The sequence below is a fragment of the Deltaproteobacteria bacterium genome (assembly GCA_016874775.1).
In the GTDB taxonomy this organism is placed as follows: domain Bacteria; phylum Desulfobacterota; class Binatia; order Bin18; family Bin18; genus VGTJ01.
The window spans coordinates 1-42,021 of the sequence record VGTJ01000026.1; the positions used below are offsets into that span (position 1 = coordinate 1).

At 52.9% G+C, this 42,021-nt stretch carries 38 protein-coding genes and 1 pseudogene; 11 read left to right on the forward strand and 28 right to left on the reverse strand.

Annotation, left to right across the window (positions count from 1 at the left end; all coding sequences use genetic code 11):
* On the reverse strand, window positions 1-200 hold a 200-nt coding region (locus tag FJ147_06395), incomplete at its 3' end, for a transposase (GenBank protein ID MBM4255513.1).
* Window positions 197-985: an NAD(P)/FAD-dependent oxidoreductase gene (locus tag FJ147_06400; protein ID MBM4255514.1), complete on the reverse strand. Its 789-nt coding sequence runs from the start codon at window positions 983-985 to the stop codon at window positions 197-199. The genes FJ147_06400 and FJ147_06395, both read right to left, overlap by 4 nt.
* A gap of 347 nt (window positions 986-1,332) precedes the next feature.
* Between FJ147_06400 and FJ147_06405 the strand changes: the two genes are divergently transcribed.
* A complete protein-coding gene (locus FJ147_06405) occupies window positions 1,333-2,802 on the forward strand; it encodes an NAD(P)/FAD-dependent oxidoreductase (protein ID MBM4255515.1) in 1,470 nt (489 codons plus the stop codon).
* A gap of 174 nt (window positions 2,803-2,976) precedes the next feature.
* Here the strand turns inward: FJ147_06405 and FJ147_06410 are convergent, their stop codons facing one another.
* On the reverse strand, window positions 2,977-3,345 hold the full coding sequence (locus tag FJ147_06410; GenBank protein ID MBM4255516.1) for a hypothetical protein: 369 nt from the start codon (window positions 3,343-3,345) through the stop codon (window positions 2,977-2,979).
* A 288-nt stretch (window positions 3,346-3,633) separates the two neighbouring features.
* Between FJ147_06410 and FJ147_06415 the strand changes: the two genes are divergently transcribed.
* Window positions 3,634-4,245, forward strand: coding sequence for a cytochrome c (locus FJ147_06415; GenBank protein ID MBM4255517.1), 612 nt, complete (start codon window positions 3,634-3,636; stop codon window positions 4,243-4,245).
* Between the two features lie 321 nt (window positions 4,246-4,566).
* Here the strand turns inward: FJ147_06415 and FJ147_06420 are convergent, their stop codons facing one another.
* From FJ147_06420 to FJ147_06445, 6 genes are all read right to left on the reverse strand, one after another.
* Window positions 4,567-5,157 (reverse strand): heme-copper oxidase subunit III, encoded by a 591-nt coding sequence (locus tag FJ147_06420; protein ID MBM4255518.1) that lies wholly within the window; start codon window positions 5,155-5,157, stop codon window positions 4,567-4,569.
* A 144-nt stretch (window positions 5,158-5,301) separates the two neighbouring features.
* Complete coding sequence (locus tag FJ147_06425; protein MBM4255519.1) at window positions 5,302-5,667, reverse strand: caa(3)-type oxidase subunit IV; 366 nt, start codon at window positions 5,665-5,667, stop codon at window positions 5,302-5,304.
* 21 nt (window positions 5,668-5,688) lie between these two features.
* Complete coding sequence (locus tag FJ147_06430) at window positions 5,689-6,279, reverse strand: cytochrome oxidase subunit III (GenBank protein MBM4255520.1); 591 nt, start codon at window positions 6,277-6,279, stop codon at window positions 5,689-5,691.
* Window positions 6,280-6,348: 69 nt separating this feature from the next.
* On the reverse strand, window positions 6,349-8,082 hold the full coding sequence (locus FJ147_06435) for a cytochrome c oxidase subunit I (protein ID MBM4255521.1): 1,734 nt from the start codon (window positions 8,080-8,082) through the stop codon (window positions 6,349-6,351).
* 203 nt (window positions 8,083-8,285) lie between these two features.
* On the reverse strand, window positions 8,286-8,951 hold the full coding sequence (locus tag FJ147_06440; GenBank protein ID MBM4255522.1) for a cytochrome c oxidase subunit II: 666 nt from the start codon (window positions 8,949-8,951) through the stop codon (window positions 8,286-8,288).
* Window positions 8,952-9,369: 418 nt separating this feature from the next.
* A complete protein-coding gene (locus tag FJ147_06445; protein MBM4255523.1) occupies window positions 9,370-10,143 on the reverse strand; it encodes a c-type cytochrome in 774 nt (257 codons plus the stop codon).
* Between the two features lie 283 nt (window positions 10,144-10,426).
* On the opposite strand from FJ147_06445, the gene FJ147_06450 reads away from it, so the two are divergent.
* The gene (locus FJ147_06450; GenBank protein ID MBM4255524.1) at window positions 10,427-10,843 is read left to right on the forward strand and encodes a response regulator; all 417 of its coding nucleotides are present in this window, start codon (window positions 10,427-10,429) and stop codon (window positions 10,841-10,843) included.
* A 10-nt stretch (window positions 10,844-10,853) separates the two neighbouring features.
* Here the strand turns inward: FJ147_06450 and FJ147_06455 are convergent, their stop codons facing one another.
* Entirely contained in the window at window positions 10,854-12,359 is a 1,506-nt protein-coding gene (locus FJ147_06455) for a sigma-54-dependent Fis family transcriptional regulator (GenBank protein MBM4255525.1), read from the reverse strand.
* A 149-nt stretch (window positions 12,360-12,508) separates the two neighbouring features.
* Window positions 12,509-14,816 (reverse strand): annotated as a pseudogene (locus FJ147_06460) (nitric-oxide reductase large subunit).
* 800 nt (window positions 14,817-15,616) lie between these two features.
* On the opposite strand from FJ147_06460, the gene FJ147_06465 reads away from it, so the two are divergent.
* Both FJ147_06465 and FJ147_06470 read left to right on the forward strand, forming a co-directional pair.
* Entirely contained in the window at window positions 15,617-16,027 is a 411-nt protein-coding gene (locus FJ147_06465) for a CBS domain-containing protein (protein ID MBM4255526.1), read from the forward strand.
* 293 nt (window positions 16,028-16,320) lie between these two features.
* Window positions 16,321-17,550, forward strand: coding sequence for an NAD(P)/FAD-dependent oxidoreductase (locus FJ147_06470; GenBank protein ID MBM4255527.1), 1,230 nt, complete (start codon window positions 16,321-16,323; stop codon window positions 17,548-17,550).
* A 5-nt stretch (window positions 17,551-17,555) separates the two neighbouring features.
* On the opposite strand, the gene FJ147_06475 is transcribed toward FJ147_06470, so the two are convergent.
* From FJ147_06475 to guaB, 16 genes are all read right to left on the reverse strand, one after another.
* Window positions 17,556-18,350, reverse strand: coding sequence for a M48 family metallopeptidase (locus tag FJ147_06475; GenBank protein ID MBM4255528.1), 795 nt, complete (start codon window positions 18,348-18,350; stop codon window positions 17,556-17,558).
* A gap of 23 nt (window positions 18,351-18,373) precedes the next feature.
* Window positions 18,374-19,291 carry a lipoyl synthase gene (lipA, locus tag FJ147_06480; protein ID MBM4255529.1) on the reverse strand — a complete coding sequence of 306 codons (918 nt, stop codon included), beginning with the start codon at window positions 19,289-19,291 and terminating at the stop codon, window positions 18,374-18,376.
* A complete protein-coding gene (gene lipB, locus FJ147_06485) occupies window positions 19,276-19,914 on the reverse strand; it encodes a lipoyl(octanoyl) transferase LipB (GenBank protein ID MBM4255530.1) in 639 nt (212 codons plus the stop codon). Before lipB ends, lipA begins: the two co-directional genes overlap by 16 nt.
* 99 nt (window positions 19,915-20,013) lie before the next feature.
* On the reverse strand, window positions 20,014-21,423 hold the full coding sequence (gene lpdA, locus FJ147_06490) for a dihydrolipoyl dehydrogenase (protein MBM4255531.1): 1,410 nt from the start codon (window positions 21,421-21,423) through the stop codon (window positions 20,014-20,016).
* Window positions 21,424-21,478: 55 nt separating this feature from the next.
* Complete coding sequence (locus FJ147_06495) at window positions 21,479-22,843, reverse strand: 2-oxo acid dehydrogenase subunit E2 (GenBank protein ID MBM4255532.1); 1,365 nt, start codon at window positions 22,841-22,843, stop codon at window positions 21,479-21,481.
* A 60-nt stretch (window positions 22,844-22,903) separates the two neighbouring features.
* Window positions 22,904-23,524, reverse strand: a complete 621-nt coding sequence (locus tag FJ147_06500) for a ribonuclease HII (GenBank protein ID MBM4255533.1) — start codon at window positions 23,522-23,524, stop codon at window positions 22,904-22,906.
* A 27-nt stretch (window positions 23,525-23,551) separates the two neighbouring features.
* Window positions 23,552-24,184, reverse strand: a complete 633-nt coding sequence (locus FJ147_06505; protein MBM4255534.1) for a class I SAM-dependent methyltransferase — start codon at window positions 24,182-24,184, stop codon at window positions 23,552-23,554.
* Between the two features lie 111 nt (window positions 24,185-24,295).
* Window positions 24,296-25,054 (reverse strand): SDR family oxidoreductase, encoded by a 759-nt coding sequence (locus FJ147_06510; GenBank protein ID MBM4255535.1) that lies wholly within the window; start codon window positions 25,052-25,054, stop codon window positions 24,296-24,298.
* A gap of 72 nt (window positions 25,055-25,126) precedes the next feature.
* Window positions 25,127-26,005: a diacylglycerol kinase family lipid kinase gene (locus tag FJ147_06515; protein ID MBM4255536.1), complete on the reverse strand. Its 879-nt coding sequence runs from the start codon at window positions 26,003-26,005 to the stop codon at window positions 25,127-25,129.
* Window positions 26,006-26,105: 100 nt separating this feature from the next.
* Window positions 26,106-27,446 carry a 3-hydroxy-3-methylglutaryl-CoA reductase gene (locus tag FJ147_06520; protein ID MBM4255537.1) on the reverse strand — a complete coding sequence of 447 codons (1,341 nt, stop codon included), beginning with the start codon at window positions 27,444-27,446 and terminating at the stop codon, window positions 26,106-26,108.
* 79 nt (window positions 27,447-27,525) lie between these two features.
* Entirely contained in the window at window positions 27,526-28,290 is a 765-nt protein-coding gene (locus FJ147_06525) for a hypothetical protein (protein ID MBM4255538.1), read from the reverse strand.
* A gap of 115 nt (window positions 28,291-28,405) precedes the next feature.
* Window positions 28,406-29,050 (reverse strand): CDP-diacylglycerol--glycerol-3-phosphate 3-phosphatidyltransferase, encoded by a 645-nt coding sequence (locus FJ147_06530; GenBank protein MBM4255539.1) that lies wholly within the window; start codon window positions 29,048-29,050, stop codon window positions 28,406-28,408.
* Between the two features lie 44 nt (window positions 29,051-29,094).
* Window positions 29,095-30,486 carry a GTPase HflX gene (hflX, locus tag FJ147_06535; GenBank protein MBM4255540.1) on the reverse strand — a complete coding sequence of 464 codons (1,392 nt, stop codon included), beginning with the start codon at window positions 30,484-30,486 and terminating at the stop codon, window positions 29,095-29,097.
* Between the two features lie 8 nt (window positions 30,487-30,494).
* Window positions 30,495-33,971 (reverse strand): DNA polymerase III subunit alpha, encoded by a 3,477-nt coding sequence (gene dnaE, locus FJ147_06540; protein ID MBM4255541.1) that lies wholly within the window; start codon window positions 33,969-33,971, stop codon window positions 30,495-30,497.
* Window positions 33,972-34,107: 136 nt separating this feature from the next.
* Window positions 34,108-35,637, reverse strand: coding sequence for a glutamine-hydrolyzing GMP synthase (gene guaA, locus FJ147_06545; GenBank protein MBM4255542.1), 1,530 nt, complete (start codon window positions 35,635-35,637; stop codon window positions 34,108-34,110).
* A gap of 110 nt (window positions 35,638-35,747) precedes the next feature.
* The gene (guaB, locus tag FJ147_06550) at window positions 35,748-37,217 is read right to left on the reverse strand and encodes an IMP dehydrogenase (protein ID MBM4255543.1); all 1,470 of its coding nucleotides are present in this window, start codon (window positions 37,215-37,217) and stop codon (window positions 35,748-35,750) included.
* Between the two features lie 256 nt (window positions 37,218-37,473).
* Between guaB and FJ147_06555 the strand changes: the two genes are divergently transcribed.
* The 4 genes from FJ147_06555 to FJ147_06570 all read left to right on the forward strand — a co-directional run bounded on the left by FJ147_06555 (window position 37,474) and on the right by FJ147_06570 (window position 39,355).
* A complete protein-coding gene (locus FJ147_06555) occupies window positions 37,474-37,686 on the forward strand; it encodes a hypothetical protein (protein MBM4255544.1) in 213 nt (70 codons plus the stop codon).
* Between the two features lie 84 nt (window positions 37,687-37,770).
* Entirely contained in the window at window positions 37,771-38,262 is a 492-nt protein-coding gene (locus tag FJ147_06560; GenBank protein MBM4255545.1) for a hypothetical protein, read from the forward strand.
* Between the two features lie 103 nt (window positions 38,263-38,365).
* The gene (locus FJ147_06565; GenBank protein MBM4255546.1) at window positions 38,366-38,674 is read left to right on the forward strand and encodes a hypothetical protein; all 309 of its coding nucleotides are present in this window, start codon (window positions 38,366-38,368) and stop codon (window positions 38,672-38,674) included.
* A 69-nt stretch (window positions 38,675-38,743) separates the two neighbouring features.
* Window positions 38,744-39,355, forward strand: coding sequence for a Uma2 family endonuclease (locus tag FJ147_06570; protein MBM4255547.1), 612 nt, complete (start codon window positions 38,744-38,746; stop codon window positions 39,353-39,355).
* A 138-nt stretch (window positions 39,356-39,493) separates the two neighbouring features.
* On the opposite strand, the gene FJ147_06575 is transcribed toward FJ147_06570, so the two are convergent.
* Window positions 39,494-40,144: a nitroreductase gene (locus tag FJ147_06575; protein MBM4255548.1), complete on the reverse strand. Its 651-nt coding sequence runs from the start codon at window positions 40,142-40,144 to the stop codon at window positions 39,494-39,496.
* A 213-nt stretch (window positions 40,145-40,357) separates the two neighbouring features.
* Between FJ147_06575 and FJ147_06580 the strand changes: the two genes are divergently transcribed.
* Both FJ147_06580 and FJ147_06585 read left to right on the forward strand, forming a co-directional pair.
* Window positions 40,358-41,284 carry an alpha/beta hydrolase gene (locus FJ147_06580; protein ID MBM4255549.1) on the forward strand — a complete coding sequence of 309 codons (927 nt, stop codon included), beginning with the start codon at window positions 40,358-40,360 and terminating at the stop codon, window positions 41,282-41,284.
* Window positions 41,285-41,801: 517 nt separating this feature from the next.
* Window positions 41,802-42,021: hypothetical protein (locus tag FJ147_06585; GenBank protein ID MBM4255550.1), on the forward strand; the 220-nt coding region annotated here is incomplete at its 3' end.

Here is a 42,021-nt window from a genome sequence, read left to right on the forward strand (position 1 = left end):
GTCACCCACGGGGGAAAGTTGCACGGCAACATTCGCCACTGACACCCCGTGCGCGTCACATAGAGAATCGCATTGAGAATCTGCCACAGCTCCCATTTGCGCGGGCGGCCTCGGCGAGAGGCCGGGGAAAAGAAGCTCTTCAATTGTGTCCATTCGGTCATGGTCAGGTCCGTTGGATAAACTCGCGGCAGTGTATTCATCCCTCAAGCTTACCAATCCCTTTTTCAAAACACTCTCTAAAGATTTCCGGGTAACTGGCTTTGATTTTCTTCTGCGTCTCGGCATCAATCGGCGAGTTGCGTAACGGCGCGCAAAAGTTAGGGGTACGCTGGAAGACGGTGAGATGGCCAACCTCTTTGGCGATCTCGGTGATCAATTGGACAGCCGTCGCGCCGGTGCCGATCACACCGACACGCTTGCCCGCAAACTTCACCGGCGTATGCGGCCATACGCCGGTGTGGTACCACTCACCTTTGTAATCCTCGATCCCTTTAATGTTGGGCATCTGCGGTGCAGACAGCACGCCAATTGCAGTAATGAGGAATTTCGCCCGTGCGCTGCCGCCCTTTTCCATGCGCACTTCCCAGCAATTGGCTGCTTCATCGTAGATTGCTGACGCGATGCGGGTGCTGAACTGAATATCTTTGCGTAAATCGAACTTGTCGGCGACATGGTTGAGGTAGCGCAAGGTCTCTGGCTGGCCAGCAAAATGCTCGCTCCAGTCCCATTCCTGCAGCAGTTCTTCTGAGAACGAATACCCGTAGCTATAACTCTCAGAATCGAAACGACAGCCTGGATAACGGTTCCAATACCAGGTACCACCAACGCCAGTCCCTGCCCCGTAGACGCGCACCGTCAGACCCAGCTGACGTAGCCGATACAATTGATACATCCCGGAAATGCCTGCGCCGATAATGATCACATCAAATTGCTCAACTGGTTTTACATCGACTGCCGCTGCCTGCTGCTGTAAAGAACTTGCCATGTATTCCTCCCTTTTGTCTGCCCTTGTCTCTTTCAAGTGTCGCTTTTGGTGACAGCGGTGTCCTGCTCTGTCTCCAGAGGCGGCAGTAGCCCCTCTCCTGGGTACCGCTTCGCCTCTCACCATCCGGGCACTGCTCTCTACGAGCAAATCGTACGCCAAGAAGAATCGCCAGCTGTTTCCTTACTCAATACTTCCTACTCGCGTAGAAGCATCACGGAGATCTTGTCGAGCAGATATTGGCCCAAATTTTGTAGGTGTCTGGACACAAGAGTAGTTTTGCTCGAGTATGTCGAGTCTGGTTTGTACGCGACGCATTAACACTGTTGGTGAGAGGAAGGGATCACACCATGGCACAACGTTCACAGGACAAGAAAGACCTTCGTATTGTCACCATTGGCGCTGGTATGGCCGGAGTGCTCTCGGCCATTAAACTGCGCGAAGCGGGCTACAACAACTTCATCATTTACGAGAAAGGCGATACGATTGGTGGCACGTGGCGGGAGAATACCTATCCAGGGCTTGCCTGTGACGTGCCGGCGCATTTGTATACCTATTCATTCGAACCCAATCCGGACTGGAGTCGTGTGTATGCACCAGGTCCTGAGATTCGTGTCTATTTTGAAAATGTCGCCAAGAAGTATGGTGTCGTCGATAGCGTGCGCTTTAACGAAGAGATTACCTCGTGCGAATTTATCGATGGCCGCTGGCATCTGCGCATGAAGAGTGGGAAGACTGATCACGCTGATGTTGTTATCGCCGCCAGCGGTGTCCTGCATTATCCCAATATCCCTGAGATTCCAGGGTTGGGGAGCTTCAAGGGCGCATGTTTCCACAGCGCCAGATGGGATCACCGCGTGCCGTTGGATGGGAAACGGGTTGGTGTCATCGGCACGGGATCAACAGCAATCCAAATCACCTCAGCGTTGGTTGATCGGGTTGCTAGGTTCAAGCTGTTCCAGCGTACAGCGCAGTGGGTACTGAAGCTGCCAAACCGAGAGTACGATAAGACCGAGCGCGCCGAATTTGCCAAAGATCCCAAGAAGATCGCCGTACTTCGTGAAGAGCTTGACCAATTCTTTGGCATCTTTAGCGCGGCGGTGATCGATGCTGAGTCGCCGCAGATGAAGCAGATCGAACGGGATTGCCTGGCGAATCTCGACGAGACCGTGAAAGATCCAGCCTTACGAGAGCGACTCAGACCTCACTATCGTGCAGCGTGTAAGCGACTAATCATGTCGCCCGATTTCTATGAAGCGATCCAGCATCCCCATGCTGAGCTTGTCGCTGCAGCGATTGAAATGATCGAACCACAGGGCATTCGCACAAAGGATGGCGTGCTGCACGAACTTGACGTACTCGTCTTAGCCACAGGCTTTCGTGCTGATCGTTTTATTCGTCCAGCAGTGGTGCGCGGGCGTGGCGGCATCGATCTCGATAAAGTGTGGGAAGATCACCCTGTCGCCTATCTGTCGATTTCAGTTCCAAATTTCCCCAACTTCTTCATGCTCAACGGGCCGAACGGTCCGGTCGGCAATTTCTCTCTTATTCGCATTGCCGAACTGCAACTCCACTATATTTTGCAACTGCTGGAGAAAGTTCGCACCGGTGAGTGTCGAGAGATCAGCCCGACTCACAAAGCAGCGACTGAGTTTGAAAAGGCACGTGCTGAAGCCGCCAAGAAGTCGATTTGGGCCACTGGTTGCAAGAGTTGGTATCTTGACAAGCATGGTGTCCCAGCCAGTTGGCCGTGGTCGACTAAACGCTTCGATGAGGAGATGGCCAAGCCAAAGTTCGAGGCGTACGAGGCAGTGGGGTGAGTGAATACAGATAAAGCGAAACCGAATCGTGATTGTGTAGTGAGGAAAAGCTGATATTCCATCCTTGTCACCCTGAACGAAGTGAAGGGTCTCGCAGCGAGATTCTTCGCTTCACTCAGAATGACATTTCCTAACAACCACGGCGCGATGCGTACAGACTTCGCAATTCGGAGTTTAGAGTACAAGCGACGGAGAAACCGGCGCTGCCCCCTCAAAAAGGCGCATACACTCTTTGTTACAATTCTTTTCCGTTCCTAGACACCACCCCGAACACCGCTCGACGTCGAGGACGTCCCACGGCTGCCCTTTCCATGCAACAAACTGGGCTTCTACCGTTTGGTGTTTGACTGGACAAACGATCCGTTTCGGGTACAGGGCTTTCTTCAGCGGCGTCTCCATCAGGTGCCAAACCCACATGGCGGCTGCAATGCCCAACGCCGTGATAAGGACAAGAATCAGCAGCCCGGTCAGTAACGGAGTGAAAGCCAGTATAAGATCGATTTCAACCGGCATGGCATATCCAGGAAAGATTGGCGGAAGCATAAGATACCCTCCCTAGTCGTTATTTTCTCATATGTATCAGCAAGAGTGAGGCCACAACGTGAGCGCGTACGACCTGAGAAAAAAGGCAGGCGTTCTCGGCGATTGTTTCCAATGGCGACACACTGACACGCGAGTGACGCCATTGGTCGCATGGCTGGCACTGCCAACAGCGAGAGTGCCTTTCTCGTATGCCTTTTGTGTCTCTTCTCTTTGGCACACTTCTCGCTGTGACAAACAACCATGCGACGAAGTATATTAAGGAGGCAACCATGAAGTTTGGCTTGTTCTATGAGATGGAAACCCCTCGTCCGTGGCATGACAGGTGTTCACCATGAATATCGATCCGAAAGATGCGTCAGCTGCCCAACTCAAAACGAGAAATTCAACAAGTTATTTCTCGACACATCTCAACCAGATAAAATACGGAAAATCATGCATAGAGAGGAATTCATGAAGAGACGACATGTCCTTGGTTCTTTTGCGGTAGCGTTGTTGTTAGGGAGTGCGAGCGCGTCAGTCAGTATTGCTGGCCAGGGGGACCCTGTTGCTGGGAAAGCAACGTATGAGAAAGTTTGCGCTATGTGTCACGGCAAGACCGGGAAAGGCGACGGTCCCACCGCTGCTGTACTCAATCCCAAGCCGCGTAATCACACCGATGGCAATTACATGAATACGCTTAAAGACGACTACCTCTTTAAGGTTGTGAAAGAAGGTGGTCAAAGCGTTGGCAAGTCGCAACTGATGCCAGCGTGGGCAGCGCAGATCAAAGATCCAGACATCTGGAATACTATCGCCTATATTCGTACGTTGGCTGTGCCAGCCTACCAAGGTGCTGGAGCCACCACAGGCGCAACGGCTGCCCCGACGACAACTAGTGCGGCTCCGGCGAGTGGAAAGTAGTCAGCATTTAATCGTCTGTAGCGTGCGCCATGCGCACGCTACGCCAACTCTATATGAGAGCCTGTCCTAGTGCTTTTCTTCGCGTTCTTCTTTCGCCTGTCGATAAAGCCAGAACGCTATCCCTCCGACGAGGAGGAATGGCAGCATCGATAACAACACCCCAGTACCGAAGAAGGCCATCAGATTCTCTCTCTTCGATACAAAGCACACAGAACAGCCAAGTGCGGAGTAAGGAGTCGCAAGAAGAACGGTCAGCAGAACAGACACTAACCAGCAGTGAGTCATGTCGATTTCCTCGAAAGATGACGCCGTAACGCTTCTCTACAGCACATACACCAGCACATAGAGAATCGGCCACAGTAAAACGACGAAATACCAGAATACCTGCACCGCGGAAAAGCGCACCCGACTTAGTTCGCTCCGCGTGAGCTGCCTCCAGCAGTAGATCAACGCAATGATCGCCGCCACCGCATGGAGCGCATGGGCACCAATAAGCAGATAGAAGAACGAACCGTACGTGCTTGAGCGCATCGTCAAGCCAAAGCTAATCAAGCGAATCCATTCGTATCCTTGGAACGTGACAAAGAGTGCTCCCAGGCCGATAGCCAAAGCCAAAAGCTTTCGCGTCTGATCGAGATCAAAGTTGACAAACGCCGCATGCGCTCTGCGTAACGCGAAGCCGCTCGCCAAGAGGATGAGCGTATTGATCGCCGTCGCCTCCACTGGAAGGCGTGGTTGATCAGGCGGGGGCCAGACAACCCCAGCCCGCGTCACAATAAACGCACTGATCAGACCGGCAAAAAACATGATTTCCGTCACCACGAACAACAGCATTCCCACGACACCGTTGGCAGGAGTAGTGGTTCGCCGATACGGCGGTGAGTTAATTCCCATCGTGGTTACATTGTGCATATTCTTCTCAACCAAGGGTCTCTCAGAGATTCTTCGCTCCGCTCAGAATGACAGAATCGCAACGTCTCAGCGTCACGTGTACGAATGGTCCTTGGTCCAATTTAGCCTGTCACCTCAAGCCTATGACTTTTTCCCTACTGACCATTAGTGATTCGCCACTGCCGGGGGTCCCTTCTCTGTGACCACATGCTGCCAATTGTGTCCGCCCTGCTTCATAACATCGGGAGCAACTCCTGCATACAACACGACCATAAACACTAACATCGTTATCAAGATAAACCAGATGTAGCGTTTCTCAACGTTCAAATGCATGAAATAGGCGACCACTAAACCGGCTTTACACACCCCAATGCCAAAGGCAAGGACAACCGTCAGCGCCGGAACACCGAACAATGGTCCAAGCATACTGACAATAAACAGACCGATAAGGATCAGATAAATCTTGATGTAGTCTGGATGCGCCGGGTGTGTCTCGTGAACTGTCTCTGGTGAAGCATTCATGAGTTTCATTCCTCCACTCTTCTCAGCAATCTATTTAGCCAGGTAGAACAACGGAAACAAAAAGATCCACACCACATCGACGAAGTGCCAATAGATGCCGATCAGCTCCACACGATGCAGATTCCGCCCTTTCGCTGCATCAACAGCCACGATAGATAAGATGATCATGCCGATGATGACGTGCAGCCCATGTAAGCCGGTCGCGACATAGTAATAGGACCAGAACACATCACGGAACAGCGTGAAACCGTGAGAGATTTCGCTAGTGTATTCATACGCTTTGACGAGCAAAAAAACGGCTCCGCCACCAACTGTCATCCACAAATAGCGAGCCGCACCTTGCCCATCTCCTTTTTCGGCTGCCTGGTGACCTAGTACTGCAGACAAACTGGAAGTGAGCAAGACGATAGTGTTGAATGCGCCTGCCCAGGTATTGGTGTGCGAAGCCTCGGCGGTCCAGTGCGCATTATGCACTCGTAACATGATATAACTCACTAATAGTCCACCGAAGATAACAATCTCCGAGGCAAGAACCCACCATATGGCGAGCCTGCCGGTCGGGATGCCGGTTGCACTTCGGCTTGTAGCTAACGGGGCGTGTGTTGCTGTAGCTTGCGTCATACCTGTTCCTTTGTTCCCTCACCTTCTTCTTGCAACGACGGCCATCTCGGGTGCTTCGTTGTTCCTCGGCTATCCATTGACTGGGGATGGATTCTCCTCTGGTTCATGTTGTGGCCAGTAGTCTTCGGCCCGGCCAGGTACACCATACTCGTATGGACCGCGATACACGGTTGGCATCTCAGCAAAATTGCCGTGCGGTGGCGGAGATGGGACTGCCCACTCTAGCGTATTTGCCCGCCAGGGGTTATCTCCGGCCTCGTCACCGTCGATCAGGCTCTTGATGAAGTTGTAGAAGAAGGGAATCTGAAAGAGGAGCATCATCACGAGCGCAATAGTGGCAATGACGCGCAACTCCTGGAGACCTGGGGTCGCAAGCTGTGAAAAGTGCTCATAGCTATATATGCGACGATGATCCCCAGCCACGCCAGTGATAAAGAGCGGAATGCAGATGACATTGAAGGAGATAATCGTTCCCCAGAAATGAATCTTGCCCAACGTCTCATTCATCATGCGACCGAACATCTTGGGAAACCAATAATACACGCCTGCGAACGTCGCGATGATAGCAATGGGAAAGAAGGTGTAATGGAAATGCGCCAGCACGAAGTACGTGTCGTGCAGATAGATGTCGGTACCGCTTGAGCCGAGAAAGATACCGGTCACCCCACCCAGCAAGAATTCAGCAACAAACGCCAAAGCCCAGAGCATCGGCGTCGTCAGCTCGATCGACCCTCCATACAGCGTGGCAATATAGGAAAAAATCATCTCAGAAATCGGCACCGAAATGAGCACGGTCATGATAGTAAATAAGTGCGCCATACGCGGGTCGATGCCAGCGACAAACTGATGGTGAGCCCACACCACGAAACTCAAGACTCCAGTAGCGAAGGTAGTGTACAGGATAGTTTTGTAGGCGAACAGTTTCTTGCGGGCAAAAACGGTGATGATCTCAGCAACCACCCCCATCGCCGGCAGTAGTACCACGTACACTCCTGGATGACCGAAGAACCAAAACAAATGTTGCCACAGCAACGGATCGCCACCGGCTTGGGGATCATAGAAGCGGGTCCCGACGACTTGATCAAACGGTAGCATCACTGCACCAGCCACAAGCGGTCCCACCGAAGCCATAAAGACAATGACGGCAACAATCGTCATCCAGATAAAGATCGGCAATCGATAGGCGGTCAGTCCCTCAGCCCGGGCGTTCATGACGGTGGTAATGAAATTGATCCCACCAAGAAGGAAAGCGACGAATTCCAGAGCGACCGCGATCAACCACAAGGGTGCCCCATACGGGGTGTGATTGTACGAAGCACTGGCAGAAAGTGGCGGATACGCGGTCCAGGCACCACCAAATCCTCCACCGGGAACAACGAGTGATATGAGGATAACCACGGTACTCAAAAAGAAGATCTGGTAGGACAGCCGGTTGAGACGAGGAAACACCATGTCATCGCAACCGATCATCAACGGGATCAGATAGTTACCAAATCCCGCAATCAGCACCGGCATCGCCACCCAAAAGATCATGATGGTTCCGTGGTTCGTGACCAGCGCGTTGTACGCCAACGGCGACACCAGACCGTAGCCAAACACAGATTGGTCTGGAAACGCGAGTTGCATCCGAAACACATAGGCCATGAGCCCGCCGATCACCGCCATAAACATGCCGGTAAACATATACTGCAGGCCAATAATTTTATGATCGGTAGAAAAGAGGTACCTTCTGGCAAAGTCCCCCCACCCTACGTCAACATGGTCGCGTTCGATCGCAATATCTCTGGCGGCTGTTCCAGCCATTATGACCTCCTCATCAAATCAGCTATCAGCAGTCAGCTATCAGCGGTCAGCCAGCAGGGAAAGGCAAAAAACGTTACACTCGTGCCCCAGGACCTTTCTCTACGTTACGCAAGAGGCCCGTGTATGTGTCATACTGAGCGGAGCGAAGAATCTCTCTTGAAGAATCTTCCTGAGAGCCCTTTCGTTTCACTCGGGCTGAAAGCTTACCCCTGCTCACTCATCCACTTGTCGTACTCTTCTTTGGTCTCGATCTGGATACGTGCAGCCATCACGCCGTGTCCAAGACCACACATTTCAGCGCACTGAATATCGAACTGGCCGGTCTTGGTCGGTTTGAACCATCCAGTAATCACGCGTCCTGGCACTGCGTCTTGCTTCAAACGAAACACCGGCACCGAAAAGCTGTGAATGACATCTTTTGACAGCAATTCGAAGTGATAGACCGTATTCTCTTTGACATGCAGCTCATCGATACGAGTAATGTCATCGGCAGTATCCAATTGCCCATCTGGTCCCGCATGGACAAACGTCCACGCCCATTGCTGACCAACGATGCGCACCCTCTCCTCCGCCGCTGGCAGTGCCTGCTTGACGTTGATCCACACTAGAATAGTTCCGGCAATGAGCCCCAGGTCACAGAGAATGACGAGATAGTGCGGGATAGACACCCATTGCTTTTCCGCTTTCACTTCACCGGCAACGTACAATGAACGCACACCGTCTTGGCGTCGAAAACGGAAGATAAAGTAAAAGAGCACCCCTTGCGCGACGACGAACCAGAAACCAACAGTTATGAAGATTACGGTGAACAGCCAGTCGATGTCATGGGCGAAACTGGCAGCTTGCGGTAAAAGATACTCAAGCATCATTCCTCTCCGTTTGTGTGGCTCTTGCTCTGCAAATCAGTGCGGCAGCACGAACAAAACACTGCCCAGGATAAACACCAGGCAACATGCGACAGTTAGATAAAAAGTCTTTTCGGCGAGACTCTCACTGGACATTTCTTTCATGGCGATCCTCACCTCCCTCACCTTGCATCTGCGAAATCGTTGACCGTTAGCACTTGGCCAGAACGCCCGAGAATTTGGTGTACCACTGCTCACGTGTCTACATCGGACCTCATGACATTTGCCCACGTTGGGTAGCGTGCGCTGTGCGCGCGATGCCCCCACGGATACGGATCCCTGTGCGCATGGCGCACGCTACACACTTTCGGATGGCAACCTCATGTGTCCCAATCTCTTATGGTCTGAGTGAGCCGTGCACAGGTTGTGTCATTATGCATCTTTATTTCTTGGCTACCCCAAGGCTCGTCACGTATGCCGCCAAATCATTGAGCGCTACGTCATCCTGCAGCATCATCGTCATAGCTCGCATCTGCATCCCTGGAGCATCATCTTTGTGGGCCCCACGCTGTCCATCGCGGAACTTTTTGAGCTGCGATACGATGTACCAGTCACCTTGAAGGAGCAAACCTGGAGATCTCACCTCCGCATTCCCTGCTCCTCCCTCCCCATGACACGCACTGCATGTCGTATAGAGGTTCTTCCCGCGCTCGTGATCGCCAGAGACAGTGGCCATTCGCGGTGTCGGTGCGAGAGAAGCAATATAGATCGACACTGCTTTCACATCTTCATCTTTGCGTAACGTCCGCGCCATCGGTCGCATCTGTAGCGCAGCAGCATCATCGGCATGATAGCCGCGCAGGCCGTTACGGAAGTTTTGCAACTGCGCTTCGAGATACCAGGCTTCAACTCCAGCGAGAGCTGGCGCATGGCGTTGCTGGTCCCCCTCTCCCTTCTCTCCGTGGCATGTTGTTGCACAGAGAATGTAGAGTTGTCTTCCACGTGCGATGTCGTCAGCGTAAACAGAGGTCCCCTTACTATTACTGAGGAACAGCACAATAAGGACGACGCCTGCAACAGTTATCCTGTCTGGCCAGCAAAAATGTTTCTGCTTGTATCGTCGTTGAGTACCCACCCGACTCCTCCTGCTTGCGTGGTATCGCAATTTTCCGAGCGCGATACAGTAAAACAAATAGCAGGATGTGTGCCGCACCATCGTCAAGAAGCCTGTGTATAAGGTCAGGCACTTAGCGTGGCGGTTGAGAAAGAACTCGCACCGGGAAGCCAGGAAGTGTCTCCAAAGGAAACAGGACCAAGCGTAATCAGCTCACAATGTGGCAAATGTGCAGTGATGCCGAACGATACACCCGAAACAAGGCACACAAGGCAGTGGTGCGATCGGCAGCACCACACTGCCGAGAAAAACACGAGAAACAAAGGATTGCTCATTTATGCAAATGTCACAAAGGTGGCATTCCCGTTGCACGTGGGGTTCCGTTATGCGTGCAGCGAAAGTCTTACGACGAAGAGTCCTGCTGGTATCGCAAGACAAACGTCTCAAGCGCCAAGTGCAAGACTGTTTAACGATGAGTGGGTTCCCGGCAACCCTCATCATGTCGTTTGACAACGAACATCCAGGCATCCCGGACGGCAAGAAAACGTTACCTCACGTTATTGTGCTCGACGATAGCGTCACCGTACAACAAGGCCCGACGTTGCTGGACACGTTTCATCGTTACGCACCCCACGCGTTCGTGATATACATCGCGGGTCAACATACCCCCGAACTCGAACGGACCGTACGGCAACTCGGAGTCCTGTACTACACAGCCAAGCCCCCTGATGACCTGTCGCTGCAACAGGTGCTCACTGCAGCGCTACAACGCTCGACGCAGGGTGAGAAGTCCGCCGCGTGACAAGCATGCGTTACTCCGCATCTACAATTTGATATTTGGCAATTTTCGCATACAACTTCTTGCGTGAAATCCCTAACAGCTTCGCGGCTTGTAATTTATTCCCGGATGTTGCGTTTAACGCCCGGACGATCAAGTCGCGTTCAGCATCGATAAACAACGGTGGAGGTGTATTCGGTGACACTTCCATTGGTCGTGGAGTCGGGGACATGCGCGAGAATGTAGACGGAAGATCGCTCAGCGAGATCTCTGGATCACGGGCAAACGTATAGGTGCTCTCAATCACATTCATCAATTCGCGGATGTTTCCCGGCCATGAATGCTGCATGAGAACAGCCAGAGCATGTGGCGACATCGTCCGTCGTGGTACGCCAAAGCGCTCGCTAAAGTAGGTCAGGAAATATTCCACCAGCAGGGCAATATCTTCTTGGCGTTCGCGCAGTGGTGGGAGCACGAGGGTATTTACGTTCAGACGGTAGTAAAGATCTTCACGCAAGCGGCCTTGTCGTACGGCTTCGTGGGGATCGCGATTGGTCGAGGCGATGATCCGCACCTTGACCGGTACTTCACGAACCGACCCAACCGGGCGAATCGCACGCTCTTGTAATACGCGCAGTAGTTTCGCTTGGGTATCAGGAGCCATCTCGGTCACTTCATCAAGAAAGAGACAGCCTCCTTCTGCAGCACGGAATAGGCCTTGATACTCGGTTGTGGCCCCACTGAATGCACCACGCCGGTAGCCAAACAACTCACTTTCAATTAACTCCCGAGGCAACGCCGAACAGTTGACTGGTACAAACGGAGCGGTTCCGCCACTCACTTCATGGATAGCTCGTGCGACCAACTCTTTCCCGGTGCCACTCTCACCCACGACCAGTACCGTGCCGCGGGCCATCCCGGCGGCACTGATCCGTTGGAAGACATCTCGCATTGCTGGACAGTGTCCGACGATGCCGTGGAAATGCTGACGCGCCTGCACATCGGGCGCGAGTCGCGCCACTTCTTGTTCAAGCGCCTGGGTACGCGTATGGGTTCGCGCCTGGGTCGTGCCAAAGTAGGTCTCAGCCAAAACCATCATGCGGCAATGGCTGAGTTTATCGAAGGTCAGCAGCATGCTAATGCGTTCGCTGGGTCCGGTGCTCCAGGGAATCTCATCAAACACGACGCTACAACTTTCCTCAAACAGGTGCAGACACGAGATGACCTCACGAAACGGCACGCCGCGTTCGACCAACTGCTCACCGGTCGCACGCAAATCCATGACGAAACGTTCCATATCTCCCTGCAGCAGATGGGTGACGGTTTGTTGCAGATCATGACCATACAAAGTGGAAAATTCTCGCTGCGACAGCGTGACCGCTTCGCCGAAATGCACGGTATAGAGCTGGTACCAACGAGTTAACACCTCGTCCTCACGCTCACGCAAAGCTTGTAAAATTTCACGTAAACGTTCGATCTCCTCGTCCCAGAGGAGATGGAAGTATTGCGGTCGTTGCATCGCAACAGGAATCGTGGTCATAGTTTGTTAGTACCTGACCTCACGTAAGATGCCAAGGGAGATGGGCTCTTCCTCTCCTCTACGATCCTTCTTCTGGTGGAGAAATATAGACAAACTGTCGACTCGGTTCAGGCTCGCTGGTTAACTGTCAGGTCTCATAACATCGCGCACTAAGAATTCGTCGAATTTCTTGGATTTTTGCACAAAAATGAGTACGCGATGTCATGAGACTCGACAGTTAACGACCACCCAAGTTTGAGACCGAGAATAAACCACCCGAGCGCCAGCGTGCCAAGGGCAAAGATCGTATCGCCGATTACGCGTAACCATCGCAACGTGCTCATGGTGTCAGTTTGCAGAAATTCCGCGGAACGTGCGTACCACAAACCATGTTCAACACTGGCCCAGGTTTGCAGTAACCCTATGGGCAAAAGACTCAACAATGCCATCAGTAACAACCCACTGTTCATTGCCCAAAAGGCAAACGTCAGCGCACCCGTTTTCCACACACGTTGTTCCGTCAATCCGCGCAGACAAAACAGCATCAGCCCTATCCCAAGCATGCCATAGACGCCAAACAGTGCGGTATGGCCATGCAGTGGTGTCGTGTTTAATCCTTGCATGTAATAGAGTGCAATCGGTGGGTTGATGAGAAAGCCAAACAGCCCAGCGCCGACAAGATTCCAGAATCCCACTGCCACAAAGAAATAGATCGGCCATTTGTATGCCGCAGCCCACGGCTGGCGGCGACTCAAAGTCAGATTGCCGTAGGCTTCATACCCGATAAGCACCAACGGCACGACTTCAAGTGCACTAAACGTTGCTCCGAGTGCGAGAATAGCCGTCAGAGTACCAGTGAAGTATAGATGGTGAAAGGTGCCAATGATGCCACCGGTGAGATAAATTGTCGTGGAGAACAAGACTGCACGGGTCGCGGTCACCGTCGGCAACAACCCCAGACGACTGAAGAGAAAGGCAATGACCACAGTCGCGAATACTTCGAAGAACCCTTCGACCCACAGGTGCACCACCCACCAGCGCCAATATTCGACCACTGCCAGGTTGGTGTGTCGTCCCCCACATAATGCCCGCCGCGTAAAAGAGTGGGATCGCTACCGAAGCGATAAAGAAGACTATCAGAAGATCTCGTTCTTGATCAGCCTTCTGTAATGCGCGGCGCATGGGCCGATCCATCAGTATCAGCCACACAATGAGTCCAACTAAGAGAAAAAGCTGCCAGAAGCGTCCCAAGTCAACGTACTCATAGCCCTGGTGGCCGAACCAGAAGTTAGTGGCAAGGTCGAGCCGCTGCTGCACGCCGAGCCATTGGCCAGTCAAAGATCCCACGACAATAATCAGCAGGCAAACAAACACGAAGTTTACTCCCAGTCGCTGATACGGTGGCTCATAGCCAGAGACCGCAGGCGCGACAAAAAACCCAGTTGCCAGCCATGCAGTCGCGATCCAAAAGATGCCAAGCTGGACATGCCACGTCCGTGTCACCGCATAGGGCAACCACTGCGCCAGCGGAATGCCATAGAATCCACTGCCTTCGACACCATAGTGTGCTGTTACCGCACCCAGCAGCACTTGGACAACAAGCAACGCAGCGACGACCCAGAAGTATTTTACCGTCGCTTGCATCGATGGTGTCGGGGTCAGCCCACGGAGAGGGTCGTCCTCAGGAACGGTATGAGCATTGTCATCTGCGGTGTGGTTCTTGACAGCGAAGTACCACGTCAGCGCACCAATGCCTGCGAGGAGCAACACAAAGCTGATGACTGACCAGACAATGATTGCCCCGGTTGGGACATTGTCGATCAGCGCTTCTGGCGGCCAGTTGTTCGTGTAGGAAATCGTCGCCCCAGGTCGATTGGTTGCACAAGCCCAGGCCGTCCAGAAAAAGAAGGCATTGAGCAAACGCTGACGTTCTGGGTCTTTAATCGCGTTCTCCGCCAATGCATAGGCATCTCGCAACGCTGCCAGTTCCGGGGTATTGCCGAACAGCGCAGTGTAGTGTGTACCAACCGCACTAATTGCTTCAGCGCGGACAGGTGAGACCAGCAGATCTCCTGTTTCTGCCTGGTAGGTGTTGGTTCGGAGCTCACGTTTGAGCTTCACCCGCAGTGCGGCTTGCGTCTCTTCGTTGAGTTCAGCATACGACACCTGGTGTTGCTCGCGCGCCCACTGGTTGAGAAGCCAGACTGCTTCTCGATGTAACCAATCAGCCGACCAGTCCGGAGCGACATACGCCCCATGCCCCCAGATACTGCCAACCTCCTGACCTCCGAGTGACTGCCAAACATTCTGCCCATTGCGAATATCATCGCCGGTAAACAATATCGTTCCCGACGGAGTAATCACACGTTGCGGGACAGGTGGCGCTTGCCGATAAATCTCACGGCCGAAATAACCGAGCACTGCGAAAGCGGAAACGACAACAATGCCGAGCGTTCCCCACAACTTCGTATGACGCATCCCTCTCTCCTTCCGTATTTTCCTGAAAGAGCGAGAAACATGCCACCACTTCATATCCAGTAGGGTAAGGATTCAGTGTGAATTGGTTTGTAGGGGCACCCCTGTGTGGGAGCTTTTTTCCTTGGCGGCCACATAGAACCGCCCCTACGAAGACACATCCACGTGTCGAACTGAACCACTGCCCCTAGTAGTCAGTCCATTTAATTTTGAGGGATAGGGGTTTCGTCATGCCCGCGCAGGCGGGCATCCAGGGAAATTCAGCAGTGGCCTGTAGTTAAGCCTCCTGGATTCCCGCATGCGCGGGAATGACGTCCCTTGAGTTATCCATCAAACTTTCTGGACTATCTACTAGTACCGTGTCTCGCCAGTTCATTAGCGGTGAAATCGTAGGGCGCGTGGTACGCGCCAGTTCAGTTGGTGCGCTTCGCACGCCCTACAACTGCTCATGAAGTTATGAGACACGATACGAGTAGACCTGTGAGTCTACGCTGCCGATTCGCAGAAATAGGAATCAGAGCAGCGGGGTTTCGCAAGAATGAGAAACCGTAGCGAGCAATCGGATCGCAGAACACTCGTACACGTGACGCTCAGACCTCTCGCTCCTGTCATTCTGAGCGGAGAGAAGAATCTCCCGGAGAGACCCTGCGTTGTACTCAGGGTGACACTACTGTTGGACCAATCTGCTGTGGTTTAGTTTGGAACCTGTAACGCCCACAGCGCACGCTACCCACACTGAGTCCACGCCATATATCGTCGCGGCATACTTTCTGCTTATCTAGAAGAGCGAGGAGGAAGGTAGCATGAAGAGCGTAGGGGATATTATGACTCGTGAGGTCGTCACGCTCGCACGTAACGACTCCTTACTGGTGGCAAAGGACATTCTCCAACAGGGTCGGATTCGCCATTTCGCTGTGGTTGACAATGGCATAGTTGTCGGGGTTGTCAGTCAGCGAGATTTATACAAAGCCTCGCTCGGATCGGTCCTCAAATACGGCGAAAAAGCGCAACAGGCCTTTCTGTCTGGCATTTCCATCAAAGAGGTCATGAGTGATCCACCAGTCACGATTACACCACATGTGACAGTGCAGGAGGCGGCACGCTTGATGATGGAACGGAAAATCGGCTGTCTTCCCGTCCTTGAGGGACCAAAGCTTGTCGGTATTGTGACTGAGAGTGACATGCTCAAGCTGGTTCTGGAAATGGCGGAGTAACGACTGAATCGACCTGAGGTGGACACCGCGAGACTGTCACCCTAAGTGCAACGCAGGGTCTCGCACCGAGATTCTTCACGACGTAGGCCGAGATAAAGCCAGAGGTCGTTCCCGGCAACTCATGCCGGGAACGCTTCGCTTATGCCGGCCTCCCTGCCGTTTCTCTTCAAGCAAAGGCAAACTGACATACACTGGACGAAAATATTCCCCTCCACGTGAGACGTCTGGTGTCCTTTCTTCTCCCAGTAAAATTGCTAATCTGGGCGCTCGCACACTCACATAAGGAGATTCGCATGCAATCCGAGACCCAATCGGCTGCACCAGTAAGCCTCCTCCCCGCAGCGCATTATCGTATCGTCGTTGTTGGCGGCGGAACCGCCGGGATCACCATCGCGGCACGGCTTGCCCACAAAGTTCCACCATCAGAAATCGCCATCATCGAACCGTCCGATAAGCATTACTATCAGCCCCTGTGGACGCTGGTTGGTGGCGGCGTTTTCCCCAAGCAACAAAGCGAACACGACGAGCGAGCCCTCATTCCGCCCGGTACCACATGGTTGCGCGACGCGGTCACCGAATTCTCTCCAGATACGAACACGATACTCACGCGTGAAGGCAAACGGGTGCACTATGATTCTCTGATCGTCGCCCCTGGTCTGCAGTTGGATTGGGATAAAGTCAAAGGGCTAAAGGAAAGTTTGGGTCGTGATGGTGTGTGTAGTAACTACTCCTACGACACAGTCGATAAGACGTGGGAATTTATTCGCGCCTGCAGAAGCGGCAACGCCATTTTCACGCAACCGAGCCCGCCAATTAAATGCGCCGGAGCGCCGCAAAAGATCATGTATCTGGCCGATGATACATTTCGCAAAAACGGCGTCCGCCAACAGACGAACGTTATTTTTACTTCGGCGGCGGCGGCAATTTTTGCCGTCAAGAAATATGCCCAAGCCCTCGACACCATCGTTGCGCGCAGACAAATCGATGCTCGATTCCAACACAACTTGGTTGAGGTTCGCTCAGCCAGCAAAGAAGCCGTCTTTCAACGACTCGATACCAAAGAAGAAGTGGTTTTACCGTACAACCTCTTGCACGTGACTCCACCCATGAGTGCCCCGGATTTCATCAAACGTAGCCCACTGGCAAACGAAACTGGCTGGGTCGATGTCGACAAGCAAACGCTTCAACATGTCCGTTATCCCAATATCTTCAGTCTTGGCGATGCGAGTAGCCTGCCGACCTCAAAAACTGGTGCGGCGATTCGCAAACAAGCCCCAATTCTGGTGCAGAATCTGTTAGCCGCTCGACAGGGAAAGTCACTCACAGCGCGCTACGATGGGTATACATCCTGTCCACTTGTTACCGGCTATGGGAAACTGATCCTGGCCGAATTCGACTACGATCTCAAACCTCAGGAAACGTTCCCGTTTGATCAGGGACAGGAGCGGTACAGTATGTATCTGTTGAAGGCGTATGGGTTACCTGCCTTGTACTGGCACGGAATGGTGAAAGGAAGGGCGTAGAAACCCTACTTGATCAATCGCTCAGGAACCCCAGCGGGAAAGACATTTTTCAATTCGGCTTGAATTCGTTCAGCACGATTCCCTGGATTGGGATGGGTACTAAAGATTTCCGGTTGACGACCACCTCCGGCTGACTTCTCCAGCACTTCCATCACTCCTAGAAGTGCGCGTGGATCGTAGCCAGCCGCGGCCATCCAACGCAACCCAAGGCTATCTGACTCGAGTTCATCTTTTCGTCCAAAGCGCATATTGATCAGCCCTGCAACCATTTGAGCCATGTGGGCACCTTGCATGCTCGGGTCCGCGGCCATCACGGCAGCTCCAGTGAGCCCTTGGGTAAGTTTCTGCTTCGCTATGTGTTCAGCCGAATGGCGAGCAACGACATGAGCAATCTCGTGTCCGAGTACGCCCGCGAGTTCCCCAGGGCTACGGAGCAATTGAAGTAAAGCTTCAGTAATAAATATCTGACCACCAGGTAAAGCAAAGGCGTTGATCGTTCGTTGATCTGCCAAAAGATGAAATTCAAATTTATAGGGAGATTTACCAGCCGGTGAGCGCTCAACGATCTGCTGACCGATCTTCTTTACTAACGCCACCGACTGCTGGTTCTTCGACAGCCCACCGAACTGCGCAGCCATCTGCGGAGCCGAATGCATCCCCAGTGCAGTCTCTTCTTCCACGGACAAACTAATGCGCTGCTTTTCTCCGGTCACAGGATTGATACTTGACGAGCCATAGTACGAAATGAGCGACATGATGGCAAAGACGAGACCAATGAGTAAACGAATCTTGAGACTCATCGCTTCTGTATTCCTTCCTCACTTTATTCGACATGCTTCCACGCATGATACGAACTGCGTACCAGTGGGCCAGATTCAACGTGACGAAATCCTAACGCTAAGGCTTCCGTTCGCAACGCAGCAAATTCGTCAGGATGGACATAGCGTTCAACTGGCAATTGATCCTGTGAAGGCCGCAAGTATTGGCCGAGCGTCAGGATATCGCAATCAACCGCGCGCAGATCACCAAAGACTTGCAGCAATTCTCCATACTCTTCACCGAGCCCAAGCATCAGGCCGGTCTTGGTCTTGAGATCAGGACGGGCCTCTTTGGCTTTCTGAAGGACACGGAGCGAGCGTTCATACTTGGCACCGGGACGCACCCGTTTATACAGGCGCGGGACCGTTTCGGTATTGTGGTTATAAATCTCAATCGGTGACAACGCGACCGTGGCAACCGAGGCCTCGTTTCCTTGGAAGTCTGGCGTCAACACTTCAATCGTGCAGTGTGGGTTCAACAGTTTAAGCGCGCGCGCGGTCGCAGCAAAATGTTCAGCTCCACCATCAGGCAGATCATCACGATTGACCGATGTCACAACAACGTGTGACAAGCCCATCTTCAATGCGGCCTCAGCAACACGATGCGGCTCTTCGGGATCGAGGGTCACCATACGACCGTGCGAAACCGCACAGAATCGACAGTTGCGCGTACAGACGTCACCCATCAGCATAAATGTCGCCGTGCCGTGCCCCCAACACTCACCGATATTGGGACACTGCGCTTCCTGGCAGACGGTGTTGAGCTTAAACGTCGAGACGATAGCTTTCGTCTTGTTATAGACCGGGCCGCTCGGCATTCGCACTTTGATCCAATCAGGATGACGACGTACGATCGGCTTCGGCGAGCCTTCGAGTTCGGCGTTCGGCGTTGGGCGTTCAGAAGGTTCTATAAATTCTGCCATACGATGTCCTTGTACCCGAAATAGCGGGCAAAAGCTTCAACAATGACTGGTTTCACAGTATCAACCGCTACTGGCCGTGCAAGCAGGCTCGCCATTGAGGTCATCTGTACGTCAACGAGACCGCAGGGAATAATATCAGAGAAATACGACAACTCGGGCTCGACATTCAGAGCAAAGCCGTGGTAGGTCACCCAATGCCGCACCCCGACCCCAATCGAGGCGATCTTTTCATTTCCTACCCAAACTCCGGTCAACCCCTGCGCGCGATGCGCAACGATATCGTACTGCGACAAGACCTGAATCAGGACCGCCTCTAACCCGCGCAGATAGGCATGCACGTCACGCCCATGCGCGCCGAGGTGAACAATAGGATAGCCAACTAGCTGGCCTGGACCATGATACGTCACATCACCGCCCCGACCAACGCGATGCACCGGAAGGTCATGTGGGGTAAGCAGATTATTGGCATTACCGCCACGACCCAGGGTAAACACAGAAGGATGTTCAAGCAGAAGAAGCGTATCTTCGCACTCACCACGATAACGCTGCATTAACAGCTCTTCTTGCAGCTGGAGCGCTTGTTGATATTCGATAAGGCTAAGGTCGATACAATGGAGAAGCATTATGAATGAAAAATTAAAAATGCAAAATGCAAAGTGAAGGGCGAAACAGAAACATTTTCTCGCAATTTTTCATTCTTAATTTTTAATTTTTCATTTCTCCTAAAAGTTTATCCCTCTTCCCTCCGCACTCAACGCCGCTTCCATGATCGCTTCTGACAACGTGGGATGGGCATGGACCGTGCCGGTCAACTCAGCAGTCGTTGCTTCGAGCGTGCGCGCCAGACCGATTTCGGCGATGAGATCCGTTGCTCCGTGGCCAATGATATGGCAGCCCAAAATCTCGCCATACTCTTTATCAACCACAAGTTTGACAAACCCTTCGTCATGGCCTTTGGCAATGGCTTTGCCCGACGCCATGAAGGGGAATTTTCCGATCGCCACCGTATAGCCTTTCGCTTTGGCTTGCTCTTCGGTCAACCCAACCATGGCGACCTCTGGCTGACAATAAACACACGCCGGTATCTTGAGATGGTCGATACCTTTCTCACGCTTGCCGGCCATGTGCTCAACCGCAGCGATACCTTCTTCCGACGCGGCGTGAGCCAATAACGGCGGCCCGTTCACATCCCCAATGGCGTAGACTGTCTCACAGGAGGTCTGCATGTGCTCATTCACTTTAATGAAGCCGCGATTCAACGCGATCCCTACGACTTCTAATCCTAAGTCCGCACTGAGCGGCACGCGCCCAACCGCGACTAACACTTTGTTTGCAGTGCGCGTTTTTATGTCGCCATTATATTCAAGGGCAACCTCCACGCGGCCAGGAAATTTCTCGATTCCGTGATACTTGGTTTCGGTAAGAACTTCGATCCCCTTTTTCTTGAAGGCCTTCTCCAGTTCCTGTGCAACTTCAGTATCGACGCCTGGCAGCAGTTGCTTTTCCATTTCGACAATCGTCACACGGCTGCCGAAGGCACTGTACACATAGGCAAACTCACAGCCGATCGCACCACCACCGACAATGAGAATATCTCTAGGCATTTCCGTATCGACTAACGCCTCATAGCTCGTCAGAATCTGTTTCCCGTCGACTTCCAACCCTGGTAGGGTTCGTTCCTTAGAACCGGTGGCAATAAGCACATGCGCGGTGTCTAGTTGTAGAGGCGTTTTTCCTGGGACATCCACAATCACTCGATGAGGGCTGTCTAAGCGGCCCGTACCAGCAACCAGTTGCACTTTGTTCTTACGGAGCAAGAACTCTACGCCTTTTGCCAACCGGTCAGCGACTTCACGCGACCGTCGAATCACATGCGGAAAATCGATCGAGATTCCTTGGGCTCTAATGCCGTAGCGTTCACCTTCCTTTAAGTCTTCATACAGTTCCGCCGAGGTTAAGATCGCCTTCGAGGGAATACAGCCCCAGTTGAGGCAGACACCACCAGCACGATCTTTCTCGACCACAACGGTCGTCATGCCCAACTGCGCAGCACGAATCGCTGCCACATAACCACCCGGCCCAGCACCGATCACCACCAGATCGTATTGGTAGGCCTTATCACCACGTATCATTTTCCCATTCATGTCATGTCCTTACTTTGTGTTCGTCCAGCTCTGTCACACCCCTCTATACCATCAGGCCGACCGGGTTTTCTAGGAGTTTTTTCACCTCAGTCAAGAATTGCCCGCTGGTCACACCATCCAAGATGCGATGGTCGCTCGACAGTGTCACCATCATCGTATGGGCAATCACCACCTGTCCATTACGAACAACAGGACGCTCTTTAATGGCGCCGACTGCGAGAATCGCGCCTTGCGGTTGGTTGATAATCGCCGTGAAATGCTCGATCGGTAGCATGCCCATATTCGAGATCGTAAACGTGCCACCAGAAAGATCATCTCCCGCCGGTTTTCCTGACCGCGCCCGCTCCACCAACGCGTTCCCTTGGGAGGCGATGTCGAGTAATGACAGTTTATTACAGTGATGCAACACTGGCACGATCAAACCGTCTTCAAGCGATACAGCGATGCCGATGTTAATCTCTGCTTTCAGCTCGCGTCCATCCTCGGCAAATGCCGCATTGAGGCGTGGATGACGTTCGAGTGCAATAGCCACGGCTTTGATGAGGAAGTGTGTGTACGTGACGTCAGATTGGACGCGATCGCTGGCTTTGAGCGCCGTACGTAAGCGCACGGCTTCAGACATATCGACTTCGCACGTCACGTAGAAATGGGGGACTTCACGCATGCTATCAGCCATGCGCTTAGCGATAGTCGCTCGCATTCGCGAAAATGTCTGTTTCGTCCCGCCTGACGTAACCATCGGAGTCACAACCGGTGCTGGTGTCGGTTCTCCTACCGAGGCTCGCGTAGAGGACGGTTGGGCAGGGGCCTTGGCGAGATATGCTTCAATATCTTGCTTGATGATACGACCGTTGGGGCCGCTACCAGAAACTTGCCCCAGGTCGATGTGATGCTCTTCTGCCATCCGCTTGACTAACGGCGAAGCAAGGACGCGTTCACCATCTCCAGTCGCTTCGTGTGATTCACGTCGCGGACGAGGCTCGCGGAGTTCGCGTACTTTCCGCTCTGGTATGGGCAACGCTTGCACCCCTGAGGCTTGCGGTAGCGGCATGGGCGCCTCTGCAATAGGCTTTTCCTTTTCCTCCACCTCAACTACAGAAGGCGGAACAGACACAGCAAGCTTTACTCCTTCACTTTTCGACGGTGATGCGCCGACGGTTACACCAACTCCATCTTCACTGAGGATAGCGATGACACCACCGACCGCGATAGACTCTCCTTCGCGGACGCGAATTTCCGCCAAGATACCGGCATCCAACGCTTCCATCTCCATGTCGGCTTTGTCGGTCTCGACTTCGGCGATGATATCGCCCATCTCGATCTTGTCCCCGACATTTTTGAGCCACTTGAGGATTTTCCCCTCTTCCATCGTATCGCTCAGCTTCGGCATAACGATCTCAATGGCCATACCCACATACCTCCAGTGCCCAGTATATCGAGGTTACGGTATGACTTGAAACCCCGCCCCTTACAACAGCCGAAACGAGCGTCGATGGACCGGACATGGGCCCAGGCGACGAATGGCGTCACGATGGGCCGGTGTCCCATACCCCATGTGTCGTGCGAATCCATACCCAGGGTACTGCACATCGAGTGACATCATCAGCCGATCGCGATGGACTTTCGCAATGATCGACGCAGCAGCGATGGAGTAGATGTCGCGATCCCCTTTGATGAAGGTTTTTTGCGGCACCGTGAGGTCTTTCAACGCACGGCCATCAATGAGGACGTGGTCGGGCATGACAGGAAGTTGAGCCAACGCTGACCGCATCGCCTTCAGGCCAGCCTGGTAGATGTTAATCTGGTCGATCTCGTCAACTTCGATGACGCCAATACCGATCCCGACAGCGACCGCACGGATCTCCTGATCCAGCCGTGCGCGGGATTTCAGGGTTAACGTTTTCGAGTCGCGGACATCAGCGGGAAAGTGTGTTGGCAAATCAACGCCTGAGGTAAGGTCTGGAGGAAAGATAACTGCCGCCGCAACGACTGGTCCTGCCAGTGGCCCCATTCCCACTTCATCAACGCCTGCAATAGCAGAGAGCCCCTGTTGCCACAGAGCCCGCTCCTCATCGAGTCGAGGCAACATCGTACGGGTTGCCATGCAAGATCTTGCTCACCTCGTAGCTGTCTTCCGTGCCCATACGGCAAAGAGCGGATCAGAAATTCCCGGCGTGAGACTAAAGTCGCGAAACTCCGGGGTTTCAAACCCACCGGCATGATCAAAATAGGCGCGGATGAGACTCGCGCGTGCGCCATCACGTAACGATTGCCACACGCGTACGGCTTTCGTTGGAAACATACGGTTTGAATACAGAACAAGAAACGGTGCGGACGGCTTCAAGATACGAGCTATCTCAGCAAACGTTTCCAGCGGGCGAGTCATGTACTGGATCGAGACCGTGACCACCGCACCACCAAAGGTTTCATCAACAAATGGCAGACGTGGATTCACGTTGAGATCGTGGACAAAATGCTCATCCAGATCGGGATTATCTGCCATTTCCTCCGCATTGAGACCAAGGCCGACGAGTTTCTGCTTAGCGAACCCTTGAGGGAAGTGTGAACGCCAACTGCTCATCAAGTCGAGTAACACACCATTGGGCGGTAATATCTCGGCAATCGCCTGACCGGCAGCAGCAATGGCACCATCATCGATATGGACCACCTTCCGCGGAGAGGCATAGAACAAAGCATCGTCACTGTCATCCATGCGGTCGAACATTTCGGGGGTAAATGGAGAGGACATTTCGATATGATTCCTTTTCCTTGGAGTGAAGCCCGTGATCCGTAGTGCGTAATGCGTAAGACGTAACCACCCAGCCCTTCCCTTTACGAATTACGGATTCCGCTTTCCGTTTTACGTGTACATGCCCCCATTTGGGCTCACAACTTGTCCAGTCAGAAAACTCGCATCTGGTGAAGCCAGGTACGCACACGCTGCCGCGATATCGGCAGGAGCACCAACCCGACGTACCGGAGAGCGTTGAGCCGTCATATCGATAAATTTCTGCATGCGACCAGTGATACGTCCGTCCTTGAACAAGATCGGGGTGTCGATCAAACCAGGCGCAATAGCGTTGACGGTAACCCCCATCGGTCCAAGTTCTTGCGCCAGTGCTCTGGTAAAGCCGATGATGGCCGCTTTGGCCGCAGAATAATGAGTTAAACCTGCGGCGCCGCCTAAACCGGCAACCGAGGAAATGTTGACTACCCTTCCCCACTTCGCATCGATCATGTCTTGCACACAGGCCTTCGTGCAACTGAACGTCCCTTTCAGATGAATGGCAATCATCTGATCCCACTGCGCTTCAGTCATCTCCGCTAACGGCACGAACGTTCCGATCCCTGCATCATTCACTAAGATCTGAATCGGTCCAAGCTCTTTGCGTGTGAGTTGGACTGCAGCATCAATCTGCGCACGGTTCGTTACGTCAACGTGACAGGCCAGTGCTTTACGGCCTTGCATGCGGATTTCATCAGCAACGTTTCCCGCACCGGTAAGGTTAATGTCGAAAATAGCGACATTTGCACCTTCACGAGCAAGTCGTAGCGCGATTCCGCGCCCGATTCCTGAGGCTCCACCAGTTACGACGGCAGTCTTTCCCGCCAAGTTCATGATGACACTCCCCTCTGCTTCCGATCAGTAGAGTACGTTTGGCCCTGCTGTACCACATCCCCAAGGCTTTTCCTACCGCTGGCGAACCTTCGGCATTCGCACTTGCAGCGCCCGCGGTACCGCTCGCAATGTCATGGGTAGCGGACCAACATACTCACCATCAGCGAATACCGAACAAGGAGATGCGGCGCTGACCGTAAGCTCGCGTCCACGAATCGAGTCGATCCCGGTCGAATAAATATGCCGACCTGCAAAGACGCGCGGGAAGGTGTACAGCAATTCAATTTTTCCCATACCATTGACGATGCAGGCGTCTAGTATCCCATCGTCGGCTCGGGCAGCCGGAACTAACGCCATCCCCCGTGCACTACTCCAGGTATTGCCAATCGCAACCAGCCAACTGAAGCACTGTCGTATTTGGCCATCATACTGAATCGTGAATCGCACAGGACGATCGAGAAACACGGAGATCACAGTCAAGGCAGTATAGAGTGCACTGACACGAAGCCGTTTGAACTGATTGGCTCGGCGATTGATCTCAGCCGCAAGCCCAATCACTGCCACCGATAAGAAATAGCGGTCGTTCGCCTGGCCGACGTCGACGCGTTGATCGACACCATCAACGATCACCTCAACTGCCTTGTCTATCTCCAGAGGCAATCGTAAGCCTCGGACAAAATCGTTGCCTATGCCCGCAGGAATGATGCCGAGCGTCGTCTCGGTTCCAACTAGAACATTGGCAACCTGATGTACAAGTCCATCGCCACCAATCGCCACCACACACGGACACCCGTCCTTGACCGCGGCTTGCGCGAGTTTGGTGGGCTCGTCTGGAGTGGCGCTCGCACAGAGTTCATGGACAACCCCCCGGGCGTTCAGTATGCGGCTCACCTGTTCAGCGACTTTTGCGCCACGCCCACGACCGGAGGTTGGATTGACGATCAATCTCATAAAAATACAAAATTCAAAATGCGACGTTCAAAATGAAGAATACACGGAAATAAATCCTCGTTTGCAATTTTTCATTTTTACTTTTTCATTTTGCATTATCTTACCGAACGCCACCGCGCTCGAAATGCGCTTGGAGAAAATTCTCACTTCCCGTCGTTGCCATACTCGCGGCTGCCGACAACTCCAAGCATAACGCTGTCGCGGCAATGATCTGTGCGAAGCGGTACACTTTTCCCGTGCCAAGGCAATCCATGAGTTGGAGGTAGGCTTGTGCATGGGGTAAGCTGGTTCCGCCACCGAGTGTACCAACTTCAAGGCCAGAGAAACGAATAGTGAGGTGAATCCCATCATCGACACGCGTCGCAGTGGCCTGGGTCATGCTACTCGTCCCTACCATGCCGAGGTCCTGCCCTGTGGCAGCAAAGATTGCAGCCACAGCCGAGGCCGGAGTAAACGCAAACGATTGCATTCCACTCGCATGGGCCCCATGCAACCCTGCATGCTCCAAGGCCACAACGCTGTCCGCACTCACCCGTAACACGCGGCGCAGGACAGCACCTGGGAGGGTTGCTTCTGCGACGACCACCTTCCCATGGCCAGGAAACTGAAAAAACGCGTGACTCGGTTTTTTGTCTCCTCCCATGTTTGTTTCCAAGAACACGTGGAGCGGGGTGATACCTGTTTCACGGGAAAATCGCTCAAGCACGAACTGTTGATTCAACGCATAGGCGTTACGAGTCATCATATTTGGCCCACACGCATCACCTGTGGTGAAGCGATACAGGACGTGGCACATCGGGCCGATCACATGCGTTTGCACTTCACGTAACACCGCATGAGTACTCATCACTGCAGTTGGAGCCAACGCTTTCTTTTCAGTCTCTCCCGTTGTTCTGGATTCTTGTGGTGTATGGCGTTTTTCCCGAGCAGATATGGTTAGCCATTTCGCCATCGCCACCGTCTGTGTCTCGATCCACCGCGCAAGACTCAGGGCTTCTTCGGTGGAACGGAAGACAAAACACGAATCACGCGTCATGCGGTCGGCCAGCACGTAAGTCTTTACTCCACCAGCGAGGGCAACAGCACTAATCCCGCGCTGGATCGACGCCGACAGTCCACCTTCGGTGTGCACTAGTGGAACAAAGACACGATCATCTTGTCGTGCATCCTCCTGCACCATCCCGTCTCCAGTCAGCGAATACTGTCCGAGATTAAGCGTGATAGGTCCGACGACACCAACCGGAAGGACCATGTGTCCAGCAAGGCATTCTTGGAAATTCGCCAAGACCTCAGCCGTAACAGGCCAGGACAGCACATGATGATGAGCCGCATGCCAGTGTGGCAGAGCACGCAAGTGATCTTGTCGTTCAGTGAGCTGTTCGGGGCGATTGGCCCGAGGCCAATGCGGTAATTGGCGAGAGGTGGAACGCGAGGGTTTCATGGTTGGTTGTACAGGTCATCGTTCTCAGAGGAAAGAAACGGGTAAGGAATGAGTTTTCGCAATTTCGGCGGCAATATTTCTACTCATCGATACTTGGCTCTGCTTCGATCAGGCGCAAGCGACGCGCCTTCTTCTCAATGTCATCACTCACAATAGAAATCAGCAGTGCACTATCAAGACCGATGGTATTGGCTTGTTCTTTCAGCGCCCGTTGCATCGCTTTCATCAGCGCCAGCAGTTCGTCACGCATAGTGAGAAAGCTCGGTGCTCGTTCTGGCTCCTCAGCCAGGATCGTTCTGAGTGATAACTCCGCAAAAGCCAAGTGGCGTGCTTCATCAAGCAGAATGCGACTGGCAATATGGGAAAACAACGAGCCTGGGTAGAGCTTGGCAAGAATACTATAGAAATGACGTGAGAAGACATCGCTTAACAAAATTCCCCACAGCCATTCTACCTTGTCGCGCGATTTGAACAGGCGTGCCTGATAGCGGAAAATTTCCTTGAGGTCCCGGACCTCAAGGGGACGCTGATCGATCTTGTGATAAAACTGGGTCAAGATTTCGAAGTGACGTGCTTCATCGAGCAGAAAGGTGGCAAGATACAATTGCGCTTCGGTTTGATGGGCAGCAAAAAACTGGGGAATGACAGAACTTGCCCCAAGCATTGCGGTCTGTTCCCCCAGGTAAATCGGGGTTAAGACATGCGCTAGAGCGCGTTGTTCACACGCGTCCAATAACACCGGGCGCTCCCACTCAAGCTGAGCGGCAGACCATTGCCCTTCCACTCCTTTGCGGAACAGGCCCATCACCTTCGTATCTTCGACACGCGGAAACACCCGGATCACAATCCACCCCTCTCGGCTCTCAGGTTGCTCCTACGGCAACGCACAAGATCCCTCTCCACTAGTTAAACTACGTGTCGCCTTTACGCAAATAGTGTGGAGCACCTGCTCGCCTCTCTCAACTCCTGGTTGCCTCGGTCTTTCGTTCCTGCACTGTGTATCGCTGTTGCAGCTCAGGACTTCCCCCTCGAGTTTCCGGTGCGATCTGCAACGGCGGCTCTTCTTCCTGCGCATGGAGCCACTGAAACGCCCGCGCCAAATACTGTAGTCCTGATACCGCCGTCGCCCCACCAGCGAGCGCTAATGTGCCGTACCACAACAACGAGAATCTCCATTCGGGATTATGCAACGCTACGAGTGTCTGCGTCACCGTCAGCAATTGGAAAAAGGTACACGCCTTACCAATAAACGTCGGCCTGATCACGATCGACCGGCCAGTGATCATGAATAAGACACCAAATCCGAGCAGGATAATGACATCACGACTAATGACCAGGATCGCTAACCAGTGGGGAATGAATCCCAAGAAGGTCAAAATCAGAAAGGAGCTGACCAGGAGGAGTTTGTCAGCTAAAGGGTCGATGTACGAACCCAAGGTGGTACGAGAATCCGTCAGGCGGGCAATCGCACCATCAAGCGAATCCGTGATACCAGCTAACGCAAAAACCACCAGCGCTTCCGAATAACGCCCATCAGTCAGAAGAATGAGAAAAAGCGGAATGGCCCCAATGCGTAGTAGGGTTAGGCAGTTCGGCAAATTCAGGATTTCTGAAGGAATCAAAACAGCTCTTTCTGCGCCACTATAATCTATACCGCCTCTGATGGTGTCTCTGCCAGCCGCTTTCGTAACTGCCCGGCAACCTTTTTGGAAACCAGTGCGGTTACTGAGACTGCTGTCTCAGAGTACGCCTCTTCTACCACTTTGCCAGAGCGACGCAACCACGCCAGCAATTGTCCCGCGCTCAACGGCAGTTCGCAGTGAATCATTTCGCGGCTTTGCTCGAAATAATGGTCGAGTGCTAACAAGAGCTGCGGTACCCCTTCCCCGGTTCGCGCCGAGATGCCAAAGACCTGCCCCTCACCGTGCGAATTCGCAGCCTGATGCAACAAGAGCCGAGGAGAGTTTTCAGCGTCTTCGTCCGCAGGAAGACGGTCGAGCTTATTCAATACCGTCAGCGTTGGTTTCTCTCCAGCTGCCAATTCCACCAACACCTGTTCAACCACGTGCTGTTGGTCTTCCCAACGAGGATGGGTCGCGTCAATGACGTGAAGTAGCACATCCGCAGTTCGTACCTCTTCCAGCGTACTCTTGAACGCATCGACGAGTTGATGTGGAAGTTTGTTAATGAAACCCACCGTATCAGTCACGAGTATGGGTTGTCCGCCAGGCAGGTCCACCCGGCGACTGGTGGGGTCGAGCGTCGCAAACAGTTTGTCTTCAACCAGCACGCCAGCGCGGGTTAAGGTATTCATTAACGTGGACTTCCCAGCGTTGGTATACCCAACCAAAGCGACAGTCGGAAACGGCACGCGCTCACGTTCTTGACGCTGTAGGGAGCGAGTCCGTTCAACATCATGGAGGCGGCGTTTTAAGGTTGATATGCGCTCACGAATACGACGACGGTCAACTTCCAATTGTGTCTCACCAGGGCCACGCGTGCCAACGCCACCGCCACCTAAACGCGAAAGATGGGACCATTGGCGTGTCAGTCGCGGCTGTAAGTATTCAAGCTGGGCGAGTTCAACTTGCAGCTTACCGGCTAAACTCTGCGCTCGCTGCGCAAAGATATCGAGAATCAACTGGCTACGGTCGATGACTTTCACTCCCAGTGCTTTTTCCAGATTCCGCTGTTGCGCTGGAGAAAGATCATCATCAAAAATGACAGCGTTGGCTTTGGTATCGATCACCAGCTCTTTCACCTCATACACTTTACCCGAGCCAATGAAAGTAGCGGGATGAATACCGTCACGTAACGGTTGGCTGATCGTGCCCATCACTGTCAACCCAGCCGTATCACTCAGGCGTGCCAACTCCTCAAGTGAATCCTCGGCCAAAAACTGGACGCCGTTAGCAGTGCGGGTATCGGACCGCGAGCGTTCCACCCCAACTAAGACGACTCGCTCCGGTCCAGGCTGAGAGGTGTAGTAATAACCCGCCTTGGGATCAATGCTGTCGGTAAGGTCGCGTTGTCGTCCCATAGGTATCTTTAGCGAAACGACGCCACTCCGCTGCCAAATAAGCGCTCTACCGCCACCAGCATCGCACGGGTCGGCGCGACGCTCAGGTCCTGCGGTAAGGCGATGATGGTCTCGGTGTAGTCCGGCCGCAACAAATGAAGATACGTCTGGCAGTTCCCCAAATGTTGCTGCAACACATCCTTTAACGCGACCATATCTTCTCTGGTCGCCACATCGGCGGGCACCTGGATATGTACTTGCTTCACTTCGTTCGTCGCGACCGATTCGAGCGGTACCACTTCATTCGCGATCACCTGACACCGGTCTTCATCAACATCCAGCGTGCCACTCAAACACACAGGCTGATCGGCATGAATCGTCGCTTCATGTTGACGATACGCTTCAGGCCAAACGATGACTTCAACCACCCCTTCTTTATCTTCTAAAGTGAAGGTCGCGTAGCGGTCCCCCTTCTTATTGTTCTTGAGCTTCAATGAATGCACCACGCCAGCGAGCTTGACCTTCTCTTGATGCTGCCGCGTACCAAGAGACTCGGTCGTTAATGACACTACGCCATGGAGGCGCCCCACATACTTGTCGAGCGGATGGCCGGTAATGAAAAATCCGAGCGTCTCTCGCTCGTTTTTCAGTTTGTCAGTATCGCTCCACTCTTCGATCTTCGGCAGTTCTGCACGGCCATTGCCATTCTTTGTCGGCAGGCTGGCAAAGAGCCCAAGCTGATTGGCGTTACTCTCACCCTTCGCTTCTTGGTCCGCCTTTTTCATCGCCGGTTCGATCTCGGCGAAAAGCTGCGCGCGCGAGACTTTGAACGAATCAAGCGCTCCACACTTAACGAGACTTTCCAGCACGCGTTTGTTGACCTGCGAACCTCGCACGCGTGAACAAAATTCGTGCAGATCAGTGAACGGACCGTCCTGGCGGGCAACTTGCATCGCTTCGATAGCCTTTGAGCCAATTCCTTTAACCGCCCCAAGACCGAAACGAATCGTTTCGCCACTGACAGTGAAGCCTTCATCGCTCTCATGGACGTCTGGCGGTAACACCGGAATATCTTGCAAGCGGCACTCAGCGATATTCTTATAGGTCTTGTTGGTATCGCCCATCTCAAGGCTCATGAGCGCGGCCATGAACTCCTGTGGGTAATGCGACTTGAGATACGCAGTCTGATAGGAAATCAACGCATAGGCAGCTGCGTGTGATTTGTTAAAGCCATATGCCGCAAACGTCTCCATCTGATCGAAGATTTCACCCGCGAGTTTCTCGGGGATCTTCTGATTGGTCGTGCCCTTGAGGAATCGCGCACGCTCTTCCTGCATCACTTCCTTTTTCTTTTTACCCATCGCGCGCCGCAGGTTATCGGCATCTTCAAGACTGTATCCTGCCAAGACCTGGGCAATCTGCATGACCTGCTCCTGATAGATGGTCACGCCGTAGGTCTCTTTCAGCACTGGTTCGAGCAACTTGTGCGAATAAGAAATCTGCTCTTTGCCGTGCTTGCGTTTGATGAACTGTTCCGCCGCACCGCTATCCAGCGGTCCGGGACGAAACAAGGCGATCACGGCGATGATATCCTCAAAGCTGCTCGGCTTAAGCTGAGTGATGAGTTTACGAATCCCGCTGCCTTCCATCTGGAAGACACCCACAGTTTCACCGCGAGTGAGATCTTGATAGGTCTTTTTGTCATCGATGCGTAGCGTACTCAAATCGACATCGACCCCACGACTCTTCTTGATGCGCTTTACTGTGTCATCAAGTAACGTCAGGGTTTTCAATCCGAGGAAGTCAAATTTGATTAACCCAATGGTATCGACATCAGGACCGGAATACTGCGTGAGCACGTTGCCTTCTTTATCAACGAACAGCGGAATGTGCTCAACCAATGGCGCCGGTGAGATCACAATGCCAGCAGCATGCTTTGAAGCATGACGCAGCAGGCCTTCGAGCTTCAGCGCATAATCGAACAGCTTCTTTTCTTTGTCCCCCTTATCGCGCAGCTCGCGCAGCCGCGGCTCCATCTCCATCGCCGCTTCTAGAGGAAAGTCTTTGCCCTGCTTCGGCGCTGGATAGAGTTTCGCGATACGATCGGTGTCACCATAGGAAAATTCCAGCACGCGACCGACATCTTTTATCGCTTGTTTGCCTTTGAGCGTTCCAAAGGTGATGATCTGGGCAACTTTGTCGGACCCGTATTTCTCCTTGATATAACGAATGACTTCATCGCGACGTTCGAAACAAAAATCGACGTCGATATCAGGCATGCTCTTACGGCCAGGATTCAAGAACCGCTCAAAGAGCAGTTGGTAACGAATCGGATCGACATCAGTAATTTTCGTGGAGTAGGCAACAAGACAACCAGCAGCCGAGCCACGACCTGGACCAACAGGAATGCCTTGCGACTTGGCATAACCAATGAAGTCAGAGACGATGAGGAAGTACCCAGAGAACCCCATCTTCTCGATGACTTGCAGTTCAAACTCCAAACGATCGTAGTACTCTTGCTCTTTTTCAGCATTCCACTCAGGCGTATAGGCACGAATCTGCTCGAACCGTTCCTCAAGTCCAGCCCGAGCTTTCTTCTTCAATGCTTCTTCAAGCGTCTCTTTCTTCGGAACATCGTAGACAGGAAACAGGAAGTTCCCAAAGGAGAGTTCCAAGTTGCAGCGACTGGCTACCTCGACCGTATTGGCAATCGCCTCTGGGCAGTGAGAAAACTCGGCCAGCATCTCTTCCGGCGACTTCACATAGAGTTGGTTCGTCCCAAAGCGCCAGCGTTTCTCATCGGACCAGACTTTGCCACTCTGCACACACAGCAAAACTTCATGCGCCTCGGCATCTTCAGCTTTGAGATAATGACAATCATTCGTTGCAACCAAGGGGAGCGCTAACTGACGCGAGAGTTCAATCAGGGCAGGATTGATCTTCTCCTGCTCGGGAAGGTGGTTGGCTTGAATCTCAATATAGAAGCGATCATCGAAAATCGCGGCATACTCTTCCGCAGCTTGGCGAGCGAGGTGTTCTTTGCCTACTAACATGGCCCGTGCGACTTCGCCGCTCAAACAACCTGATAGCGCAATGATCCCTGTGTTATGCTCACGCATCAGTTCCTTATCGATACGTGGCTTGCGATAGAAGCCGTCAGTAAAACCGGCAGAAACCAGACGGCATAAGTTACGATAGCCATCAAGGTTCATCGCTAACAAGATAAGATGAAAATTACCGCCGTGTTCATGTTCATCTGCACCAGAGCCACCACTGTGATCGAGTCGGCTTTTAGGTGCAACATACACCTCACAGCCAACAATAGGTTTCACACCATGCTGCGCTGCGGTCCGATAGAACTCGATCGCCCCAAACATGTTGCCATGATCGGTCATCGCCACCGCAGGCATGCCATGTTTCTCCACCTGGGGCATCAGGTTCTTAATCTTATTGGCGCCATCTAACAGACTAAACTGCGTGTGCAGATGTAGATGAACGAAACTCATTGTACCTACCTCACTCAACCCCGCCGAATCCGAGAAACGGGGAAACGGTGAATCGGAGATTTAGAGAGAGGGCTTTCTCTTCTTTTCTCCGGTTCTCCCATTCTCCGGTTCTCCGGTTCTGTTCGTCAATCGCTAGTTACTCCCACTCTATAGTTGCCGGTGGCTTCGACGAGATGTCGTACACCACCCGATTCACTCCACGGACTTCATTCACAATGCGGCTGGAGATCTTGCCAAGGACATCATACGGCAAACGCGCCCAGTCGGCAGTCATACCATCCACACTTTCGACGGCTCGTAACGCAATCACATTTTCGTAGGTTCGCTCGTCGCCCATCACGCCAACGGTTTTGACAGGTAGGAGTACGGCAAACGCTTGCCACACTTTATCGTACAGCCCTGCCGCACGAATTTCCGCTTCGACAATAGCATCCGCCGCACGCAAGATCGTCAGATGCTCAGGTTCGACTGGCCCGAGAATACGAATGGCGAGGCCTGGTCCCGGAAACGGCTGGCGGCCAATGATTTCCTCTGGTAGCCCCAGCAAGCGCCCCAGCACGCGTCCTTCGTCTTTGAACAATTCGCGTAACGGCTCGATCAATTCCAAACGCATCCGTTCAGGCAGCCCACCCACGTTGTGATGGCTCTTAATCGTCGCCGATGGTCCTTTGAACGACACCGACTCGATCACATCTGGATAGAGCGTACCCTGTGCAAGAAAGCGAACATTTTTAAGACTATGAGCCGCCTCATCAAACACCTCAATGAAGGTATGGCCGATGATGCGCCGTTTCTGCTCCGGGTCTTCGATACCAGCCAGCTTGCTGAGAAACCGCTGCGTCGCATCTACATGACGCAGATTGAGTCCAAGCTTCGAAAAGACAGAAACAACTTGTTCTGCTTCATCTTTGCGCAGCAGGCCGTTATCGACAAAGACACACGTGAGCTGATTGCCGATCGCTCTGTGAATCAACAAGGCGACAACGGCGGAATCCACCCCACCACTCAGCCCACATACGACCTGTTGATCTCCCACTCGTTTACGAATCTTCTCGGTCTCACGCTCGATGAATCCTGCCATCGTCCAATCGGGCGTGCACTGGCAAATACGAAACAAGAAGTTCTTGAGGATCTCGCGACCACGCTCAGTATGGACAACTTCAGGATGAAACTGCAAGCTGAAGAAGCGGCCCGTCTGGTCCCGCGAGGCGGCAATCGGCGAGTTGGCGGAATGCGCCAAGATTTTCCACCCTGGCGGCAGAGATTCCATCTTGTCGCCGTGGCTCATCCACACGCGAGTTTCAGCGGTCGCTGAGAATCCGGCAAACAAGTCTGCGGTATCGTCAATAACAACTTGCGCAGAGCCAAACTCCCGTCGGTCTGCTTGCGCAACCGAGCCACCGGTCAACTGATACAACACCCCCATGCCATAGCAGATGCCCAGGAACGGCACGGACACATCGAGGACGCGTGCGTCCATCATCGGTGCATCTTTGGCATAGACGCTCGCTGGCCCGCCAGAAAGGATAATGCCCTCCGGTTGTAACTTTTTGATACGTTCAAGCGACAGGTTGTAGGGGTGAATCTCGCAATAGACGTTCGCCTCACGCACCCGGCGAGCGATGAGTTGGGTGTATTGGCTGCCAAAGTCGAGGATAAGAATCATGACTACACTAGCATTCAGCTTTCAGCGATCAGCTTTCAGCTTCTGAGGAGATTTTGCAATCGGCCACTTTTGGCTGACTGCTGAAGGCTGAGCGCTGACAGCTATTTTTTCTACTCTAATCGATAGTTCGGTGCTTCCTTGGTGATAATGACATCGTGCACATGGTTCTCGCGCAATCCAGCCGAGGTCACGCGCATAAATTTCGCCTTGGTGCGTAGATCAATCAGGGTCGGGCAGCCAGTGTACCCCATGCCGGCTTTGATGCCACCGACCATTTGATCGACGATCGCGGAGAGGCTCCCTTTGTACGGTACTCGCCCTTCAATTCCTTCAGGAACCAGCTTTCCTGCACTTTCTTCGTCATCTTGAAAATAGCGGTTGCGGCTTCCTTCACGTTCGCGCATCGCTTCGAGCGACCCCATCCCACGATATACTTTATAGGTCCGTCCTTGGTACAGGATGGTCTCACCTGGGCTTTCGGCAGTGCCAGCAAACATACTACCCATCATCACTGTGTGTGCGCCTGCGGCCAATGCTTTGACAATATCACCCGAGAAACGTACTCCACCATCGGCAACCACCGGCACCCCGGCTGGTGACGCTACCCGCACGCTATCGGCAATAGCCGTGAGTTGAGGGACGCCAACACCCGAGACCACACGCGTTGTACAAATGGATGCCGGCCCCATGCCAACTTTGATCCCATCTGCTCCAGCTTCGACTAACGCCGCAGTCCCTTCGGAGGTTGCAACGTTGCCAGCAACGACATCTAATTGCCGAAACGTGTGCTTCACCATCTGGATGGTCTCAATCACACCGGCCGAATGGCCGTGCGCAGTATCGATTACGACAACATCCACTCCCGCCCGCACTAACGCTTCTACGCGAGCTTCGCGATCATCACCCGTTCCAATCGCTGCCCCCACGCGCAGACGCCCCTGACTATCTTTACACGCATAGGGGAACTGAATCGTCTTTTGGATATCTTTGACCGTAATCAGCCCTTTGAGACGCATCCGCTCATCAACGACGAGCAGCTTTTCAATGCGATTCTGATGCAGAATGTCTTTCGCTTCCTCAAGGCTAATCCCTGGACGGGCAGTGACGAGGCGTTCCTTGGTCATGACTTCCGCGACACGCCGATCTGGCCGTTTCTCGAAGCGTAAGTCACGGTTTGTGAGGATACCGACCAGGGTGCCGTCTTTCGTCACAGGCAGTCCCGAAATATGGTAGCGCTCCATGATCGTCCGCGCTTCGGCGATGGACAGGTCCGGCGTGATCGTCACCGGGTCAGTGATCATCCCACTTTCAAATTTCTTGACTTTTTCGACTTCTGCAGCTTGGTCGGAAATACTGAGATTGCGGTGGACAATCCCGATCCCACCAGACTGCGCCATGACGATCGCCGTGCGCGATTCGGTCACAGTATCCATCGCGGCACTGACGAGCGGCACGTTGAGCGGGATATTGCGGCTGAGCAATGTCGAGACATCGGCATCCTTCGGCATGAAATCCGACATCGCAGGGACAAGTAACACATCATCAAAGGTAAGACCTTCAGGAATTACGGTCGGGAGCATAGCACTATCCTCTCACCGGCAGATGCAAAAAAGCCCATCTACTTTGTGGAAGACGGGCTTTGGGTTCGTTCGTTCGTACGGGGTCACTGTCATGGCTTTTCTTAACAAACCCCTACAAATTTGACAAGCCGCACGCCTCACCTACAAGATGTAGTAGGTCGTGACCCTTTTTGGGCATCGCTGAACTTGCGATTCATGGCACGATCGTGGTAGGCAAATAGAAACCAGTTGACTCGTGACCACTGCGCGGAGGGCTATGCATATCGATATCAGTTGTAAGAAATGTGGCCAACGACAGCGGGTCGACATTGGCAGACCGAAGAATGCGGATCTTGAGGAATATTTGCATTTGCTGCGCGAACGCCTGACCCATAAGCCCAGCTTTGAGTGTTTTGGTGGTCACTTTGAATTCGCGCCTCCGCTCCCACAGTTTTGGGAGATTCATTGGGATACCCTGACGCAAGAGTAAGGCACTACAGAATTAACTGTAGGAATCTCGTCCACTTCCGATGGTTACAAACAGAATAATGGAGTTTACTGCAACGGAGTCATCATGACAGATCGGCACGTCCCAGCCACAGAGTTTTTTGATGCCGCCACTGCACCGCAGGCGTCACATGAGGTCGAGCGTTGGAGAGGCAATCCGATGTACAACCCGCCCTTTCGCGTCATTCGGTGGCGCGTGGTGGACGAGGAATGGAATGGACGTAGTGCCATCGACGCAGTTGTCGTCGTAGAGATCGACGGCCATGAAGCGTTTGGTGCTGCCCAAGGCGTTGGTGGAGTCAACGCGCTTGATAAAGCCTTGCAGCGCGTGTTAATCGAACATTTCCCGTTTATTGAAGGCGTGCGGGTCATGGAGTCGTATACCCATCGTGGTGGCGAAGGAACAGCGGCAGAAGTCGTCTCAGTACAAAAGTTTAGCGACGGCCGTCACCAATGGAGCACGATGCGTAAGTCACGCGACTTGCTCGCCTCGGCCTGGATGGCGCTGGTGGATGGCTATGAGTGGATTATCACTAATAGTTTGCGGAAAAAGCCCTGAGCAGGATTGCGGTTTTAGGCGTCGTTTGAGTTATGATTTTTTTTGAGGAGGAGCGGAACGTATGGCGGGAACGGTTGACTGGTACTATCATCGCCCTGGGTGAGTGACCTGTGGCAAGACGCAAGAGTTTCTTGCGAAGAAAAGCATCTCGGCAAAAACCCTCGTCGATGCGCGCAAAGAGCGTATTGGTCCAGACGCAGCCCTCAAACTCACTCACGAGGTATCCGAAGTTATCGCAGCAAAAGGAAAGAAAGTTGTTCGCTTTCGTCTCGACAAAGATAAACCGAGTCGTGAAGAATTGCTCGCGGTAATGATTGGTCCTTCGGGAAACCTGCGTGCGCCAACCGTGCGCAAAGGGAAAAAACTACTGATCGGCTTTGAACCTGGAGCATACGAAGAGGTGCTCGGGTAAGAGACGATTCTCATTTCTGATTTCCACTGCCTGATTGCCAATCCGAGTAAAGGGGATAGAATTCAGGACATGGCAGCAGTCGTACAGACTTTGGCAACCGAGGGGTGTCCTTCCGAACCTCATACTCGCCTGTGGACTTGTGTTGAGTATTACGAGATGGCGGAAAAGGGCGTGTTTCGCCCAGGGGAACATGTAGAGCTTATCGGAGGAAGAATTATCGCGATGAGTCCACAAAACAGTCCACATGCAACCAGCGTACTCCTTGCTTACGAAGCTTTACGGACGCTGTTCGCTTCTGGCTGTGTCTTGCGAATGCAATTACCTTTGAATCTTTCTCCCTTTTCGCAACCAGAACCTGATATCGCAGTTGTCAAAGGCTCAGTTCGAGATTACGCCGCAGCCCATCCAGCAACAGCCCTGCTCGTTGTCGAAGTTGCAGAGTCCACTCTTGCTTTCGATCGTGGCGAAAAATCCAGCCTCTATGCCAGTGCCGATATCCAGGAATATTGGGTGCTGAATTTAGTCGATCGACGCTTAGAAGTTTTTCGCGATCCGATCCCCATGCCCAATCAGCCGCACGGACACGCGTATCGCACCTGCACGTTTTATCTCGCGACAGATGCGGTAACGCCATTGGCTGCGCCGCACGGAAGCATCTCGGTTGCGGATCTTTTACCGTGAAGAAAGTAGTCAGCATTCAGTAGTCAGTAGAGAAAAAGGAATAATGTGATGCTGCCTCTTCATTCTCCCATGCTGGCTACTGGCTACTTGTTTTCCCATGCTGACTTCTGGCTACTCTGCCTCCGTGCTGGCTACCGACTACTTCTTAAACGCCTTCCCCCACTGATCCACACACGCCACTTCCTCAACCGCCATGCGGGTCACTGGCCCGAACTTGCCACGCGGATACCCAATCGGAATCAGCGCGTAGGTGTTCACATCATCAGGCAGTTTGAGAATGGGTTTAAGGTCATCCTCATACAGCGAAGCAACGGTGGTCAACGTCGCGCCCAGTCCGTGGGCTCGACAAGCTAACAGGATGTTTTGTACCGCCGGATAAATGCTCGATCCAGACAACCGCGACAGCTTCGCCGCTAGCGCTGGAGGCATCGGTCGTTCTTTCAGACAGGCAATGATGAGCACTGGCGCTTCGGCCAAATGCTCAGCCAGGTGCGTCGCGGCATCAAGAATGCCACGCAGTTTCTGTTCACCCAGATGCGTAGGCGCAGGACGATTACGGTACATCGACTGTGCATCCCCCCACCCCTTTTGGTAGACCTTTTGGATCTGTTTCTTCACCTCGGGATCTTTGACGACCAGGAACCGCCAGTGTTGGTTGTTCCCACCACTCGGGGCACGAATCGCTGCATCGAGAATCTGGTGGATTACATCGTCAGGAACAGGGTCCGTTTTCAAATGACGCAAGCTCCGCGTCGAAAACATTGCTTCAAACAGTCCAAGTTCAGCCATATGAGGGTCTCCTTTCATAGTCAGCCGTCTAGTCTCTATGTCCCGCACCCCACTCACAACTGGAACAGGGAATGGCAGCACTAGATTAGCCAGCCACAATCATATACAAGTCGCTACGTAGCAGTGTTTGCCAGGCTGTGCATTGTGCGGATCGCCTATGCGCCTGTCAAATCAGCAGACGCAACAGGCGGCATTCATAAGCGAGGAGGACAGATGAAACGGTGGTCCGTTGTCACGAGCATACTCACAATGCTGTTGGTCAGTACGGTCGGTTGTGGTCCATCGGGAACGAGCCTCACAGCGCAGCAACTCAAAGAACAGAACCAGGACGCGAAATATGTTGAGATTGATGGCGTCTCATTGCACTATCGCCAGGACGGACTCGGCAAGCCGCTCATTTTTCTGCACGGTTTTCTCACATCGTCAAACATCTGGCGCAGTATCAGCCCTGGGCTCACCTATGGCAACACGATCTATGCGCTCGATCTAATGGGCTCAGGGCTCTCAGAAAAACCGCAGAATCAGGTATACAGCATCGACACCTATGTCACCCAGCTCAGTAAGTTTATTGATGGGTTTCATCTTGAGAATCCCATTATCGTTGGGCATGGCATCGGCGGTTCCATCGCTACTGTGTATGCCATTCGTAACCCAGGGAAAGTGCGCAAGCTTGCGCTTCTGAATACCCCCCTCCACCCCGGCCATTCAGCCCCCGGTCTCTGGCTCCTGAAGATCCCACTGGTAGGTGGCACGCTCACCGGAGACTGGTTTTTACAACGCACGCTCCGCGGTGGTGTCGATAAACCCAAATCGATGTCAGATTCAGTAATGAATGATTATCTGAAAGTCTTCCAGAATGATCCTGGTGCGCGGGTGGCGTTGCTCAAACAAGTGAAAGAACTGAACCTCGATTCAGTATTAAAAAGTGAAGCCATCCCCAATCTGGCCCAACTCAAAATTCCAACGCAACTGATCTGGGGCGATCGAGATACGTACGTACCACTGGACGAAGGAAAAAAGATTAAGGAAACTGTATCAACCGCAGATTTGTACGTTGTTCTGGGAACCGGACATTACCCCACCGAGGAACGACCAGAGGACGTCCGGCAACGGTTGAAGGATTTCATTGACCAGCAGTAGCTCAGTGTTTTGGTGCTAAGCACACTACAATGCGTAGCCAATTCTTGTCTTTGTCATTCCGACAAAGGCGTACGCCCAAACACACTCCCCTGGTGAGGATCGTTGGCTCTTGTCACTGCTGGATAAGCCAGCGGTGACGGGCCTTTCCAGAAGAACGATGTCCCCGTTCTTACCACCTGTAAAAATTCGCGCAAAAAAACTTGCACTTCTAGTCCTTTTGGGCTATAAGGCGCGACATTAAGAAAGTCGTCCTTTAGGGGTTTTGCTGTTGACATAGGGTCTCTACAGCATTGATTGTGGGCATTCGACGACTTCGGTGGTAACGACAGCGACGTGAAGACAGCGCCGGATTCGCATCCAAGCGGAAACGACAGGGAGTGTCTTCTAGCGGGAAAGGGGGAAGTGGCGCACAAGTAGTGAACACCACTGCATTTTTCATTGAAATAGCAGGGCATGGAGAGATCTATTTCACTTCTATCGCAAATGATTTCTTTAGGGGTAAGGAGGGCAGTTATACATGAGGACAACTCGTAGAATACAAATAACAATTCTGAGCGCTTTGCTCGGTGTCGCTACCCTACTTGGGATAGTATCATCGTCATTCGCCTCAACACGTATCGGTAACGCGGAACTACAGATGTGGTACCGCATGCGCCATACGTTTCATTCAAACGGCGGAGATAACCTCAACTGGGTACAGTGGCGTAACGAAGTCTATTTCTGGTTCATTTACGATA

What these genes read in the sequence shown, in the direction of transcription:
- FJ147_06450 (MBM4255524.1), top strand. Translation starts at nt 10,427, where the DNA reads ATGCGTGCAGCGAAAGTCTTACGACGAAGAGTCCTGCTGGTATCGCAA.
- FJ147_06510 (MBM4255535.1), bottom strand. Translation starts at nt 25,054, where the DNA reads ATGAACTTGGCGGGAAAGACTGCCGTCGTAACTGGTGGAGCCTCAGGA.
- guaA (MBM4255542.1), bottom strand. Translation starts at nt 35,637, where the DNA reads ATGATTCTTATCCTCGACTTTGGCAGCCAATACACCCAACTCATCGCT.
- FJ147_06435 (MBM4255521.1), bottom strand. Translation starts at nt 8,082, where the DNA reads ATGGCTGGAACAGCCGCCAGAGATATTGCGATCGAACGCGACCATGTT.
- guaB (MBM4255543.1), bottom strand. Translation starts at nt 37,217, where the DNA reads ATGCTCCCGACCGTAATTCCTGAAGGTCTTACCTTTGATGATGTGTTA.
- FJ147_06420 (MBM4255518.1), bottom strand. Translation starts at nt 5,157, where the DNA reads ATGCACAATGTAACCACGATGGGAATTAACTCACCGCCGTATCGGCGA.
- FJ147_06410 (MBM4255516.1), bottom strand. Translation starts at nt 3,345, where the DNA reads ATGCTTCCGCCAATCTTTCCTGGATATGCCATGCCGGTTGAAATCGAT.
- lipB (MBM4255530.1), bottom strand. Translation starts at nt 19,914, where the DNA reads ATGCTTCTCCATTGTATCGACCTTAGCCTTATCGAATATCAACAAGCG.
- FJ147_06425 (MBM4255519.1), bottom strand. Translation starts at nt 5,667, where the DNA reads ATGAAACTCATGAATGCTTCACCAGAGACAGTTCACGAGACACACCCG.
- FJ147_06440 (MBM4255522.1), bottom strand. Translation starts at nt 8,951, where the DNA reads ATGATGCTTGAGTATCTTTTACCGCAAGCTGCCAGTTTCGCCCATGAC.
- FJ147_06515 (MBM4255536.1), bottom strand. Translation starts at nt 26,005, where the DNA reads ATGAGATTGATCGTCAATCCAACCTCCGGTCGTGGGCGTGGCGCAAAA.
- hflX (MBM4255540.1), bottom strand. Translation starts at nt 30,486, where the DNA reads ATGGGACGACAACGCGACCTTACCGACAGCATTGATCCCAAGGCGGGT.
- FJ147_06560 (MBM4255545.1), top strand. Translation starts at nt 37,771, where the DNA reads ATGACAGATCGGCACGTCCCAGCCACAGAGTTTTTTGATGCCGCCACT.
- FJ147_06455 (MBM4255525.1), bottom strand. Translation starts at nt 12,359, where the DNA reads ATGACCACGATTCCTGTTGCGATGCAACGACCGCAATACTTCCATCTC.
- FJ147_06470 (MBM4255527.1), top strand. Translation starts at nt 16,321, where the DNA reads ATGCAATCCGAGACCCAATCGGCTGCACCAGTAAGCCTCCTCCCCGCA.
- FJ147_06555 (MBM4255544.1), top strand. Translation starts at nt 37,474, where the DNA reads ATGCATATCGATATCAGTTGTAAGAAATGTGGCCAACGACAGCGGGTC.
- lpdA (MBM4255531.1), bottom strand. Translation starts at nt 21,423, where the DNA reads ATGATACGTGGTGATAAGGCCTACCAATACGATCTGGTGGTGATCGGT.
- dnaE (MBM4255541.1), bottom strand. Translation starts at nt 33,971, where the DNA reads ATGAGTTTCGTTCATCTACATCTGCACACGCAGTTTAGTCTGTTAGAT.
- FJ147_06495 (MBM4255532.1), bottom strand. Translation starts at nt 22,843, where the DNA reads ATGGCCATTGAGATCGTTATGCCGAAGCTGAGCGATACGATGGAAGAG.
- FJ147_06430 (MBM4255520.1), bottom strand. Translation starts at nt 6,279, where the DNA reads ATGACGCAAGCTACAGCAACACACGCCCCGTTAGCTACAAGCCGAAGT.
- FJ147_06405 (MBM4255515.1), top strand. Translation starts at nt 1,333, where the DNA reads ATGGCACAACGTTCACAGGACAAGAAAGACCTTCGTATTGTCACCATT.
- FJ147_06465 (MBM4255526.1), top strand. Translation starts at nt 15,617, where the DNA reads ATGAAGAGCGTAGGGGATATTATGACTCGTGAGGTCGTCACGCTCGCA.
- FJ147_06475 (MBM4255528.1), bottom strand. Translation starts at nt 18,350, where the DNA reads ATGAGTCTCAAGATTCGTTTACTCATTGGTCTCGTCTTTGCCATCATG.
- FJ147_06520 (MBM4255537.1), bottom strand. Translation starts at nt 27,446, where the DNA reads ATGAAACCCTCGCGTTCCACCTCTCGCCAATTACCGCATTGGCCTCGG.
- FJ147_06500 (MBM4255533.1), bottom strand. Translation starts at nt 23,524, where the DNA reads ATGTTGCCTCGACTCGATGAGGAGCGGGCTCTGTGGCAACAGGGGCTC.
- FJ147_06580 (MBM4255549.1), top strand. Translation starts at nt 40,358, where the DNA reads ATGAAACGGTGGTCCGTTGTCACGAGCATACTCACAATGCTGTTGGTC.
- FJ147_06400 (MBM4255514.1), bottom strand. Translation starts at nt 985, where the DNA reads ATGGCAAGTTCTTTACAGCAGCAGGCAGCGGCAGTCGATGTAAAACCA.
- FJ147_06505 (MBM4255534.1), bottom strand. Translation starts at nt 24,184, where the DNA reads ATGTCCTCTCCATTTACCCCCGAAATGTTCGACCGCATGGATGACAGT.
- FJ147_06570 (MBM4255547.1), top strand. Translation starts at nt 38,744, where the DNA reads ATGGCAGCAGTCGTACAGACTTTGGCAACCGAGGGGTGTCCTTCCGAA.
- FJ147_06445 (MBM4255523.1), bottom strand. Translation starts at nt 10,143, where the DNA reads ATGGTGCGGCACACATCCTGCTATTTGTTTTACTGTATCGCGCTCGGA.
- FJ147_06415 (MBM4255517.1), top strand. Translation starts at nt 3,634, where the DNA reads ATGAGATGGAAACCCCTCGTCCGTGGCATGACAGGTGTTCACCATGAA.
- lipA (MBM4255529.1), bottom strand. Translation starts at nt 19,291, where the DNA reads ATGGCAGAATTTATAGAACCTTCTGAACGCCCAACGCCGAACGCCGAA.
- FJ147_06575 (MBM4255548.1), bottom strand. Translation starts at nt 40,144, where the DNA reads ATGGCTGAACTTGGACTGTTTGAAGCAATGTTTTCGACGCGGAGCTTG.